The 57,671-nt window shown below is 61.3% G+C and carries 47 protein-coding genes, 1 tRNA gene and 4 pseudogenes (2 of these 52 only partly in view); 22 read left to right on the top strand and 30 right to left on the bottom strand.

Going from position 1 to position 57,671, the window contains the following annotated elements; translation table 11 throughout:
- A pseudogene (locus METLW4_RS26910) lies at positions 1-43 on the top strand (integrase core domain-containing protein) (its annotated part extends 161 nt beyond the left edge of the window); the annotation flags it as partial.
- Between the two features lie 6 nt (positions 44-49).
- Here METLW4_RS26910 and METLW4_RS0103180 read toward each other — a convergent pair.
- The 15 genes and pseudogenes from METLW4_RS0103180 to METLW4_RS23755 form a co-directional block, all read right to left on the bottom strand.
- Entirely contained in the window at positions 50-1,252 is a 1,203-nt protein-coding gene (locus tag METLW4_RS0103180; RefSeq protein ID WP_018264759.1) for an IS256 family transposase, read from the bottom strand.
- 54 nt (positions 1,253-1,306) lie between these two features.
- A pseudogene (locus tag METLW4_RS0103175) lies at positions 1,307-2,157 on the bottom strand (IS3 family transposase); the annotation flags it as partial.
- A 265-nt stretch (positions 2,158-2,422) separates the two neighbouring features.
- Positions 2,423-3,292 (bottom strand): glycosyltransferase family 2 protein, encoded by an 870-nt coding sequence (locus tag METLW4_RS26905; protein ID WP_083919196.1) that lies wholly within the window; start codon positions 3,290-3,292, stop codon positions 2,423-2,425.
- Positions 3,293-3,389: 97 nt separating this feature from the next.
- Complete coding sequence (locus METLW4_RS26900) at positions 3,390-4,271, bottom strand: glycosyltransferase family 2 protein (protein ID WP_157234834.1); 882 nt, start codon at positions 4,269-4,271, stop codon at positions 3,390-3,392.
- A 424-nt stretch (positions 4,272-4,695) separates the two neighbouring features.
- Positions 4,696-5,037 carry a hypothetical protein gene (locus METLW4_RS0103155; protein WP_018264754.1) on the bottom strand — a complete coding sequence of 114 codons (342 nt, stop codon included), beginning with the start codon at positions 5,035-5,037 and terminating at the stop codon, positions 4,696-4,698.
- A 22-nt stretch (positions 5,038-5,059) separates the two neighbouring features.
- A pseudogene (locus METLW4_RS26895) lies at positions 5,060-5,507 on the bottom strand (helix-turn-helix domain-containing protein); the annotation flags it as partial.
- Between the two features lie 60 nt (positions 5,508-5,567).
- Entirely contained in the window at positions 5,568-6,563 is a 996-nt protein-coding gene (locus METLW4_RS26890; RefSeq protein ID WP_198290165.1) for a glycosyltransferase family 2 protein, read from the bottom strand.
- 71 nt (positions 6,564-6,634) lie between these two features.
- Positions 6,635-7,429, bottom strand: a complete 795-nt coding sequence (locus METLW4_RS28865; protein ID WP_083919192.1) for a glycosyltransferase family 2 protein — start codon at positions 7,427-7,429, stop codon at positions 6,635-6,637.
- A gap of 233 nt (positions 7,430-7,662) precedes the next feature.
- Positions 7,663-7,851 (bottom strand): annotated as a pseudogene (locus METLW4_RS26880) (transposase); the annotation flags it as partial.
- Between the two features lie 46 nt (positions 7,852-7,897).
- Positions 7,898-8,146: a transposase gene (locus METLW4_RS0103135; RefSeq protein ID WP_018264751.1), complete on the bottom strand. Its 249-nt coding sequence runs from the start codon at positions 8,144-8,146 to the stop codon at positions 7,898-7,900.
- 179 nt (positions 8,147-8,325) lie between these two features.
- Positions 8,326-8,832, bottom strand: a complete 507-nt coding sequence (locus METLW4_RS23770; protein ID WP_018264750.1) for an IS5/IS1182 family transposase — start codon at positions 8,830-8,832, stop codon at positions 8,326-8,328.
- A 45-nt stretch (positions 8,833-8,877) separates the two neighbouring features.
- Entirely contained in the window at positions 8,878-9,714 is an 837-nt protein-coding gene (locus tag METLW4_RS23765) for an IS5 family transposase (protein WP_444849021.1), read from the bottom strand.
- A gap of 88 nt (positions 9,715-9,802) precedes the next feature.
- Positions 9,803-11,173, bottom strand: coding sequence for a WcaI family glycosyltransferase (locus tag METLW4_RS26875; RefSeq protein WP_083919189.1), 1,371 nt, complete (start codon positions 11,171-11,173; stop codon positions 9,803-9,805).
- Between the two features lie 258 nt (positions 11,174-11,431).
- On the bottom strand, positions 11,432-11,989 hold the full coding sequence (gene nusG, locus METLW4_RS26870; RefSeq protein WP_157234828.1) for a transcription termination/antitermination protein NusG: 558 nt from the start codon (positions 11,987-11,989) through the stop codon (positions 11,432-11,434).
- Positions 11,990-12,641: 652 nt separating this feature from the next.
- Positions 12,642-13,325 (bottom strand): transglutaminase-like cysteine peptidase, encoded by a 684-nt coding sequence (locus METLW4_RS23755; RefSeq protein WP_083919187.1) that lies wholly within the window; start codon positions 13,323-13,325, stop codon positions 12,642-12,644.
- 318 nt (positions 13,326-13,643) lie between these two features.
- On the opposite strand from METLW4_RS23755, the gene METLW4_RS28860 reads away from it, so the two are divergent.
- The 5 genes from METLW4_RS28860 (at position 13,644) to METLW4_RS23750 (ending at position 20,763) form a co-directional block, all read left to right on the top strand.
- On the top strand, positions 13,644-14,447 hold the full coding sequence (locus tag METLW4_RS28860) for an ISAs1 family transposase (protein WP_083919186.1): 804 nt from the start codon (positions 13,644-13,646) through the stop codon (positions 14,445-14,447).
- 66 nt (positions 14,448-14,513) lie between these two features.
- On the top strand, positions 14,514-15,374 hold the full coding sequence (locus tag METLW4_RS0103100) for a tyrosine-type recombinase/integrase (RefSeq protein WP_018264744.1): 861 nt from the start codon (positions 14,514-14,516) through the stop codon (positions 15,372-15,374).
- Positions 15,375-15,383: 9 nt separating this feature from the next.
- A complete protein-coding gene (locus METLW4_RS0103095; RefSeq protein ID WP_018264743.1) occupies positions 15,384-16,577 on the top strand; it encodes an IS91 family transposase in 1,194 nt (397 codons plus the stop codon).
- 1,514 nt (positions 16,578-18,091) lie between these two features.
- On the top strand, positions 18,092-18,742 hold the full coding sequence (locus METLW4_RS0103090; RefSeq protein WP_157234824.1) for a hypothetical protein: 651 nt from the start codon (positions 18,092-18,094) through the stop codon (positions 18,740-18,742).
- 95 nt (positions 18,743-18,837) lie between these two features.
- Positions 18,838-20,763, top strand: a complete 1,926-nt coding sequence (locus METLW4_RS23750; RefSeq protein ID WP_018264741.1) for an AAA family ATPase — start codon at positions 18,838-18,840, stop codon at positions 20,761-20,763.
- A gap of 527 nt (positions 20,764-21,290) precedes the next feature.
- Here METLW4_RS23750 and METLW4_RS23745 read toward each other — a convergent pair.
- The 4 genes from METLW4_RS23745 to METLW4_RS0103060 all read right to left on the bottom strand — a co-directional run bounded on the left by METLW4_RS23745 (position 21,291) and on the right by METLW4_RS0103060 (position 25,956).
- Complete coding sequence (locus METLW4_RS23745; RefSeq protein WP_083919185.1) at positions 21,291-23,822, bottom strand: TonB-dependent siderophore receptor; 2,532 nt, start codon at positions 23,820-23,822, stop codon at positions 21,291-21,293.
- A gap of 129 nt (positions 23,823-23,951) precedes the next feature.
- Positions 23,952-24,878 (bottom strand): FecR family protein, encoded by a 927-nt coding sequence (locus METLW4_RS0103070; RefSeq protein ID WP_157234822.1) that lies wholly within the window; start codon positions 24,876-24,878, stop codon positions 23,952-23,954.
- Positions 24,879-24,973: 95 nt separating this feature from the next.
- On the bottom strand, positions 24,974-25,474 hold the full coding sequence (locus METLW4_RS0103065) for an RNA polymerase sigma factor (RefSeq protein WP_018264736.1): 501 nt from the start codon (positions 25,472-25,474) through the stop codon (positions 24,974-24,976).
- An 80-nt stretch (positions 25,475-25,554) separates the two neighbouring features.
- Positions 25,555-25,956 (bottom strand): hypothetical protein, encoded by a 402-nt coding sequence (locus METLW4_RS0103060; RefSeq protein ID WP_043331664.1) that lies wholly within the window; start codon positions 25,954-25,956, stop codon positions 25,555-25,557.
- A 564-nt stretch (positions 25,957-26,520) separates the two neighbouring features.
- On the opposite strand from METLW4_RS0103060, the gene fcl reads away from it, so the two are divergent.
- Together fcl and METLW4_RS0103050 are read left to right on the top strand one after the other, a co-directional pair.
- Entirely contained in the window at positions 26,521-27,483 is a 963-nt protein-coding gene (fcl, locus tag METLW4_RS0103055) for a GDP-L-fucose synthase (RefSeq protein ID WP_018264734.1), read from the top strand.
- A 234-nt stretch (positions 27,484-27,717) separates the two neighbouring features.
- Positions 27,718-27,978, top strand: coding sequence for a DUF2164 domain-containing protein (locus METLW4_RS0103050; RefSeq protein WP_018264733.1), 261 nt, complete (start codon positions 27,718-27,720; stop codon positions 27,976-27,978).
- 36 nt (positions 27,979-28,014) lie between these two features.
- On the opposite strand, the gene METLW4_RS0103045 is transcribed toward METLW4_RS0103050, so the two are convergent.
- On the bottom strand, positions 28,015-28,590 hold the full coding sequence (locus tag METLW4_RS0103045; RefSeq protein WP_018264732.1) for a hypothetical protein: 576 nt from the start codon (positions 28,588-28,590) through the stop codon (positions 28,015-28,017).
- 451 nt (positions 28,591-29,041) lie between these two features.
- On the opposite strand from METLW4_RS0103045, the gene METLW4_RS0103040 reads away from it, so the two are divergent.
- Positions 29,042-30,649, top strand: a complete 1,608-nt coding sequence (locus tag METLW4_RS0103040; RefSeq protein ID WP_018264731.1) for an OprO/OprP family phosphate-selective porin — start codon at positions 29,042-29,044, stop codon at positions 30,647-30,649.
- 199 nt (positions 30,650-30,848) lie between these two features.
- On the opposite strand, the gene kdpC is transcribed toward METLW4_RS0103040, so the two are convergent.
- The 5 genes from kdpC to METLW4_RS0102995 form a co-directional block, all read right to left on the bottom strand.
- The gene (gene kdpC, locus METLW4_RS0103035) at positions 30,849-31,448 is read right to left on the bottom strand and encodes a potassium-transporting ATPase subunit KdpC (protein WP_026191208.1); all 600 of its coding nucleotides are present in this window, start codon (positions 31,446-31,448) and stop codon (positions 30,849-30,851) included.
- Positions 31,449-31,459: 11 nt separating this feature from the next.
- Complete coding sequence (kdpB, locus tag METLW4_RS0103030; protein ID WP_018264729.1) at positions 31,460-33,562, bottom strand: potassium-transporting ATPase subunit KdpB; 2,103 nt, start codon at positions 33,560-33,562, stop codon at positions 31,460-31,462.
- Between the two features lie 16 nt (positions 33,563-33,578).
- Positions 33,579-35,288, bottom strand: coding sequence for a potassium-transporting ATPase subunit KdpA (kdpA, locus tag METLW4_RS0103025; RefSeq protein ID WP_018264728.1), 1,710 nt, complete (start codon positions 35,286-35,288; stop codon positions 33,579-33,581).
- Between the two features lie 34 nt (positions 35,289-35,322).
- Entirely contained in the window at positions 35,323-35,409 is an 87-nt protein-coding gene (gene kdpF / locus METLW4_RS28855) for a K(+)-transporting ATPase subunit F (RefSeq protein WP_371212327.1), read from the bottom strand.
- A gap of 1,541 nt (positions 35,410-36,950) precedes the next feature.
- Positions 36,951-37,766: an oxidoreductase gene (locus METLW4_RS0102995; RefSeq protein ID WP_026191207.1), complete on the bottom strand. Its 816-nt coding sequence runs from the start codon at positions 37,764-37,766 to the stop codon at positions 36,951-36,953.
- 275 nt (positions 37,767-38,041) lie between these two features.
- On the opposite strand from METLW4_RS0102995, the gene METLW4_RS0102990 reads away from it, so the two are divergent.
- On the top strand, positions 38,042-38,485 hold the full coding sequence (locus tag METLW4_RS0102990; RefSeq protein WP_018264725.1) for a winged helix-turn-helix transcriptional regulator: 444 nt from the start codon (positions 38,042-38,044) through the stop codon (positions 38,483-38,485).
- A 200-nt stretch (positions 38,486-38,685) separates the two neighbouring features.
- Positions 38,686-39,657 carry an enoyl-CoA hydratase-related protein gene (locus tag METLW4_RS23740; RefSeq protein WP_026191206.1) on the top strand — a complete coding sequence of 324 codons (972 nt, stop codon included), beginning with the start codon at positions 38,686-38,688 and terminating at the stop codon, positions 39,655-39,657.
- 328 nt (positions 39,658-39,985) lie between these two features.
- Here the strand turns inward: METLW4_RS23740 and METLW4_RS0102975 are convergent, their stop codons facing one another.
- Positions 39,986-40,468, bottom strand: coding sequence for a tautomerase family protein (locus METLW4_RS0102975; RefSeq protein WP_043331662.1), 483 nt, complete (start codon positions 40,466-40,468; stop codon positions 39,986-39,988).
- Positions 40,469-40,521: 53 nt separating this feature from the next.
- Positions 40,522-41,928, bottom strand: coding sequence for an NAD-dependent succinate-semialdehyde dehydrogenase (locus tag METLW4_RS0102970; protein WP_026191205.1), 1,407 nt, complete (start codon positions 41,926-41,928; stop codon positions 40,522-40,524).
- 269 nt (positions 41,929-42,197) lie between these two features.
- On the opposite strand from METLW4_RS0102970, the gene METLW4_RS0102965 reads away from it, so the two are divergent.
- Positions 42,198-43,277 (top strand): AraC family transcriptional regulator, encoded by a 1,080-nt coding sequence (locus tag METLW4_RS0102965; RefSeq protein ID WP_026191204.1) that lies wholly within the window; start codon positions 42,198-42,200, stop codon positions 43,275-43,277.
- Positions 43,278-43,361: 84 nt separating this feature from the next.
- Here the strand turns inward: METLW4_RS0102965 and METLW4_RS0102960 are convergent, their stop codons facing one another.
- Positions 43,362-44,831, bottom strand: coding sequence for an efflux transporter outer membrane subunit (locus METLW4_RS0102960; protein WP_018264719.1), 1,470 nt, complete (start codon positions 44,829-44,831; stop codon positions 43,362-43,364).
- A 337-nt stretch (positions 44,832-45,168) separates the two neighbouring features.
- Between METLW4_RS0102960 and METLW4_RS0102955 the strand changes: the two genes are divergently transcribed.
- The 5 genes from METLW4_RS0102955 (at position 45,169) to METLW4_RS0102935 (ending at position 52,265) form a co-directional block, all read left to right on the top strand.
- Positions 45,169-45,804, top strand: a complete 636-nt coding sequence (locus METLW4_RS0102955) for a TetR/AcrR family transcriptional regulator (RefSeq protein ID WP_018264718.1) — start codon at positions 45,169-45,171, stop codon at positions 45,802-45,804.
- A gap of 84 nt (positions 45,805-45,888) precedes the next feature.
- The gene (locus tag METLW4_RS0102950; RefSeq protein ID WP_043331657.1) at positions 45,889-46,998 is read left to right on the top strand and encodes an efflux RND transporter periplasmic adaptor subunit; all 1,110 of its coding nucleotides are present in this window, start codon (positions 45,889-45,891) and stop codon (positions 46,996-46,998) included.
- The gene (locus tag METLW4_RS0102945; RefSeq protein ID WP_018264716.1) at positions 46,995-50,138 is read left to right on the top strand and encodes an efflux RND transporter permease subunit; all 3,144 of its coding nucleotides are present in this window, start codon (positions 46,995-46,997) and stop codon (positions 50,136-50,138) included. Before METLW4_RS0102950 ends, METLW4_RS0102945 begins: the two co-directional genes overlap by 4 nt.
- Positions 50,139-50,214: 76 nt before the next feature.
- Positions 50,215-50,961: an SDR family NAD(P)-dependent oxidoreductase gene (locus METLW4_RS23735; RefSeq protein ID WP_083919183.1), complete on the top strand. Its 747-nt coding sequence runs from the start codon at positions 50,215-50,217 to the stop codon at positions 50,959-50,961.
- A gap of 119 nt (positions 50,962-51,080) precedes the next feature.
- Positions 51,081-52,265: a thiolase family protein gene (locus METLW4_RS0102935; protein WP_018264714.1), complete on the top strand. Its 1,185-nt coding sequence runs from the start codon at positions 51,081-51,083 to the stop codon at positions 52,263-52,265.
- A gap of 365 nt (positions 52,266-52,630) precedes the next feature.
- On the opposite strand, the gene METLW4_RS0102930 is transcribed toward METLW4_RS0102935, so the two are convergent.
- Positions 52,631-52,706, bottom strand: a tRNA-Thr gene (locus METLW4_RS0102930).
- Between the two features lie 250 nt (positions 52,707-52,956).
- Here METLW4_RS0102930 and METLW4_RS0102925 point away from each other — a divergent pair.
- The 5 genes from METLW4_RS0102925 (at position 52,957) to lpdA (ending at position 57,400) form a co-directional block, all read left to right on the top strand.
- Positions 52,957-53,778, top strand: a complete 822-nt coding sequence (locus METLW4_RS0102925) for a hypothetical protein (protein ID WP_157234814.1) — start codon at positions 52,957-52,959, stop codon at positions 53,776-53,778.
- A gap of 180 nt (positions 53,779-53,958) precedes the next feature.
- Positions 53,959-54,159, top strand: coding sequence for a 50S ribosomal protein L35 (rpmI, locus tag METLW4_RS0102920; RefSeq protein ID WP_018264712.1), 201 nt, complete (start codon positions 53,959-53,961; stop codon positions 54,157-54,159).
- Between the two features lie 46 nt (positions 54,160-54,205).
- Positions 54,206-54,571 carry a 50S ribosomal protein L20 gene (gene rplT, locus METLW4_RS0102915; protein WP_018264711.1) on the top strand — a complete coding sequence of 122 codons (366 nt, stop codon included), beginning with the start codon at positions 54,206-54,208 and terminating at the stop codon, positions 54,569-54,571.
- 39 nt (positions 54,572-54,610) lie between these two features.
- The gene (locus METLW4_RS26230) at positions 54,611-55,861 is read left to right on the top strand and encodes a hypothetical protein (protein WP_018264710.1); all 1,251 of its coding nucleotides are present in this window, start codon (positions 54,611-54,613) and stop codon (positions 55,859-55,861) included.
- Between the two features lie 102 nt (positions 55,862-55,963).
- Positions 55,964-57,400, top strand: a complete 1,437-nt coding sequence (lpdA, locus tag METLW4_RS0102900) for a dihydrolipoyl dehydrogenase (protein ID WP_018264709.1) — start codon at positions 55,964-55,966, stop codon at positions 57,398-57,400.
- A gap of 59 nt (positions 57,401-57,459) precedes the next feature.
- Here the strand turns inward: lpdA and METLW4_RS0102895 are convergent, their stop codons facing one another.
- Positions 57,460-57,671, bottom strand: partial view of a GNAT family N-acetyltransferase gene (locus tag METLW4_RS0102895; protein ID WP_018264708.1) — the end only. Its footprint extends 292 nt past the window's final position; 212 of the gene's 504 nt are visible here — the last part of the coding sequence; the start codon falls outside the window, past its right edge; it ends in the stop codon at positions 57,460-57,462.

Raw genomic sequence — 57,671 nt, 5'->3', positions numbered from 1 at the left:
TCACCGGCGCCCGCACTCTTCCCTCGGCTATGCGACGCCGGCGTTCCCATCACGCCGTGACGAAGCGATCGTCGAACATGATGGCGAATTGATTTTTCGCCTCGCACCACTCGCGCGGCGCCATTTTCCACTCTCCGGCGACTTGGCGCAAGACGAGATAGAGGAGCTTCATCGCCGCGTCATCGGTCGGAAAATTCCCTCTCGTCCGCACGGCGCGCCGCAGCTTCGCGTTCAAGGATTCTATGGCGTTCGTCGTGTATATGATCCGCCGCACTGCGACCGGAAAGGCGAAAAATGGGATGACCTGCTCCCAATTGCGCCGCCAGCCCTGCGCGATCGACGGATATTTCTTGCCCCAATGGCCGCCGTCGAAGGCGTCCAGCGCCTCCTTGGCCGCCTCGGCGGTCGGGGCGCGATAGATCGTCTTCAGCGCGCCGGCGATCGCGTTGCGGTCCTTGTATGAAGCGAATTCCATCGAGTTTCGAATGAGATGCACGATGCAGGTCTGCACGGTCGTCTGCGGAAACACCGCATTGATCGCCTCCGGAAAGCCCTTCAGGCCGTCGACCACGGCGATCAGAATGTCGCCGACGCCGCGGTTCTTCAGCTCGTTCATCACCCGAAGCCAGAATTTGGCGCCCTCCGAGGTTTCGATCCAAAGCCCCAAAATGTCCTTCGTTCCATCGGGCGTGACGCCGAGCGCGACATAGACGGCCTTGTTGCGAACTAGGCCCTCATCGCGGATTTTGACGCGCAAAGCGTCGAAGAAAACCAAGGGATACATCGCCTCGAGCGGCCGGTTCTGCCATTCGGCGACGGTCTCCAGCACGGCGTCGGTGACCGTCGAGATCAGATCGGGCGAGACCTCCAGACCGTAGAGCTCGAGCAAATGGCCCCGGATCTCGCGCACCGTCATGCCGCGCGCATACATCGACACGATTTTCTCGTCGAAGCCGGGAAAGCGGCGCTGATAGCGCGCGATCAGCTTGGGATCGAAGCTCCCCTCCCGGTCCCGCGGGACCCTGATGTCGATCTTCGACGTCTCGGTCAGCACGGTCTTCTTCGAATAGCCGTTGCGGTGGTTCGCCTTGCCCGCCGCCGCTTCGCTCTCGAGATAGTCGTCCATCTCCGCGTTCAGAACCCGTTCGGCCAGCGCCTTCTTCAGCTCGTCGAACAGGCCGTCCTTGGAAAAAACCTCCTTAGGATCGCGTCCCGACAGCAATTGGTCCAGTGTGTCCTTCTTGATCGCCATAGCCCGCCTCCGGCGGTTCTACTATGGCCCCGCACACAAGATTCCTGACAGTCCCACCTTGTTCGCCTCCGACCAGGACAGGACGGCGTTCGAGGTGAACTCCGTCCCATTGTCGGAAACGATCATGCCGGGCCTGCCGCGCCTTTCGATCAACGCCGACAGCTCGCGCGCCACCCGCTTGCTGGAGATCGATGTGTCCGGGATCGCCGCCAGGCATTCCCGCGTTACGTCGTCGACGATGTTCAGGATGCGGAATCGTCGGCCACTGGCGAGCTGGTCGTGCACGAAGTCGAGAGACCATCGCGCATTCGGCTTCGCCTCGACGACAATCGGCGCCCGTGTTCCCACGGCGCGGCGGCGCGCGCGGCGCTTCCTCACCGTCAGCCCTTCCTCGCGGTAGAGCCGATAGATGCGGTTCTTGCCCGAGCGCTCGCCCCGTTGACGGAGCAAGACGAACAGCCGCCGGTAGCCGAAGCGCCGACGCGCATTGGCGAGAGCGCGAAGCTCGGCGTCGGCCGGACGCTTCGACGCGAAGCGCGCCGTCTTGCGATCGATCGCGACGATCCGGCAGGCCCGACGTTCCGACAGGCCCATGACGGCCCGAAGGTGCGCGACGGCTTCGCGCTTGACGGCGGGCCCTACCATTTTTTTCCCAGAAGCTCACGCATCGCCGCCGCGTCGAGCATCTGGTCGGCCAAGAGCTTCTTCAGACGCGCGTTTTCCTCCTCCAGCGCCTTCAGCCGCTTGGCCTCCGAAACGTCCATGCCGCCGAACTTGGCCTTCCAATTGTAGAGCGTCGTCTCCGAAACCGCATATTTGCGCGCGAGGTCCACCGCCTTCGCGCCGGCTTCCTGCTCCCGCAAAATCCCGATGATCTGCTCTTCCGTGAACCGTTTCTTCTTCATCGTGTCCGTCCTGCTATCGGCCGGACTCTATTCGATGCTGGTGGGATTTTTCAGGGGCACGTCAGCATCCCGACGATCCGTCTTGAGCGTCAACGCCGAAAGGACGTTACATCGAGGCATCCCGGGCTGGTCACCATCTACCCCTACGCTTTCTTACCTTCCTCGGAGAGACCTTATTGCAGGAGCGCTCGCGCCGTCCTCTCGCCTACAACCATGTCGCTTCCTGTGTTTCTATAACCGACAGATGCGTGCCCACAGTGCAGTGTCACCGGTACGCCGACTCGATTGCACGAAAAATCGATTTGCACAGCCGGCTCCATACCGCCCAACTCGTTGGCTTAGCGCGCAGTGCAGAGACAAACGTCCTGGTTCCAACCCAATATTGTCGCGACACAATTGCCGAATGGGCCGCCTCAGCGAGGTTGACGGCACGTTCACGGTCGTGCCCCTCGAATTTCTCGCGATGCTTCATGGCCAGTCTTTCTCGCGCAACGAAATCATTCCAAACATTACTCGATAGGTTACCTGGCGTCGAAAACACCACAACCAGCGGCTCAGGCTCGTAGAGCACTTCCGTTAGGGCTGAAACGCGTAATGCCAAGTCCCAGTCCATGTATCGCGGAAATGCAGGATCAAATGTTCCATGACGCTTCAAGAACTCAGCTCGAGCTACTATTGTTTGTGGAGTAATTACGTTCTCTTTTAGTAGCGTCTTTCGCAAATCAACAACATGCTCTGCGAAGAGGCCTTTCATTTTAGCTTGCCCATGATCAAATAAAATAAACGACCCAAAGCACAATTGGCAGTCACTCCGCTCTTTTAACCGCTTTATCTGGCGCTCCAGCTTATCTATCAGCCAAACATCGTCCGAATCTTGAAATGCGATATAGTTACCTTTTGCCGAGTTAATTCCAGTATTCCGCGCAACAGCCGCTCCTACACTCTGTTCATTAACAATAACTCGCATTCTCTTATCTGAGTATTCTGACAATATATTACATGTATCGTCCGTCGAACAATCATCAACGACTATTAATTCAAAATCTTGAAACGTCTGCGATAGAACGCTGTCAATAGCCCGTCGAATATAGAGCCCACGATTATATGTGGGCAGGATTATGCTGACTTCCGTCATACAAACTCCAATCTTTAACCAAAGCGGTCTCCACGACCCAGTGAAAGACTACCAAAGAGACGCCGACTGTTCGACTAACCGAAGATAGGGCCATGGCTTAGAAAGAAAGACTGAACCGTAGCGCCCTAAAAGATGCCTTAAGCAAGCGAACCCAAACCCCTGGCGTGATTGGCGAACATTGAAGGGCAGAATAGCCGCAATCAACTGCGTCCACGAACTTCCCGCTTCTCGCAAAAGAATGCGCGGCCTCGGCATAATTTAGCGCCAAATATGCCTTGTGCATATCGAACTTTTCTAAATGCTTGTTTGCAATCCTAAGGCGGGCAATTCCATCTTGCAAGATATCACTCGACAAGCTCCCAGGCGTTTCGAATACAATAGCGAGCGGTTCTGGATCATAGGCAATCGGAGTTAACCGACAGATTCGTAGCGCGAGATCCCAGTCCTCGTAGCGGACAAAATCGCAATCAAACATGCCATGTTGACGCATAAATGCGGTATCCGCAATTACAGTTTGTGGGCTGACCTGGTTAGTTCGAACAATACTGTTGATGATTGCTTTTTCGTCTGCATGACATAAATGCCCAAATACTTTTACTCTGTCTTGTGATACACGAATAAAAGGCCCAAATCCGAATTTACTTTCAGGGTTTGCCTGAAGAACCGCTAATTGCTTCTTCAATTTGTGAGGTAGCCATACGTCATCTGTGTCTTGAAACGCTATTAACTGTCCAATGGCCGATTTAATTCCGGTATTGCGCGCCGCAGAGGCACCTTTGTTTTGAGAATGGCGTACAATTTTGATTCGTTTGTCGCCAATAGATAGCGCTTCTTCTATTGTATTATCGTGTGAATTGTCGTCTACAACTATAACTTCGATATTGGAGTACGTTTGATTTAAAACGCTGATCAAAGAGCGCTTTATTTCTTTCTCGCGATTATAAGCGGGAATCACGATGCTAATTAGTGGGCTGTTCATAGGAAAATTCCGAGATTGGGCAGTCCGGTTTGGCCGAGGGTTTCTTTTGTGGTGCCCGAGGTGCATACGTCCGAACTCAGGAGCCTGCCTACGTATTCGTTTCCGAGCAAAAGCGATAGCGGAACAAGCACGGCAATCGCTTGAACGGGTGGGGAATTTCGGCTCGAGAATTGCCGTCATTCATAGTGGGCCTCGAACCTCTGAGGCCTCCGATGTCCAAGACCAGCCTTGTCGACCATTTTTCCGCCCTCAAGCACCCACGCCACGCTTGGTAGGTCGTCTTTCCCCTGCCGGAAATCCTGCTGATCGTCCTGTGCGTGACAATGGCCTGGGCCGAGGATTTCTACGCGATCGAGCGCTGATCCTAGCAGAAGCCCAACTTTCTGCGCCGTCTCCGGCCCTGCGAGAAGGGCGTTCCCTCCCATTACGCGCTCAACAATGTGATGAATGCGCTGCCGGCCTCGCTCTGTTCCGAATGCCCGCTAATTGGGTGGAAAGCCTGCGCGAGAAGGAGCCCGACTTTGTGGTGATCGACGGTCGGACCCTCGCGCCGCATGGCCAAGACGGCTTGCCGTTGCATCTGGTTTCCGCCCGGGCCTCGCGCCAACGCCTCGTGCTCGGCCAGGGAGCGGTCGACTAGAAGAGCACCGAGATCGTTGCCGTTCCGCTGCTGCTCGAAGAGCTGAAAGTCGCGCTCGTCACCATCGGCAATTTCGAGCGCGAGCGCGCGGCCTGCGACGCTCACGGGACGACCGCCCGCGACCATGGGCGCATCGAGGTTCGAATTACGGATCGCTCGAGCGCTTGAAGGTGCGGATGCGATGCGACTGGAGGCGATGCTTTTCCCAGAGGCGCAGCACCGCCCGCAGCGAAATCCCCTTGATCTTCGTCATGGCGCGGCCCGTCCAATGAGTGGCGGCGCCGAGCGACTCCGAGCAGGTCAGTTCGAGAAATCTGGCGACGAGCTTCGCGTCGAGCCGGGCGCGGGCCGGCTTGAGTCTTGTCGCGCAACAGGCCGTCGACTCCTTCCTCTCCATAGCGCTGCTGCCAGCGCCAGACTGCTGGACGGCTGACGCCAGTGCGCCGGGCGATCTCCAGAACCGGGAGCCGTTCGGCGAAAAAGAGCACGATCTTTGCGCGTTGGATATGTTCGGGCGCCCGAGAGCGATCAGAGGCGATCGCGTCCAGTCGCTCGCGGTCTTCATCCCGAAGGATATTTCTGACAGTCTGAGCCATGAGCCCAGACTCGCACGCCGAGACCCAATTGTGAATCCTATGTCGGCGTCAGTGCACTAGTCATATTTTTCCGCGCGTCGCACGCCTCTTCGCCGAGAAGCGCTCAAGACCGGTTCGTGTCGGGTGTCCTGTCCAAAGGAAGTCGTACATTACTGTCCAAAATGTACGTAAAGCATCAATGTCCCGCTTTTTCACTGCGACGATGGACTTAAAAAATACTATTATAACCCCCGCCGGTACTAAGGAAGGGTGAAAAGTGGCTAGAAATTTTAGAAAGTTTAAATTGAAGCAATATAAGGACACATCGCTCGGCCGTCCTCGTGAACTTGTTCCGAGCGACGCCCCTTCTTTGTGATAAACAAATGATTCTCGCGCCCAAGCATGTTTGAAACGTCGATGCGAGCGACGCTCCCAATCGAGCTCCTCGAAATATAAGAAATAGGATTCTTCCATCAAACCTACTACTTCGAGGAATTGACGTGTAACTAGCATGGACGCCCCGATCACGTACTCAAGCCTACTCTCTATTTGTTCCGTTGTAGGCATTAACTGCAATGGCTTGCCTATTCCTAAATTGGTTCCCCGTCCGCGCACGGGATCAAATACTCCTCCAAGACTTTGGATAGTTTTAGGCGTGTCATAGTATAGTAATGTCGAACCGCAAACTCCAATTGAGCGGTCTCGACCCACTCGATCAAGAAGAGCAGTTAGGGAACGATGATCTACAATTGTATCATTATTGAGGAGCCATACATGAGTGCAATCTGTATCCGTCAGCGCAAGACGAATACCGAGGTTGTTTGCTGCTGCAAAGCCGGTGTTATCACTTACACGAATTAATGTTATAAGCGCCTGAGGTTGGCTGCCCAATCCCTCCGCCGTCCACGTTGACAATGTTGGTTCGCGAAGACGTTCCCTAGGGGCTTCGCTCCACGCAGAACTCGACATATCTATAGAAAGCAAGCCGTCCGCCCACTGGCTAATCAGATCAATTCCGGGCTCCATACTTTCATTGTCTACGAGAACAATTTTAAATGGCGGAGCATCGATCCGCATCAATGATTCGAGACACTCGATCGTGTCACTGTATCTACGCCAATTAACAAGTATAATATATATCATAGCTGTTATCTATGCCGGATGTATTTTAATTTCAGGAAAATAGTGGCCATCTGGCCTAGTAGGGCGCCAACATACCCCCTTTGCACAAAATATGTATGCGTTAAAATGTGCGCAGAGCGTAGTCGATCTACATTTCCTGTCAGCCCATTTCCTTTTATGTGTGGCTCGTCTCTCACGGAAAGGCACTTTTTTAGTTTATAGAGTCTATAGCCAAGAAATACGAGCTCCCCCCACAATCTATAGTCTTCGGATAGGTAAATTGACTCATCAAATATCACGGGCATAGCCCCTTTGCGAAACACAACTGTCGACGGCGCAAATTGTGATGTTGATATATATATGTCTAGGCGATTTATTCTATAAACGGCTTGAAAACCATGTAGCATATCAATCAACGAAGGCCGCGATATGCTGCCTACCGTGGTATTGTGGCCTAAAAAATCTACTCCTAAATTATTCATTGTACTCAAGCAAATTCGTAATTTATCCTCCATCCAAAAATCGTCAGAGTCCAGAAGCGCTATGAAGCTTCCGACGGCCTCCCTAATTCCAGAGTTTCGTGCGGCAGAAGGTCCCATGTTGCGATTGTGATGAATAACTCTAACTCGAGCAAAGTCAGCAATTATTGATAACGCAAGCTCAGTTTCCTTATTTGAAGAACAGTCATTAACTACAATTACTTCAATTACCTGAATTGACTGGCAATACACTGAGGTTAAGGCTCGCCTTAGAGTGGAGCTTGAATTATAAAATGGAATTATAACAGATACAGACTCTGATATATTAGAAGTAACTGTCATTGGCTATTTGCACTCCTGTTGGCGGCCAACGCCGCTTTCGTCTTGAACCTCGGAGAATGAATCAGGACAGAGCGCTTCGCAGAATAGCCGAGGTCTCGGCGTTTATGGTTTTTCGGCCGCAATCGACGGGCTTTGATGCGCCCGCGCGCGATCTGGCGCAATGCTCTGTGCCGTCAGCCGGTCATTTTTTCGCATCCCTGTCTAGTTCGGGGCACACCTCTCCCCTCGCGGCATCATGCCGCCGCTTCGAGAACCCGCGCCCGCTTCATGTTCATCGCCATGACGACGAACTGAAGATGACAATTGTTGCGCGCGAGGCTGCGGTAGCGTGCTCGCGCCATACCATACCAGTTCTTCATCGTCGCGTTGGCGCGCTCGACGCCGTCTTGTTGAACCATCTCTGCCAGTAGGGCTGTCGCGCTCCGCGCTTCGCCTGATAGGCGATCTTGTCGTCGATCTTCTTGTCGTTCAACGCCTTGCGTGGCTCGGCGCTATCATATGCCTCGTGTCGCCGTAATAGGCCTCTTCATTGCCCTGGATCATCGCCTCGCCGCGCTGGCTGTCGTGCAGATCGGCGCTCGTCATCGCCACTCGGCGCGCGATGCCGCTTTCTTCGTCGACCGCCAGATGCGCCTTGTAGCCGAAGTAGTTCTCGCCGTTCTTCTTGGTGAAAGTCGCGTCCGGGTCGCGCGGATTGACCTGCCCCTCGTCGTGCACGGCTGTCCGGGGAAAACTTGGGTACAATGTAAGCGAGTCTTTTTGGTCTGCTTCTCAACCAAAGATTGGCCCCGACGTTGTCTATGCGGCGGCTGTTTCGTGAAAACACGGACGAAAGAGGCTGGAAGAACGGTCCGAAGGCAGATTTCGCAATCTGCGCGAGTCCTCAACCAACCTCTTTACAACCGAAAAACCTTCCCCGGACAGCCGTGCTCGTCGTGGGGCGGCTGCTTCACGGCGGCCGCGATGATAGTGGCGTCGACCAGCGCGCCGCGCTTCACGATCAGCCCGCGCGCGTCAAGTTGTCGATTGACGTCGGCAAGTAGTTTCTCGTCGAGGCCGAGCTTGGCGAACTGCTGTCGAAACCGCCAGATCGATGAATGGTCCGGCGTCTCCTCGTCCAGCGCCCCCCCGCAAAAGCGCCGAAACGACAGGCGATCGCGCACAGCCCCCTCGGCGGCGGGGTCGGACAGCCCATGCCACTGCTGCAACAGCACGATCTTGAACATGGTCAGTGGCGGATAGGCCGGCGCGCCGTCGCTCGAAGAATGCAGCGGACGCAAAATAACGTCGAACGCGCTCCACTCGAACGTCTTGGCGATATCTTCTAGAAACCCACCAGGACGAGAATAGGCTTTCACGAATGCGTCGGCGAGCGAAGGTTGGCTGAAGTTGCGGCGTGACATCGGTGACTCACATCCCTCGGACGCCTCAGAGTCGGTCCGTGAACTTCATGCCTGATTACAAAGCCTTCTGAGCATGAGGCGGATGGAAGCGAGGTGAAGAAACGCCAGCGCCTTGCGATTGAGGTTTTCGAAGTCCTTGGCCAGCCTTCGGCAGCGACCGAGCCAAGAAAAGGTTCTTTCGACGACCCATCGGCGAGGCAGCGCCTCGAAACCTTTGGCCGCATCCGAGCGCTTGACGATCTCGGTGTCGACAAACGGCAGGGCCTTCTTCTGTGCGTCACGGAACCGCGGGCCCTGATAGCCGCCGTCGGCAAACAGCTTTTGTAGAAATGGGAATTTTCCAAACATCGTGCGCAGGACGAGAACGCCGCCATCGCGATCCTGAATGTCGGCCGGATGAACGAGCGCGTGAAGCAGCAAGCCTATCGTATCGACGAGAATGTGCCGCTTCTTGCCCTTGATCTTTTTTCCTGCATCGTAGCCATGCGGATCGATGCAATGCCCCCTTTTTCTGCGCTCTTCACGCTTTGACTGTCGATGACCGCGGCGGTTGGGCTGGTCTCGCGCCCTGCCGCTTCGCGACACTTCACGTAAAGAGCATGATGGATGCGATCGAGCGTTCCGTCGTATGTCCAAAGATCGAAATAGCCATGGACCGTGCTCTTGGGCGACAAATCCTTGGGGATCGCGCGCCATTGGCAGCCGGTCGAGAACATACATCAAGCCGTTCACGATCGAGCGCATGTCGACCGTGCGCTTTCCGCCGCCCCGTTTCGCCGGTGGGATCAGCGGTCCGATGAGCGCCCATTCCGCGTCCGTCACGTCGCTCGGGTAGCGCAATTTGCTACGATCGTAGCGCGCGCGATTTTCATTCGTCCACATCGGCGGTCTCCGCGAGAATCAGGCCGCCTCCATTGAATCACAAGCGATTCATCCGATTCAACTTGTCTTCGGACCGACACTCAGAGAATCACGGGTTCGCCAGTTTTGCAAAGCGTTCCCCTTTGTTTTGGGAGGCGTTCGTTTGCCCGACCAGCAGCCTCTCAAAATTGGGAAGGAGCCGCGCTGAGCTCAGTGTCTCCGCCACGGCGAGCCCTCGAGCAATATTTGCGGAAAAGTCGCGTGAATGAGCCGACAAAATCGACTGCGCTAGGCCCTCATCGTCGCCAGGTGCAGACAATATGGCGACACCTTGTAGAATATTGAAGATTTCCGTGCCGGGCGCCGCGGTCGCCGCGATCAACCGGGCACTCGCGAGCATTCCACCGAGCTTTGAAGGTAACACAAGATCCGCCGCCCCTGGGAGTTGCGGGAGCACATGTAGATCTGCCATTGCCAATAGTTCGCTCAATTGATCATTTGGCTGGAGCGGCAAATAAGCAACATTTTCGATATCAGCAAATTCCTGCTTTAGCTCTCCAAGCATTGGTCCGTCGCCGACAATAATAAAGTGAATTGCTTGACGTACAGCAAGACGACGGGCGGCCTTCAGAACAACGTCTAACCCTTGCTTGACGCCAACATGTCCTGCATATAGGACAATAAAATCTTGGTCTGAAAAGCCGAAAAACCTCCTGAAGGCGTTTAAATCCCTTGGAAGGGGACAAATCATGTCTAGATTAACCCAATTTCTGATTACGATTACGTTTGCGGATCGAAGGCCCTTGATCAATAAAGCTTCACGCATCTTCTCAGAGATAGTGACAATTTGATCGAAGGAATCCAACAATCGCCGTTCAAGATGGTTGGCTATCTTTCGAATGCCTGCGCCGCTGAGATGTCCGACTTCGAATGCTGCATCGACTTCGAGGTCCTGTACATGCAAGACGCTGCGCGCTCTCACAAGCTTTGCAGCGATCAGAGCAATCGGTACAGAAAATAAAGTTGGTTCGACACACAAGATCACATCGGGCCGAAATCGAAAAACTCGCCATGTGACGATCGGGGCCGCTGCGACAGCAAAACTGAGTGGCGCAAGTAGTCGCCAAAATCCGTGCGCTCCCGCTTTCATCACCATTGGACATCGCGTTATTTGGATCGGGCCGAAAGCCTCACGTTTGTAGACCCAAGAACGATAGGGAGACCGCACCACCCACCCCGGATAATGCGGCGGGGCTGTGACAACCTCCACATTGTGCCCCTGCGCCGCCAGAAATTGGCACAACTCTGTCGTGTACTTCGCGCACCCGATGAGTTCGGGAGCAAAATTTATAGCGTGTACTAAAATTTTTTGCCTGCGCTGATCCGTGTTCGTCTTAGGTTTGTTCACAGGAGCGCGAGCCTTCTGCCGCCAGTCAAGGACGAGGATGTTTATCTTTGATAAAATGCTGATACTTAACATCCATCAACCTTAAAAACATTAGTTTCATTCCGTCACAAATTTGCGGCGCTTAAGCAAGAAAATCAGGATCCCACTTATATAAGCACATATTCATGCTACCGCCCTTCGGGTGGCTCAGTGATAAGCCCCCGTTCTATTGGCCTGCCTGCGCCGCTTACCCCGATCGGAGCAGGAATGTTTGCCGTCATGAACTGAAATGCTGCATTTCGGTTCATCAAAAGCCGCTCTATGGATGCACTGGAACACCCGAGAGCTTTTTTACGAAGCTGGCTCGACCCAATCTCGTGCAACGCTGACTCGTATAGCCCCGCTCATGATGTTCAGCAATACTGCTACGCGCTCCGTTGACGACAGCCGGTCGAGAATTCCGAGCGATTGTGCAAAAGGTCCGGCAACCAACCGCACCCGCTGCCCCACTTCGAAATTCTCAACGAATCGTAACTGTCCAGCCCCATCGCTCGACATGATCAACGTTTCGACGACACCAACAGGAGCAGGCAGCGGCCGCTCAAGGGCCATTACCAGACTTGAGATGCCGCGTGTGCCGTTGACGCTTCGCCACCGATCTCGATCCAGGTCAAGCTCCACGAAAATGTATCGCGGAAAGATCGGCGCATTCACGGTCCGGAGGCGCCTCGCATGGCGCACGGTCTTGAGTCGACGTGGTAAAAAATTGCGAAACCCCTGATGCTCCAGGGCAGCCTGAGCTCTCTCTTCCTGATGCGGTAGTGTATGTGCGAGATACCAGCGCTGCCCGCTTGCGAGTCGTACCTCTCGATCGCAGAACTCGGCCTGACCAGTGAACGAACCATGCACGCATATGACTCCGCTGTTGCAATTCCAACCATCTTCGAGATCAACTCAGGTCATTCAATAACTACACCCCGCCCTCTCATAAGCACAAAATCTCAGTCGCGGCATGTGGAAGGCCTGAGTAATTGCTAGTCCAGTCGGCCGCTTTCGCGCCGGCATCCTGATCCCCCAAATCCCAATATTCCGCCCTTTCGTGAGCCGCTTTCTCCAATGACCACCTGCAACCGACGGAGCGCCACACTCCGTTGCACTCAACCATTTGTTTAAACTAAAATAATCCAACGACCATGATTACGCAAATCGAATCCATCCAGACGCGACGAAATTGCTCGGCAGGCATTGCCCATTGATGTGGCGCCCTCGTTCGTGGCTTATCGCCAGATCAGAATGGCGTTCCCCGCGGACACTGGTTCATCCAGTTCCTGACCCGAGATGATCGGCGCTTTCTCAACAGCCTTCACCGGCTGGACGACATGGGCGAACTCCAAGTGCATCACCATAGACATGGCCTTGAATCGTAGCATAATAGCCCCTGCGACTTGGCCCAGCGGCATCTCAATGTTCGCCATAGAGGGCGCGGGCAACGATGCTACGCGTTTCCGCTTCAAAGCCAAGATCGGGCAGGCAGTCGCAGATAGAATTTCGAAATGATCGTTTAGCCAATTCGGAACTCGAAAGGCGACTGACCGGAAGCGAAGAACGGCAAGGGCTTTACCGCAGGCCTATGCCCAGTGCTGCGAATAGCCTGAACCCAACGCCGCGGATTGTCATTCGACTGACGTGACACCCATTCATATTCAGTGTCGAACCACGGACGAATGGTGGCACGCAGATTGTCGAGGACGAGATCGCCCTGACTGGTACGGACCAGCAGAACGAGATGTCCTTGTCCGCTTGCTGTCCTGACAACAGCGAGAAGCAAGGCCTGAGGTGAAAATCCCATTTCAACCAGCATATGCCGCTTCGTCACCGCGTAATCATTGCAATCGCCATTCGTAGGCGCGATGCGCCAACCGCCGGAGGCCGAATAGGCCACGGTCTTGCGCTGAGCTTCGATCGAAGCGTTAACCTCGGCATTCACTCCTGCAAGCGCCGACGCTGTGGCGGCGGTCAATTCGATCTCGCCGGTGCCGCCCGCATCGATCGTGCATTCGTCTGGATTCCTCATGCAGAAGCGGACGTGTTCGAACGGCGCCAGGACCGGACCTCCTTCACCCAGTCGAATATCGGAGTAGCTACCACCGAGATGACGCGAAAACCCCAGTGGTACTGCAATCGCGTGGGAAGCGAAGCCAGCGAGCACGGCCGACAACACGATAGAATGTAAAGTATTTGACATGACATGAACTCCGAATGTTTGCCTCGGAGCTTGTTCTAAACCACATATATTTTAGGACCGTGGATATCTACAAGAAGTTTTTAATCGCAATCTATGTCACTGCTTATGAGAAAATTAATCAAGGGAGCCGAGATTGCGGCTGAGTAGCTGGGCCATTTAGCTTCGTCCTCAGCAAAGGTTGCGTTCAAAGGACCAGAGCACATGCCTGAAGTCGCAGTCCTGCGCACCTGCCCCGCCCCCAGGGCTGTTCAACGCTCTGTGCTTCAGGCTGATCAGTGCACGATTTTTCACTTTTCAGTCAAGTAAGTGTCTAAATCTATGGGGAGTAACCCGAATCGGAGGTTGCCCCGTGACGACGATCGATCTTGCATCCTGCCTTGCCGCCATCCCCGATCGGCGACGCGCCGAAGGAAGATTTACAACCAAGTCGGCGTCATCCTGTTCTCGATCCTCGCCATGCTGAGCGGCGCTCGGTCGTATCGGCAAATTCACGCTCTGATCCGCGCCAGGCTTTCCTTGCTCAACTCGGCGTTTCCGGACACGGCGCTGCATCGGGTGCCGGCCTACACCTCTGTGCGCGGCATCCTGCGGCAGCTCGATCCGAACGAGCTCGAGAAATCGTTCCGTCGTCATGCGGAAAGCCTCGACAGCTCCTGCGCGGACGCCCCGTCCCGCTTCATCGCCATCGACGGAAAGACCCTCCGGCAGAGCTTCGACGCTTTCGCCGATCGCAAAGCGGCGCATGTGCTCAGCGCCTTCGGCGTCAACCATCAGATCATTCTCGCGCAATGTCGTCATCGACGAGAAATCGAACGAGATAACCGCCGCGCAGGCGCTGGTCGCCGCCACGGGCTTGAAAGAGCGCGTCTTCACGCTCGACGCCATGCACTTCCAAAAAAACCTTCGAGATCGCCAAAGCGACCGGCAATGATCTCATCGTGCAAGTCAAAGGTAATCAGCCGAGCCTGCTGCAACACTGCGAACACGTCGCCGCAACAGCGGCTCCAATCGCCACGGCCGACAGCCGGAATCTGGCGCGGAATCGTCAGGAGGACCGGCGCGTCGAGGTCTACGTGCGGATTGAACGAACCCGCTACGCGGGAGGAGCGGCGAGGCTGCTGAAGTGAAGCCTCCTGTCTGAGAGGATGTGATCGCCAGATCAAACCCCTCTCAGGACAGGAGCCCCAGATGGCCACAATCAGCCCTCTGCGCCAGCGCATGATCGAGGACATGACGGTCCGTAATCTCTCGCAGGCGACACAGCAATCATACATCTATGCGGTCGCGCGGTTCAGCCGCCATTTCAATTCTTCCCCAGATCGCCTTGGCGCTGAGGAGGTACGCGCCTACCAATTGCACCTCGTCGCAACGAAGCATTCCTGGGGGCACATCAACCAGGTCACATGCGCACTACGGTTCTTCTATGGCGTCACCCTTGGACAGAAAGAAGCGATCGAGCGGATCGTCTTCGGCCGTGAACCCGAGAAGCTGCCCGCTGTCTTGAATGCGGAAGAAGTCGTGCGCTTTCTGGAAGCGGTCGAGGGGTTTCGTAACCGGGTCGCGCTGACCACCGCATACGCCGCGGGTTTGCGGGTCAGGGAAGTGACGTGTCTGAAGGTCGACGCGATCGACAGCACGCGGATGTTGATCCATGTGGAGATGGGCAAAGGCGGCAAAGAACGATACGCCATGTTGTCGTTGCGTCTCCTCGACATTTTGCGGGCCTATTGGCGGCAGGCTCGGCCGAGCCTTTGGCTTTTTCCGGGTCAGGAGCCAGGCTCTCATGTCAGCACCGGCGCCTTGCAAGACGCCTGCCGCAGGGCGCGGAAACAAGCCGGGATCAGCAAGCCCGTCACCGCCCACACGCTGCGGCATAGTTTCGTCACCCATCTCCTCGAGGCCGGCGTCGACATCCGCGTCATTCAGGCGCTGCTCGGTCATTCCGACCTTTCTTCGACCAGCCGCTATGCGCAAGTCGCGACGAATCTGATCGCCGGAACGCCGAGCCCCTTCGATCGACTTTCATGCCGGGTCGTCCCGCTCGAATGAGCGGCGCGCATGCGCCCGAGGATCGAGGTGGCGGATATTTTCCGCCTTCATGGCGCCGCGTTCCGCGCCGCGCAGGGTGATCGGCTGTCTATCGACCAGCGCCGTGCGATGGCCGCTATCGAAACGTGCCGGACGGCGGCGCTCGGCGGACATGCCGAGCGATGCGAGGACTGCGGAGACATTCGCGTCTCTTATAATAGCTGCCGCAATAGACATTGTCCCAAGTGCCAAGGGCTGGCGCGCGCGCAGTGGCTCGCCGATCGTCGCGCCGAGCTCCTGCCGGTTCCATATTTCCACGTCGTTTTCACCGTGCCTGCGCCGATCGCTGTGATCGCTCTCCAGAACAAGGCGCTCGTCTACGATATCCTGTTCAAGGCGGCCGCGGAGACGATCCACGTCATCGGCGCCGACCCGAGACACCTCGGCGCGGAGACCGGCATGATCGCCGTCCTGCACACCTGGGGGCAGACGCTCACACATCATCCACATGTCCATTGCATCGTGCCGGGCGGCGGCCTCGGGCCGGATGGGCGCTGGATCGCTTGCCGACCCGGCTTCTTCCTGCCCGTGCATGTTCTATCGCGGCTTTATCGTCGCTTGTTTCTCGAGCGCCTGACAGCAGCATTCGACGCCGGCGATTTGAAGTTCTTCGGCGACCTCGCGGCACTGCACGAGCCGACTGCGTTCGCGCGATATCTCGCTCCGTTGCGCGACATCGAATGGGTCGTCTATGCCAAGCGCCCGTTCGGCGGCGCGCGACAGGTCCTCGACTATCTCGGCCGCTACACGCATCGTGTCGCCATCGCCAATGGCCGGCTGCTGGCCTGCGACGACGGCGTCGTGCGCTTTCGGTGGAAAGATTATCGCGCCAACGACAAATCCAAGGCGATGACTCTCGACGCCGACGAGTTCATGCGTCGCTTCCTCATGCACGTCTTGCCCAAGGGCTTTCGGCGCATTCGTCATTTCGGCTTTCTCGCCAACGCCCGTCGCGCCCAGAAACTCGCGCATATCCGCGTCGCTCTCGATATTGCCGATCCGCCGCCGAGCGTCGAACCTGCCGATTATCGCGAGCGCTACGCCATGCTCACCGGCGAGAGGATCGACATCTGCCCCTGTTGCGGCGGCCGCATGGTCGATCTCGGCCCATGGCCGCGTCCTTCGACGCCACGCCACTCGCCGCCTAAATGCGACACCTCATGAAGCCAATGGATCGCCGCCCGTTCTTGCTCGCCGACTTCGACGGACACACTCCCGCGCCGAACGGGAGCGATCGACCCGGCTCGCTTTTCGCCGCCGCCATCCATAGATCGCGAGCGCAGCGCCGATCGCAGATCCGGGCGAAGCTGCGGCGCCATCGAGCGTCGGCGCCCTTTCGGCCGTCCGCTGCTCGATCGTCGCGGCTGTTCCCATCTCCATTGGCTCCGTCGAGATCCCGCCTGCCGCATCGAGCGCCCATAGATCGTGGCTAACGCCACCGCGGCTTCGTTCAATCCGGCTTCAAATAGGTTCCGCGGTCGAGCAGCTGCATGACTCGTGACGCGGAACCTATTTGAACCCTCAAGTATTCAAGTATTCAAGTATTAGTATTCCGACGAAGCCGGCCATGCATTCCAATATGAAGCCGGCCACCTGTTCCGATCCGAAGCCGGCCAGCGTTCCGATTTGATGTCGGCCACCGGCGTCGTGCGTGCGCAGATCGACAGCTCGTCAGCTACCAGATCAATCGACAACTCTCTGGGTGGAACCTGCCTCCACTGGTGATGCACGCCTTCGGAGCGCACTGAGAAATCCGGGCTAGCAGGAACCGCGCTGAAATCAGACCTGCTTCGATCGAGCGAGAACGGACGAAGGGAGAGGATCTCGGGTCAACCATCGCAGGTCGACCCTAAGCAGCCGACCGGCAAGACCTTCGAACCCCGATCGTATTGGCAAATTCCGGGCGGGCTCGTGTTCGGTACATCGAAGCCGGATGGCACGCCGTGCGAGCTAATGGACCGTCGAGGTGAGCGGTCAGAGAAAATTCTCAACCATCTTGTCCGAAAGATTTTCCGCAAAATCGCGTAATCGAGAGAGTTTCGTCCGTGTGGCGACTGCGGAGAACGACGAACAGAATGTCTGAATCGGTCGTTTACTATGATCGATCGAACCGCCTTGACCAAAACACGCGGGCTCGAAATGCTTCACATCGTTCGCTCGTGTGATCGAGCGAGCGGCCGTCGCAGGGAGCGCCAACTCCCAAACGACGGCCTGACCACATTGATCATGAGAGGATCAAACATGGCTATCATCGTCACTATCATGCCGCCGTCCCCGGCGGAATCCCCACGCGCCGCGAGCTTGCGCGCGTCCCCTAGCCCGTTCCAGGCCCGAAAGCATCGCGCCGGCTGATCGCCTGCGCCTGCCCTTTGAACCTGAACATCGACGCCGATTGTCGCTGGCGCTTGGCGCCGCCTCGGCGAGCTAGGGGAGTTTTTGTTTTGAATATCAAAACTATGACGCGCCTCCGTCCGGTTGAGCCGGCTCCGGAAGTCTTCAAGTTCAAAATCGTCGGCCTCGGAAATGACGGCCCCACGGCCGTTATGTGCGATCGATCCGACCTGTCGACGCTCTGCCGCAGGCTGCCGCTGCGGACGGCGGCGTTCTATATGCTGATCGGCTCGCATGCGACGACGCCCATTTTGCGACCCGGCGAAACCTGTGACGTTGAAGGACGCATGCGCACGCATCGGCACGACCCCCATCTGAACTGGTTCGATCGAGCGCTGATCGTCTATGGCGCAGGAATCGACAAGTCGCGCGCGCTCGCTCTTCAATATTTTGCGCATGAGCGCCTGTTGAAGCTCGGACGCTGTCGCCTCGGCTCCGGCGCCGACGCCGAGTCGCCGACGCGCTCCGTGCTGACGAAATCCCGCCTCCTCTATGAGCAAATGCGCCTGCTGGTCGGCGCACTCGGCGAGGATTGGTTCGAGGATCACGACGTCACGCGTCACGAGGAAGACGACGATCCGATGGCGCCCTATGAGGCGCCCGAGGGCGCCGAACGCATCGCCGTCTTCGAGAAGGGCGCCTTGCGTGCGGCGGCCGCCCTCGTCGATGACGAGTGGATTCTGCTCGCGGGCTCGGAAATCCGCGACAGGACGCAGCCGTCGGCGCGACGCTCCGACGTTACGACTCGGGCGAAGCTGCTGCGCTCCGGCCTGCTGAAGCCGTCGCCTGATCGTCCCGGCGCGATGGTGCTGCTCTGCGACCTGCGCGTTACCTCTCTCGACGCGGCGGGGAAATTCATCGTCGGCAACCGATCGTCGCTCACGCGTTTCTGGCGCGACGTGGGTGAAGAATCCCCGAGCCGCCTCCCCCTGTTCTGACGCAGCGCGCGGGCGTCCGTCGCTATCGGCGCCCGCGCTCCCACTCCCTCGCGAAATCAGCGCGCCTGCAAAGGGCGCGATCGAAGGAATATGCCATGAGCAGGAACAAGCTCGCCGCCACGCTCCGATCGGCGCAGACCGACGACGGCGACTCCTATGATGCGGAAAACGATCGCTTCGAAAATCTGCTGGACGGTCGGCCGTCGACCGCGGATGTGCTGGCCACGGCCTGCCTCGACGCGGCATTGACACCGCGGCTGCGAAAGCGCATCCGACGCGGCGACACATTCACGCTCATTATAAAAGCGCCGGGCGCCGATTGGATCGCGCCCCTCGCAGGCGCGGCAAGGCGGCTCGTCACGGATGCGGAGATTTTCACCGATGGCGGCGGCTCCAAACATGCGAAGCGGCCGCACTCGGCCGGCGCCGACATCGCCGAGGCGCTGTCCGAAGGACACTGCGCGATCGGCGTCTCGCAGGAGCCGGAGCGATATCTGCCCGCCACGCTTCTGACCGTCGCCGATACGCGTCTCGCCGTCGCGCCGCCGGATGGCGCCGTGTTGCGGCGGGTCTTTCGCAGCCTGCGCGGCCGGCGTCTGCGCGGACGCATTCCGCTCGGCGTCGCCGACACGCTGAGCTTTTCGGAAATCGTCGCCGCCTTCCGGCCGGATGTCGGCGCCGCACAATTTCTGGAAAACCTCGCCTCCTTCGCTGCGGCGAAGGCGCGCGCCGGCGCGGTGGACGATACGCCTAGCCTGGCGGAGCTCCCCGGCTATGAGGGACCGGCGCGCGACTGGGCGCTCGGCCTCGTCGCGGATGTCGCGGCCTGGCGCGCGAAAAGCCTGCCGTGGCGCAGCATCGCCGCTTCCGTCGTGCTCAGCGGACCGCCCGGAACCGGCAAGACGCTGCTCGCGCGGGCCATTGCCAGAACCCTCGATATGCCGATCGTGTCGACTTCCTGTGGCGCATGGTTCACCATGCGCGACGGCAATCTCGGCGACGTCATTCAGGCTGCTCAGGCGGCCTTTGACGCCGCCCGCGCGCAGCGTCCGACCCTGCTGTTCATCGATGAGTTGGACGGAATTCCCGATCGCCGCAATCTGTCGTCGCGCGGGCGCGACTGGTGGCAGCCGATCGTCAATTTCTTGCTGACGCTCCTCGACGGCGCGGCGACGCCGCGCGAGGGGATTATCGTCATCGGGGCGACCAATCACCCCCAATCTCTCGATCCGGCGCTCATCCGGCCCGGACGCTTCGACCGCATCATCACTCTGGCGCCGCCGGACGCCGCCGCGCTCGGGCGCGTGCTGCGCTATCATCTCGGCGCGGCGCTGGCCGACGCCGATCTCGAGGCCGTCGCTCGCCTCGCGCCGGGCTCCACTCCCGCCGACGCCGCCGGCTGGGCCAAGGTGGCGACGAGCCGCGCTCGCGTCGCCGGACGTGTGCTCGAGATCGACGATCTCCTCGCCGTCGTCGCGCCCGAGGACGACCGGTCACCGGAGGATATGCGCATCGCCGCCGTCCACGAGGCAGGGCATGTCGTCGCCCATTTGGCCGTCGGCCATGAGATCGCGCAGGCGTCGCTGATCGGGCGCGGCGAATCCGGCGGCCGCACGATCGCGCATGCGCCGACAACCGCGCCGAGGCGGCGGGACATAGACAATGTCGCTCTCGCCGTGCTGGCCGGGCGCGCCGCCGAGCAGGAATTGCTCGGCGAGGCGTCTACCGGCGCCGTCGGCGATCTCGCCCAGGCGACGCGGCTGCTCACCGAGGCGCGGGCGCGGCAAGGGCTCGGCGACAGCCTCCTCCACCGCGGCGAGCCGATCGAGACGCTGCTGGCGAGCGACGGCGCTCTCCGCGCCGCCGTGGAGCAGGACCTCGCCCGCGTCTATGACCGCGCGCTCGATCTCATTCGCGAGCGGCGGGATGCCGTGCTCGTGATCGCCGACCGATTGCAGGAGAGGCGATGCCTCACCGGAGCGGAGGCGACGGCGGCCGTCTCGCGCCCGAATGGACCGTGATCATGTTGGCGCCTCGAGAGGTCGTGGGACGACCTCCGCCCCTCCTTTCTCGTCCGGCGAAAAGCGGGGCGCCCTGTGCTTGCGGGGCGCCACACATGGGTGTTACACAGCGAAAAGAGTGCAAAGAGACTTTGGGCATTTTCAGAAGGTTGCGAACCGGCTGCGGCTTAGCTCAGAATCCTCCCGCCCCGGCCTGAAACGCCGCAAATCGTCCGCTCGAAAATCGAGAGTTCGCGCCGATCGAGCGAAATCTCATAGAGGAGGAGTTGGAAAAGCCCAGCCTTTCCTTTCACCAGAAGGCGAAGGCGCGCCGAACGCCAATTCGAGCCACATCGCCGCCGAGGGAGCAAAGGCGGCCTGCGATTTCCTCTCGGCGATCGCCGCGCATCTGTTGCAGGCGACAGCGCCGCCCCCGCGCTGCGGTAGCGCAGCGTTCGTAGGACAAATCGGCGCCGCGGATCGCAGATCCGAATGCGAACGCCGCGCCTCATCGGCGCGGCGGCGCTTCTTACCGTGATCGCAAGCGATCACAATTCGCCGCGCAACGTCACCATGAAGTTCCGCGGATCGCCCGGCGTGTTGTAGGTGTTGGCGCCGCCGACGCGCGTGTAATATTTCTGGTCGGTGATATTGTTGATATTCACCTGCAAGCTCAGATTTTCGTTGATCTTATAGGACGCCATCGCATTGAGAACGGCATAGGCCGACGCATGGCGCGCTTCGTTCAGCGAGTTCACCGAGCCGGAGAGGCCGCTCTGCGCGACGACGCCGGCGCCGACGGTCAGGCCTTGCAGAAAACCGTCGAAGTCGTATTTGCCCCAGATCTTGAACAAATGGGTCGGATACCACGAATTGATCGAACGGCCCGGATTGTTCTTATCGACGAGAAAAGCTGTCTTCATGTAGGTGTAGCCGCCGACGATATCGAGCCCGGGCAGCGAGCGCGCGACGAGAGGAACCTCATAGTCGGCGAAGGGCTTGCCCGAGAACTCGACCTCGACGCCGGTCGACTCCGCCAGTCCCGCCTGGAGATAATAGCCTGGATTGCCCGAATCCGCGAAAGAGCGGTTTCTATCGCGAATCTCGAACCAGGCCGCGGACGCATTCAGCTTCTTGTCGAGGAACTCGCCTTTGACGCCGGCCTCCCATTGTCCGCCCACGCGCGGATCTAGCGTCGTGCCGTCGGCTCTCTGCTGAGTCTGGGGAAGGAATATATCGGTATAGCTGCCGTAGAGATTGATCTCGTCGGTCAGGCGGAAGATACCAGCGGCATAGGGTGTGAAGCGATGATTGGATTTCGCGCCATAGGACCAATTCGCAGGCATGCTCGGAAAGGCCACGCGATTTTTCGCGAAATAATTGGTGAGCCTGCCGCCGAGCACGAAAGTCAAAGGATCGATCGGCGTGAGGCGAAGCTGGCTGTAGGCGCCGTGTTGCAGCGTCTGGTTCTGGCCGCCGACCGTGTAGGGATTGGTATTCGGACCGACATAGTTCGGCCAGAACACCGGGACATTATTCACGGTCGTGATCGGCGCGCCTTTGTACTCATAGGTGAAGCGATCGTAATTATAGCCCAGCGTCAATGTGTTCTTGATCGGCAGCAGGGGCAGCGTGCCGGAGAGATAGGAGTCGAGACCGGTTCGATGATAATAATAGATGTAATGGCGGCGAGCATATTGCGATGACCAGTTGGACGGATTGACGCCGGCGTAGGGAAAAGCGTCGTTGAATTCGAATGCGATATCGCGACGATTGACGTTGACCTTGGCGACCCAGTCGTCGCCGAACCGATGCTCGAGGCGGACGTTCTTGTCTTCGGTGTCCCATTTGTATTGGGTCCAATCGGGATAGGGATTCCATGAGCGTGGCACGTTCAAGAAATAAGGGCTCGTGTTGCCGAAATAGGAAATCGCCGCAACAGACTGCCCGCTATAGGCGGGGTCGCTGGTCCGTTGGCGTGTATAGGCGACATTCACCAGCGTGTTCGGCGTGATGTCGTATTCGAGAGAGCCATAGCCGAGCCATTTGTTCTCGGGCTGCGACGGCGTGAAGAAGAAGTGCTTGTCCTGATGCAGCACGAGCGCGCGATAGCGCAATGTCCGCTCTTCGTTGATCGGCCCGGTGACGTCGATCATGCCGCGATAATTGTCCCACGAGCCGGCGTTGAATTCCGTTCGCAGCTTGAATTCATCCTGTGGCCGCTTGCGGACGACATTGACGATTCCGCCGGGGTTTCCCGAGCCGGAGAGCAAGCCCGCGGGACCTTTGAGGACTTCGAGGCGGTCGTAGACGGCGAGATCGAGCTGCTGATAGCCGACCAGGCCGCTATAGGTCGGAACGCCGTCATAGGCGACGTCGAGCGCATAGCCGCGCGACGCCGGCTGTCCTTGCGTCACATCATTGGAGATGGCGGAGACGCCCGGTATCCAGAACATTGCGTCCTGAACCGTGTTGAGCTGCATGTCGTTGATCTGCGCGCGCGTCATCACCGAGACAGACTGCGGCACCTCCTTGCGCGGCAGCGGAACCTTGCCGGCGACGGTCACGAGCGGCGTCGTATAGGAGCCCGTGCCTTCCGTTATGGCGCCGCGATCGGCGCTATAGGCTTTCTTATCGTCGCGCTTTTCAGCGCCGATATCGATCCGCGGCAGCGCCTCCACGCCGCCCGCGTCGCTGCGCACGCCCGTGTCGTTCTGCGCCAATATGATCGACACGGCTTTCGCGTCTGGACCGCCGAAGCGATAGGTCAGCCCGGTGCCATCGAGAAGACGATCCAATCCATCGCGCACAGAGAAGGCGCCGGAAAGTCCGGTCGTCCGCAAGCTGCGCGTCACATGCGCTTCATAGAGAAGATGGAGTCTATTCTTCACGGCGAAGGCGTTGAGCGCCGTCGCCACCGATCCGGCCGGTATGTCATAGACCATGACGACGCCGCTGCGCTCTTGCGGCGAGAGGGACGCCTCGGCCGGCGTTCCTCCCATCGCAAAGGCGCCGAACGCCATCGCCGCAACCGTCGAGCCCATAGCCGCACCCTCGTAACGCAGACCTCTTTTCGCCATCGCCGCTTTCCGTCGAATTGGATTCTCGGACGCGAGACGGCGTCCGTGACCAACTCGACGCCCTCGCGTCGAATTCGGAATGTCCAATGCGAAAAAAATTGCGTGGGAAGATGTGGCCGGCGCCGCCCGTCATTCCGTGAGCAGAATGAGATAATCGGTCAGATGGATCGAATGCAGCCCGAGGAAATATTCGATCTCGCGCAGAGAGGTGAGCGGCTCCGCGGTCGAGAAGACGCCGCTCACACGCCGCGCGCAGGTCGACGCGCGCAGGCAGAAGACATAGCCATGGCGATGACGGCCGAGCGTCGCCAGAGCCTCGCCGAGCGGCCTGTCTTCCACGATCAGCGCGCCGTGTCGCCAGGCGGCGATCGTTTCCGCGGCGGCGCTCGCCGGAGGCCGCGCGGCGGCGTTCGCCTCGTAGAATGTCTGCTGCCGCTCCTCGACGATAACGCGCGCGCCGCCGCTGGCGACAGCGACCGAATGCTCGCCGACCGCCACGCGCGCGCCGCCTTCCTCGGTGAGCGCGACGTCGAAGGCGGTGCCGAGCGCCGTCACCTCGCCGCCCGCCGCCTCGACGACAAAGGGACGCGCGGGATCGGGCGCGACCTCGAACCATGCCTCCCCGGACAGCAGGCGCACGCGCCGGCGCCCGGCTTCAAAACGGACCTCTATCGCCGAGCCGCCATCGAGCTCTACACGCGAGCCATCGGCGAGGGTCGCTGTTCGGCGCTCCCCGACGCCCGTCGCAAAGTCCGACCGCCAGACCTGGGCGAGATCGCCGAGGAAGAAGAGAAAGGCCAAGCAAGCGGCGGCCGATAATCCCGCCGTCGCCACTCGTCGCGACGCCGCGCCCCGAGAGCGAGACCGGCGCGCCGGGCGCAGCGCGCGCGCCTCCTCGAACATTCCGGCGACATCGGCATAGGCGCGGCGATGGGCCGGATCGGCTGCGAGCCAGGCGTCGAAGGCCGCGCGATCCTGGTCGAGGTCGCCCGCCTTCTCCCTGATCCACCAGTCGATCGCCGCCGCATGGGCGGCGTCGCCCTCCCCCATTCGCATCGCACCGTCGCTCCCTGCATGCGGATCGCCCTCCGCGTCCGCCGAATACGACGCGCCAATAGGGGAAAAGGGAAGGTCGCGCGGCGAAAAATCTTTCATCCCAGCGCAGCCCAGCAGCGCTGCATGGCGATGCTCATATGCTGGCGCACCATGCGCTCGGTGACGCCGAGGCGCAGGGCGATCTCGCGAAAGGAGAGGTCCTCGAAGGCGCAGAGCTCGAAGACCTCGCGACATCGGGGCGGCAGCGCCTCGATCGCCTCGCGGAGGCGGCGCGCCCGGCGCTCATAGTCGACGATCTCGTCCTGCCGCGCCTCGCTGCTCGGCCGCTCGCCGAGGAACTGATCGAAGGCGAGATATTTGTGCTCCGTCCGCCGACGCCGGGCCAGGTCGCGCGTGAGATTGGCGGCGATCTGCTGGAGGAAGGCCGGCGGATCGGCGACATCGTCGAGGCGCTCGTGCCGCAGCGCGCGCACGAACGTCTCCTGAAGCAGATCGGACGCGTCTTCCGCGCCGACGCGACGCGTCAGATAGGCCGTCAGCGCGCGTCTGTTGCGCTCGAACAGGTCGCGAATGAAACGAGTTTTCTTTTCCGACATTCGCCGGCGCCCGCGACGATCGCGACGTGCGCTGTGCGCACGTCGAGACCGGAGGTGAAAAACCAGGGTGAAAGGGTCGATCAGCCGATCGACGGGGGCGCGCGGGAGGACGAATAGCTCGGACGGCCAATGAGCGCGCGGGCTTGCTCACGATCGACCGACGAAACTCGCCCCGAGTCCAAGCGCGGCGCGAGCGCCGTAAAGAACATGGCGAGAAATGCGAGGGACGCCGAATCTCGAGGACAAGCGCAGAGCGCGCAATGCGAATGCTGGCTGCCGTGCTTCACGGGCGCGCCATCGTCGCCGCGAGCGTCGCATAGCGGAGCGCCGTCCCCGTTGATCGACAGGCCGTATGACGAGAAGGCCGCGGTCCATCCGTGGCTCGGCGCCATAAAGGGAAGCGAGACGAGCGCCAGCCATGCGCCGAGCAGCGCGGCGAGAGCGGTCCGCAGCCTGATGAATTGCGCCGGTGACGAAGCCATGACGCCATAGGAGACAGGCGAAAGCGCAAGCGTCAAGAAGGAATTGCGCCGGAGGGCGCGCGGAATGCAAAAGCCGCCTTCCCGCGCCCGACCTGTCTATGTCGACAATGGCGCGACACGCTCGCCAAAAACGTCACGTCAGCCAAAATGGCGGCGGTGGATTTGTCTCCACGGGGATCCCTGACGCGCTCGGTTACGATCGGCAATGCGGCGAATAATGTCTACAGCAACGGCGGTGGAGTCTTCTTCAGTTTCGGCGACGATGTCGTCGGCGTCGGCTCCGTGACGCTGGCGACGCCCGCTCTGCGGCGATCGTCAGGTAGAGCCGACATCGTGAGAAGGTTCTGAGAAATGCAGCGCCGATGTCTTCGGCATCGGTCTAAATATCAGCCAGCCCAACCAGTTCTTCGAACCGCGATAGCCCCTCAGCAACCCGCGTTTACCATCGAAGGCCCGCGCAGGGCATAAATCTAAATATTTTGTTGCGCATTGCAAAAAATAAGTCCTAATTACCGCTCAGGCCTCGCAATGCGGGGCCAAAGCATTGTCTCGAGAAGTGGTATTATGTCCATGAGCACTCGTCGTATTTGGGTCGCCGGTCATAGAGGCATGGTCGGTTCGGCCGTCACACGTTATCTCGAGGCGCGAGGCGACAAAGTATTGAAAGCCGATCGCTCGGTCGTCGACCTCCGCAATCAGATCGCCGTCGAAGTCTGGCTGAAACAAAATCGGCCCGACGCCATCATCTTCGCCGCGGCGAAAGTCGGCGGCATCTATGCGAACGACACTTATCCCGCCGATTTCATCTACGACAATCTGGCGATCGAGACGAATATCATTCATTCGGCCCACGCCGCGGATGTCGACCGTCTCGTCTTTCTCGGGTCTTCCTGCATTTATCCGAAATTCGCGCCTCAGCCCATCCGCGAGGACTCGCTGCTCACCGGCCCTCTCGAGCCGACCAATGAGTGGTACGCGATCGCAAAAATCGCCGGCATCAAGCTCTGTCAAGCCTACCGCAAGCAATATGGCCGACGTTACATCTCTGTGATGCCCTGCAATCTCTATGGGCCGAACGATAATTTCGATCTCCAGACGAGCCATGTGCTGCCCGCGCTCATTCGCAAATTCCATGAAGCGAAGGAGTCGAGGAAGCCGGAGGTCGTCGTATGGGGAACCGGGACGCCGCTTCGCGAATTCCTGCATGTCGACGACCTCGCGCGCGGCGTCGTCTTCTGCCTCGACAATTACGACGGCTATGAGCACATCAATTGCGGCGCAGGTTCGGAGATCACGATCCGCGAGCTCGCGGAAACCGTGCAGAGAGCAGTCGGATTTTCCGGCGAGCTCGTGTTCGACACGTCGAAGCCGGATGGCACGCCCCGCAAGCTGATGGACTCGGGCCGCATTCGAGCGCTCGGATGGGAGCCTGAAATCTCGCTGGACGATGGAATTGCCGGCTCCTATCGCTGGTTCCTCGAGAATAAAAGCGTCTCTCCCGCGCGGGAACTCGCAACAGTCGCATAAGCTCGCTTGCGCGCGCGATTTCGATTGTCATCGCTGGAAATAGCGTCGAGCACGACGTCAAATTTTCATAGCGGCAGACACTGAGATCGATCGCCGCTATTTGTTCGAAGAGCGCAAAATTTCTGAGCTGACGGCGCGCCGCGCCCTTTCCTGGGCAAGTTGTTCTCCTCGGCCAGTTCGCAGGGCTTGCAGCGCGCTGATCGATGGCTAATCGCCTGCGACGAAAGGACCGCGATGCCGATCGATATACCGAAGGATTCTGCGAAGGAAGCGGTCTTGTCGCTTCAACGCTACTTCAAAGAGAATATGGACAATGAGATCGGCAATCTCGAAGCGGAAGGCCTGCTCCAATTCTTCGTGGAAGAGATCGGGCCGATTGTCTACAACAAGGCGGTCGAGGATGTGCAGCAAAGGCTACACGCCCGCATAGCCGAACTGGATGTCGAGATCCACGAGGAGGCGTTCGGCTATTGGCGGAAGCGCCGGCGTCGCTGATCGCGCGGACGCTTCCGAACGACAATCGCTCATTGCCTATGCGCAGGCGCGTATGCCGAGGCCGATCGCCTCGCGGCCGGACATGTCGGTGAAGGCCAGACTGTCCAGTGCCTGATGACGCCGTACCCAGGCTTGGATCGCCGGCGGATAGACGCTCATCATGATCGTGTTGCCGCCCCAGGACGTCTCCCCCTCGTTCGTCCGCGCCGAATGGAAGCGCAACGTCGCCTCCGGCGAGACACAGGCATGGCGCGCGCCGAGCTTCATCGTGCAGGCGGAGGCGCAGTAGCCGTCGATGGCGACGGTCCGCCGCGTCACATTCGCCGAGCGGACCTGCTCGTAATAGTCGAGGACATTGCCGCCGCGGTCATAGCTCGAATGATCGGCGCGCGGCGTGTAGCCGCCAGCGAGATCGGCGCGGCGGGAATAGCCGTGGCGGTTCGAGCTGACTCCCCGGCTCGAATAGCCATTGTCGAAGGAGCCGAACAGATCGGAGAAGAGATCGGCCTTGGCGGGCGCCGAGGCGAAGGCGGCGAAGCCGGCGAGGCCAATGATGGCGGCGCGCTTGGCGATGCGGGGAGCGACGAAGGCGCCGAGCGAAGCGGAGAACATGGGTCTGATCCTCTCTCTGGTCTGACGAGACGGCCCTGGTTGATCGGGCTCGGCCTCGTCGTTGAGGATCAGATTGACGGCGACGCTCTAACGGCCATTAAGCCGCGGTAATGCAACTCGAGCGGCATCCGCAAGGAAACGGAAACCATACGCCGGAGAGTCAAGCCAACATATTGAATATAATTCGATTATAAGATCATTTACCAAGCGCTCGCGAAGAATTCTCAACCATTTCGTCCGAAAGATTTTCCGCAAAATCGCGTAATCGAGAGGATTTCGCCGCCGCGACGAAGGCCGGCGAAAAACGATACGCGGCGATCGCTCCTTCCGCCGACCGACGCAAGGCTTGCACGAGCAAGTCATGATTAACTAGCGGTTCGGGCTGCTGGAGGAAATACGAATGTTCGGCAAAGGCGGGAGTCGTGCAGATCGAAAAGGCGTCGCAGGCGCAATGCTCATTGCGGCATTGGGCGGCCCCTCCCCGAGCCTCGCCGATACGGCGCGTGAGATCAAAGCTTTGAAAGCGGAGCTGAAACGTCTGGAGGCCCGGCTCGACGCCCAGTCCAGAGCAGGTCGCGCGACAAAGGAGCGCGGCGATTCGGCAAAGACTCCCCAGGCGGCTGCGGTCCCGCCGGCCGTTTTCGTCAGCTTCAAGAACGGCCTCTATGTCGAGAGCGAGGACAAGAGCTTCGATTTCAAGCTCGGCGGACGCATCCACACGGACGGCGGCTTCGCCAGCTCGGCGGATACGATAAGGCGCAGCAATGTTGGGTTCCGCCGCGCCGAGCTCGAGGTCACGGGACGCGCCTATGGCAATTGGATCTATCGCTTCCAATATGATTTCGCCACCACCGCCGGCGGCGTCGCCGGCATTCGCGACGCCTATATCGCCTATCGCGCGAGAGTCTTGCCCGAGTGGATCGTCGCGCAGCCGGCTTCCTTCCAGATCGGCAATTTCCATGAGCCATTCGGCCGCGAAACGCTGGATTCGGACAAGCACATCACCTTTCTAGAGCGCAGCCTGACGGCCAATCTCGGTCCTGCCCGCCACATTGGCGCCGCCGTCGGCGTCGGCGATGCGAGCTGGGCGCTCAAGGGCGGCATTTTCTCGACCAGCCCGCAGGATACGGCGACCGCCCCGCCCGTTGGAAATGCGCAATATTGGGACGCTTCGGCGCGCGCCGTCTATGCGCCGATCCACGAAGAGGATGCGCTGCTCCACCTCGGCGGCTCCTTCGTCTATCATCGTCCCAATGGAACGACCGCGGCCACCGACGCCACAAATCTGACGCCCGGCGCATCAGGCTTCGAGCGCGAGCTCACTGGAATTCTCGGCGCGGGCGGGGCGACGGTCCGCGTGCCGGCCGCGCAGGACCTCTCCTGCGCCGCATCGGCCGCGACGCTCAATGTCGCGACGACCGCCGCCGGCCAGCTGGTAGCCCCTTTCGTGCAGCGGCCGAGCTGCCTGAAATATTCCTATAATTATGGCTTCGAGGCCGCCGCCGCCTATGGTCCGGTCTCCGTCGAGGCGGAATATGTCGGCGCCCAATATCAGCGCGACGCAACGCTCGCCCTCCTCTACGCCAATGGCGGCGGCGCGCAGCTGCATTACAGCGCCTATCATGTCGCCGCATCTCTGTTCCTGACCGGGGAATCGCGCGCCGCATCTTATGAAGGCTATGACAAGAATTGGAGCGCGCCCGGCACGTTCGCCGATGTGAAGATCAAGAGCCCTCTGAGCAAGGGCGGCTATGGCGCCGTCGAGGTGGCGGCGCGCTATGAGGGGATCGACCTGAACAATGGGGGGCTCGTCCCTGCGAGCTTCGTCTATCTCGCGGCAGCCGCGGGCTCCGCTGCGCAAAAAGCCGTCGCCAATACGGCGACGCTCGGCGGCCGGCAGGAGAATCTCACGGTGGCGCTGAACTGGTATCCGGTTCGCGGCGTGCGCCTGCAGGCCAATTGGACGCACGCCATGACGCTGATCGCGCCCGCCGATCGCGCCTTTCTCAACGGCGATCATCCGAGCCTGTTTCTGGCGCGCGCGCAGGTCTTTTGGTGACGCTCGGAGACGCCGCAATCCGATCGCCCGGATTCGCGCCGGCGCGGATGCGCTCTGAGCAAACCGCTACCGCAGCGACGCGCGATCCGACGCACATGATGAAGCGGCGATTGTGGCGGAGCCAATGTGAAAAATGCGGGAGGCGCGACGAGCCGCCGCGCCTCCAATAGAGATTATCGACGCCTCTCGGAAATGGGCGTCAGCGCAGCTCGTCCAAGGCCAGATTGAGCTCCAGCACATTGACGCGCGGCTCTCCGATGAATCCGGCCATGCGCTGCTCGATCTGGCTCTCCACCAGCGCGCGCACACGGCTCACGGGCAGCTTGCGCGCTGCGGCGACGGCGGGCGCCTGCGCCAGCGCATATTGCGGCGAGACGTGCGGATCGAGACCGGAAGCGGATGTCGTCACCGCATCCGCCGCGACCATGTCGATGCGGCCGGCGGCGAACTCCGCCTCGATCGCGGCGTTCACGCGATCGACGAGCTTTTGCGAGGTCGGGCCAAGATTGGAGCCGCCGGAATTCGCCGCATTGTAAGGCGCGTCGATCGTCTTGCTCGCATCATTGGGGTCGGGCGCGCTCGTCGCCGAAGGGCGGCCGTGGAAGTAATGATCCGCCACGAAGTTCTGGCCGATCAGACGCGAGCCGACGATGACGCCCTCGCGCTCTATGAGGCTGCCATTGGCAGCGTCATGGAAGGCGAGCTGCGCCAGTCCGGTGATCGCCAGAGGATAGGCGAGGCCGGTGAGAAGGGTGAAGAGAACGATCATCACGATCGCAGGACGAATTTGGGAGAGCATGAAAAGCTCCTTCACGCGAGATGCAGGATCGACACGATCATGTCGATCAGCTTGATGCCGACGAAGGGAATGATGACGCCGCCGAGGCCGTAGATCAGCAGATTCCGCCGCAGCAAGGCGTCAGCGCCGACAGGCCGATAGGCGACGCCTTTGAGCGCCAGCGGGATCAGCGCGATGATGATCAGCGCGTTGAAGATCACCGCGGAAAGAATGGCCGATTGCGGCGAGACGAGCTTCATCACATTGAGCGCGCCGAGCTCGGGATAGGTCGCCACGAACAGCGCAGGAATGATGGCGAAATATTTGGCGACGTCATTGGCGATGGAGAAGGTCGTCAGCGAGCCGCGCGTCATCAGCAGCTGCTTGCCGATGGCGACGATCTCGATGAGCTTGGTCGGATCGCTGTCGAGATCGACCATATTGCCCGCCTCGCGCGCCGCTTGCGTGCCGGTTTGCATGGCCACGCCGACATCCGCCTGCGCCAGCGCTGGCGCGTCATTGGTGCCGTCGCCGCACATTGCGATGAGGCGGCCGCCTTGCTGCTCCTTGCGGATGTAGGTGAGCTTGTCCTCCGGCGTCGCTTGCGCGATGAAGTCGTCGACGCCCGCTTCCGAGGCGATGGCCGCCGCCGTGACCGGATTGTCGCCCGTCACCATCACCGTCTTTATGCCCATGGCGCGCAGCTCGGCGAAGCGCGCCTTTATGTCGGGCTTGATGATGTCCTTCAAATGCACGACGCCGAGCAGACGGCCGTTCTCGCTGACGGCGAGCGGCGTGCCGCCGGCGCGCGAGATGCGCTCCACCGCGCGGGTGAAATCCTCTGGCGCGCGCAATGTCGCGATGGCCGCGCGCTCGAGAATTTCGGCGCCCGCGCCGCCGAAGTCGGCATGGCCCGTTATGGATTGCGTCTGCGCGAGAATGGCGTCGACGGCGCCCTTGCGCAATGCGCGGCCCGGCAGATCGACGCCAGAGATGCGCGTATGCGCCGAAAAGGGAACGACGCGCGCATCGGCGCCGATATCGGGAGCGGCGAGGCCATAGCGGCTTTTGGCCAGAGCCACGATGGAGCGCCCCTCCGGCGTCTCGTCCGCGAGAGAGGCGAGCAGCACGGCCTCCGCGAGCTCGTGCTCGCCGACGCCGCCGACGGGGAGAAGCTCATCCGCCATGCGATTGCCGAAAGTGATCGTGCCGGTCTTGTCGAGCAGCAGCGTGTCCACGTCGCCCGCCGCCTCCACGGCGCGGCCGGACGTCGCGATGACGTTGAAGCGGATGAGTCGATCCATTCCGGCGATGCCGATCGCCGACAAGAGCCCGCCGATCGTCGTCGGTATGAGGCAGACGAGCAGAGCGATGAGCACGGTGAGCGGCAGCACGGTTCCCGAATAATTGGCGAGCGGCCACAGCGTCGTGCAGACGATCAGAAAGATGATCGTCAAGCCCGACAGCAGGATGGAGAGAGCGAGCTCGTTCGGCGTCTTCTGCCGCTCGGCGCCTTCGACCAGCGCGATCATGCGATCGATGAAGGTGGAGCCGGGCGCGGCGGTGATCTTCACCCGCACCCAATCGGACAGCACAGTCGTGCCGCCGGTGACGGCGGAACGATCGCCGCCCGCCTCGCGAATGACCGGCGCCGACTCGCCGGTGATCGCCGACTCGTTGACGGAAGCGACGCCCTCGACGACCTCGCCGTCGCCGGGAATGAGCTCTCCGGCCTCGACGAGCACGACATCGCCGATCTTCAGCTCCAGCGCGGAGACGATGTCGAAGTCACGCGATCCGCCTTTGGTTCGCTTGGCTTTCGTGTCCGTGCGCGTGCGACGCAGCGTATCGGCCTGCGCCTTGCCGCGCCCCTCCGCCACCGCTTCCGCGAAATTGGCGAAGAGGACCGTGAACCACAGCCAGGCCGCGATCTGCCCAGAGAAGAGCGCGGTTCCGTCATGCGCGAAAAGATCGCGCACGAATAAGAGCGTGACGACGGCCGAGACGGCCTCGGTGACGAAAATCACCGGATTGCGCGCCAGCTGGCGCGGATCGAGCTTGATGAGAGCGTCGATCGCCGCGCGGCCGATAATGGCCCGATCGAGCAGGCCAGGAGCAGCGACTTTGGACGACATTTGCGTTGATCTCCGGTCAGAAGGTCTTGCCGGCGGCGAGCAGAAGATGCTCGACGACGGGACCGAGCGCGAGCGCCGGGAAATATTGCAGCAGATAGAGCACGACGATGACGCCGAGCAGCAGGCCGATGAACAGCGGCCCATGTGTCGGGAAGGTCCCGCGCGACGCCGGCGCCTTTTTCTTCGCCGCGAAGGAGCCCGCCATCGCCAGCACGGGAATGACATAGGCGAAGCGGCCGAGCGCCATCGCAACGCCGAGCGTCGTATTGTACCAAGGCGTGTTGCCGGACAATCCGGCGAAGGCCGAGCCATTATTGTCGGTCGTCGAGGCGAAGGCGTAGACGATCTCCGACAGCCCGTGCGGCCCGGCGTTGTTGAGGCTCGCGAGCGCGCCCGGAAGCAGCACGGAGGCCGCGGAGAAGCCGAGCACGCAGAGCGGATAGATCAGCACGGCGAGCATGGCGAGCTTCATCTCACGGGCCTCGATCTTCTTGCCGAGATATTCCGGCGTGCGTCCGACCATGAGGCCGGCGACGAAGACGGCGACGACGGCGAGCACGAGAAAGCCATAGAGGCCAGCGCCGACGCCGCCCGGCGCGATCGAGCCCATCAGCATGTTGAACAAGGGCACGAGGCCGCCGATCGGCATGAAGGAATCATGCATCGCATTGACGGCGCCGGTGCTGGTGCCCGTCGTCGCTGCGGCGAAGAGCGCGCTGGTGGCGACGCCGAAGCGCACCTCCTTGCCTTCCATATTGCCGGGCGAGGGATCGACGCCGATCGACGTCAGCAGCGGATTGCCGACGGCCTCGGCCCAATAGGCGATGAGAACGCCCGCGGCGAGCACGATGAGCATGGTGATGGCGATCGCGCGGCCTTGACGAAAATCGAGCACGGCGCGGCCGAAGGCGAAAGCGAGCGCGAAGGGAACGACCAGCAGCGCCCAAATTTCGAGAAGGTTGGAGATGGCGTTGGGGCTTTCGTACGGATGCGCCGAATTGGCGTTGAAAAAGCCGCCGCCATTGGTGCCGAGCTCCTTGATCGCCTCCTGGCTCGCGATCGGACCGATCGAGATCGCCTGCTTGGCGCCCTCGAGAGTCGTCGCTTCCACAGAGCCGGAAAGCGTCTGCGGAACGCCGAGCGCCACGAGCGCGAGCGCGAAGACGATCGACAGCGGCAGCAGCACATAGAGCGTGCCGCGTGTGAGATCGACCCAGAAATTGCCGACCGTCGGCGATTCTGCGCGCGCGAAACCGCGCACCAGCGCGAAGGCCATTGCGAGGCCGGTCGCCGCCGACAGGAAGTTGTGAACGGTGAGCCCGAGCATCTGCACGAGATGGCTCATCGTGGTCTCGCCGGAGTAATTCTGCCAATTGGTGTTGGTGATGAAGCTGATCGACGTGTTGAAGGCGAGATCCGGCGGCACGGGATCGAAGCCCTGCGGATCGAGCGGCAGCACATTCTGCAGCCGCTGCAGCGTGTAGAGCGACAAGAAGCCGACGACGCTGAAGGCGAGCATGGCGATCGTATAGACGAGCCAGCTCTGCTCACGCGCCGGATCGACGCCGGAGAGCTTGTAGAAGACGCGCTCCACGGGAAGCAGAACGGGCGTCAAAAAATTGCGCTCGCCGGCGAGGACGCGGGCGATGAAGGCGCTGAGCGGCACAGCGGCGAAGACGACGGCCGCCAGCACGAGCGCGATTTGCGCCAAACCAATGGCGTTCATGATCGTTTCCTTTACGGAGCCCGAGACGTTCGGATCAGAATTTCTCGGGATGAAGGAGCGTGTAGACGAGATAGGCGCCGAGCAGCACAGCGACGCCCAAGCCGACGATCGGTTCGAACATTATTCGCGTCCTTTTCAGAGCCGCCCGCAGGCGCGCGCATAAAGGCCCATCAGCGCGAAGAGAAAGGCGCCGAGGCCGAGATAGACGAGGTCGAGCATGGTCAGTCTCCCTATCGACAATGCGTGGGGATATGCCTGCAGAGCGTGTAAGGAGGCTATTCGGATTTGCCCCGTCGGGCATAAGGGCCGCATAAGGATCGAGTCGGCGTCAGCCTCGAAAATCACTGTGGACAGAGCGCGAGATCGCGGCGCAATCTCGAGCCGAGCCATGGCCGGAGGCGACTGGCCATCGACCTCGTCCAGCGCATGGACAAACGCTTCGTGAAAACGAAGCAAATTTTTGGATCGAGATGCGTCGCCGCAAGTCGCGCTCGCCGCTCAGCTCGAACCCAAAACGATCGCGCGATCATCGGATTGTGCGTCGGCGCGACATTGTGCGGCGCGGGCTTTTGCGACGGCGCAACCCTGTGCTCCGGCACCTATTTCGGCCGCGCCTCTTTGAGGCCGACCGTCGGGTAGACGCCGATCGCCAGCACCTTCCGTGCGCCCGCGAAGCGATAGGCCATGCGTCAGCGCCTCGCGCCGTCGGGGTAGACCCACAATTGCAGACCGCCGCCATCGGACAGCTTGAACAATAAGTCGCGGGGCTTGGCGGCGCGGAGTTCGAGGTCGGTGAGAGGAATGTTGGTATCCGCCGGGACGGAGTTTCGTAGAGACCAACAAAAATACCAACCTTTGCGGTGGATACCAACACACCCGGCGAGACATCACCGGACGCCGACTCATCTCCATCGGGAGGCCCATCGATGGATTGACGGCGCGAACGCCTCTATCTTCCAAACGGGCGACAATGCGGGCGCAAACCTCATTGACCTCGTGGCCAGCGCGATGGAACTCGAGATTGGCGACAGATCTCGGCGTTCCCCGGACCGGCTCGCGCGCCATCTTGACGATGATGCTGAGAAGCGAGCGGGTCCACGGATAATGGCGGAGAATCTCGTCGCGCTGCGGCTCGAGCTCGGCCCGACCGATTTCGACAATTCCAACGTCGTCGGCGCCACAGGCGCGCGCGAGCTCCAGAAGCTCCTCTGCGCCGAGCGGCTCCCTCTTGTTCATCGCTTCATCCGAACGTCCGGCCTCGCGGAGCTGTCTGACCGTGGGATGATCTTCGAGATTCATGATGGAGCGCACCTCTATTGCAGACCAACGTCAGCGAGCAGCACGCCCGCCAACACGACGGCTTCTAGATCGTTCGTTCGCACTCGATATCTACGATAGCGTTTCGAAGGTAATCTGACCTGTGAATCGGGACAATTCGAGCGCCCACTGAAATTCAATACGTTACCTTGACGATTGTCGTCGGAATCCCACACGTTCAGCGCTTTCGCGGACGCACGCTCACGAAAGACTCGCGGATCGGCGCAGAACTCGAGCTTCATTTTCAACGCGGAGGGACGCGCTCGGCTTCGGCATGGGCCTACGCTCTGCGCGCACCTGCGAATGCGACGGCTACGCCCTGGAAGGCGCCGCCGTCACAAACATTCACGCGGGCAATCCATTTTGCTTTCTGAGGCTCTTGTCGAACGCCGATTCCGGAACGAACCGGCGCAGAAAGCTGACCTGACGGGCGATTTTGCCGGCGGCATAGCGGTGCTTCGGCTTGCTTGCCAACGCGGCCTGCAACACCGTTTTGGCGACGACCTCGGGATCGTCGCCGCTTTCCATCGCCTTTCGCATCGAAACGGCGATCGCAGCGCGCCCGTCATCATATACATCATTGAGACGGTCGGGCTGCGTCAGATTGTCTTCGAAAGACGTCTTTGTATAAGCCGGCTCCACCAAGACAGCGCGGATGCCCTGCGAACGCACTTCGTGATCCAGCGATTCCGAATAGCCTTCCAAAGCGTGCTTTGTAGCCCCATAAAGTGCCAAAAAAGGCGCCGGGATCAAACCCAGCGCTGAGCTGATGTTGACGATCCGTCCGGCCTTTTGTTTGCGCATAATCGGAAGGACCTGATTTGTTACGCGCAGAACCCCGAATACGTTTACATCGAACAGCCGCTGCGCTTGAGCGATAGAGGATTCTTCGGTCCCGCCCATGAGGCCGATGCCGGCATTGTTAACGAGCAAGTCGATACGCCCGGCCACAGCCATGACATCCTCGACCAACTTCGTCACGGAGACGTCATCGGTAACATCGCAGCTCAGCATCGTGATGCTATCGGAACCGACGGAGGTCGCCTTTCGGCCGGTGCCGAAGACCCGGTATCCGGCTTTCTGCAATTCGACGGCCGTCGCGCGTCCGATGCCTGACGTAGCGCCAGTGACGAGCGCGACGCCTCGATTGGGCTTGTCCATCATATTTTCCTTCCATGTGATGGGGGAACGAACTCTGGCGAGAGTTACTATCTTTTTGGTATCATGTCACTACCGAATCGATATCGACATAAAAATTTATCTCGACCCTTCGGCGGCTGGTTCCGAAGACGGTCGCGCCAACCTTGGCCGTCGCTGTCGCGAATCGTGGTGAGGGCCGTGAGCGGGATCATTGAACCCACGCTGTAGAGCGGGGTGGAACATCCGCCGACGGAGTGATACTATCGATTTGAAAGCGACTCTCTATCGAAAAGCATATGAGCGATAAAGACCCTCTCCTCGACCCCTGCCCGATCGCGCGAAGCCTGGCTCTCGTCGGCGATGCGTGGAGCATGCTGATCCTGCGGGACGCGCAGATGGGGCTCACGCGCTTCGACCAATTCCGCAAGAGCCTCGGCATCGCGCCGACGATCCTGACCCGGCGGCTGACGACGCTGACGGAAGAGGGATTGCTGCAGAAGCGGCGCTACTCGGAACGTCCTCCGCGCGAGGAGTATCTGCTGACGACCGCCGGGCGCGATTTTTTGCCGGTTCTCTTCATGATCGGAGCGTGGGGAAGCCAATATCGTGGCGGAGGTAAGTTGACGCGTTTTTTGGACGCTGAAACAGGGGTGGAGATCAAGCCTGTGGCCGTGGATGAGGTCACAGGCGCGAAGATCGGGACACGCCCAATTCGCATCGTCTCGCCGAACAGCGGCTGAACGCCGCGATCTTTCGTCCCTCGTCGAATGCCCGGAGAACAATGGAGCGTCATCCTTGTCATGGTCCCAGACCGCCTCGGGTGGCGCAGCGTCGATCCCATCCCCGCCTCGATGATCGTCGCACCAACGATGACGCCGCCCGCCGAGTGGTCGACCAAACATGTCAGGCCATAGAACCTCCAAATTCGGAGTAGCGACGAATGGAAAAAGAATCCGTTATTGCCCGCCGCGACCTGATCAAGGCGACCGCATCTGCAACCGTGATTCCGGCAATCACAGCGGCGACCTCCGCACTCGGCGCGGAGCAGGAGCATCAAACTCCGCTCGCGCAAAACGCTTCTAATGCGCCGACGGCGCATGCCAGGACGCTTGTAGAAGCGCAGCTCGGGCCACATACGAAATTGACGATCGAACGCCGCGGACAGGTGGCGCTGTTTGGCTTAAATCGACCAGGAGCTCATAATCGCGTCGACCCCGAAACATTTCAGGCGTTGGCGAGAGCCCTCTACGACTATGATCACGATCCCTCCCTACGAGTCGCGATCTTATTCGGCCACGGCGACAGTTTTTCTCGCGGCGTCGATGTCGAAGCTTACAGGACTGTCGCGAACAGCGGCGGTCCCCTCGCAGGCCTGACCCAAGTCGTCAATCCGCTGAACTTCGGCGCCCAGCGTACGAAGCCGCTCATAGCCGCCGTCCACGGCGACACTTGGAACATGGCGCACGAATTCTTCCTCTCGGCGGACATCCGCGTAGCGGCGAGCAACACCGACTTCGGACAGGATGAGAACTCGCACGGCCGCTTCCCCGGCGGCGGCTCGACGGTTAGATTCATTCGCGAGGCAGGCTGGGGCAACGCGATGCGATATATGCTAACCGGCGATCATTGGACCGCCCAGGACGCATATCGAATGGGCGTCCTGCAAGACATAGCGGAGACGCCCCGAGGCGCTCTCGATCGCGCATTTGAAATCGCCACGAAGATCGCGGCATGTGCGCCACTTGGCGTGCAGACGACTCTGGCGTCAGCGCATTTGGCGATCGATTCGAGCGAGGCCGAAGCCTTTTCCAAGCTCGGCGCCCAATACGCCGCGCTCTATCGCACCAAAGACTTCATCGAAGGCCTGACCGCGCAGGCGGAAAGTCGCCGGCCTGTTTTCCATGGCGACTGAACCGACATCGAGCGTCGCAGGTCGCCGATGACCGCGGGACCATGCGCTTAGCCGCCGTGAACGATCCGTTCATCAAATGCATGGAGATAACGACTTTCTCCGCCAACTTGAAAATCTTCGTCACGGATGGGCGCTCGGCCGCGCATAGGGCCGTCTGCGCGATGGAAAAATCCTGCCTCGAAGATGCGGCTTGCACCTTCATGCCGTATTCCGTGCGGATGTCGGATATCTCGAGCGCAAGGTGTGCGGCTTCCGAGCCGAAAACAAAGGCCGGCTGCAGGGGAAGCGGCCGGCCCCTTGTATCTCACATCGGCTCGTAGCCGGTCATTCAGGAGCCGACGACGCCGGCGTTCCAAATCTTCCCACTGGCCGGAATCGTCTCGTGACTGGAGTATGGGCTGACCTTGTTTTCCGCGATCCAGCGCTTCTCCGCTACGGACTCGAAAGGAGGCGGAATTTGGCCTTGAATCGACCAGAGGTCGGCTGGAAGCTCATCCACCGTGACCTCCCAGTCGAATCCGCGATCCTTGACCCAAGGGGCGATAAAGCTATCGATGGTGTGAACCCACCAGCTTCTCACAACAGCGCCATTCGCCGTTCGGGCCATCTGGTCGATTTTGAATCGCACGAACTTCGGATGCGGCTTACCGCCGACGAAAATGTTGTTCGCCGCCACCTCCTCGAAGATGACCACGACATAAAACGCTGGAATGGGAACCGTGCCATACGCTTCGGTGATCTTCGTCACGAACTCCGCCTTGTCGGCGTCCGAGTAGGCCCCGACCGGAGTATAAACCTTCCATAGCGGCATCGTGCTTCCTCCCTCGATGTTATCGGCTGCGCTCTGCATCTTCCGAGCAGGCGTCAGCCGGATTGGACCGGTCCCCATGGAGGGGAGCCAGCCTGAACGACAGTGACCAGCTTGCGATTGACAAACTCGCCGAAACCCAGCTCCGACAGCTCGCGGCCGTAGCCAGAGCGCTTGACGCCGCCGAACGGCAGCTCCGGGGCCGTCCATGCCGGCTGGTTCACAAAGACCATTCCACTCTCGATCCGATCGGCGACCGCGCGGCCGCGCGCTGTATCGCCGGCGAAGACCGAGCCGCCGAGACCGAACGGGGTGGCGTTGGCGAGGGCGATCGCCTCCTCCTCGGTGTCGACGACAAAAAGTGACGCAACGGGACCGAATAGCTCCTGCGAATAAACCGGATTTTCCGAGGTTATGTCTGTCAGGACCGTCGCCTGCAGATAAAAGCCCGGCCGGTCGATACGTGCGCCGCCGGCCGCCACTGTCGCGCCGCCCCTCTTGGCGGCGCTGATCTGGTCCAGCAGAAGGTTCAATGCCCGCTCAGAAGACATCGGCCCGAGCCCAGTGTCTTCCGCGGTCGGCTCGCCGACTTTCAGTCCCGCCATGCCTTTGACAAAGGCGTTCTGGAACGCCTGTCCTCGCTCCCGGCCGACCACGATGATGCGCTTGGACGACACGCAGCTCTGGCCCATGTTGAACATCCGGCCGAAGATGGCGCTGTCGACCGTGGACTCGAGCGGCGCATCCTCGAGGACGATGAGCGGGTCGCTGCCGCCCAGCTCGGCGACAACTTTTTTCAGATTGCGTCCAGCCCGCTCGGCCACGGCGGAGCCGGCGCGCTCGCTACCGGTGACGGTCACCCCGACGATGCGGGGATCGTCAATCAGGCGACCGATTTGCTCGATGCTGGCGAAGAGGTTGGTGAAGACGCCTGCAGGCGCTCCGGCGTCGCGCATCAGCCGCTCGAAGGCCAGCGCGCATTGCGGCACACTTTCGGCGTGCTTGAGCAGCACGACATTGCCCGCGGCGAGTTGCGGGCCGACCACGCGAGCCACCTGGTAGTAGGGGAAATTCCATGGCTCGATCGCCAGGATCGCTCCGATCGGCCGGGTCTCGAGCACGCTGTCGGGGAAGCCGGACAAGGTCCTGGGCTTCGAGAATTCCTCGGCGTGGCTGGCGTAGTAATCGAGGATCGCCGCGGAAAGCTGAACCTCGGCCCAGGCCTCTCCCGAGAGCTTGCCCATCTCGAGGGTCACGTAGCCGGCATACTCATTTTCACGCTCCCGCATCAGCGCCGCCGCTTTGGAAAGAACTCGAGCGCGTTGCCCGACAGGGCGATCGCGCCAGTCCGTCGAATAGGCCCATTGAGCAGTGGCGACGGCCGATTCGAGCGCCGCCTCGGAGATATCGTCGAAGGACTTCAAACGTGCTCCCGACGCTGGGTTCACCGTTTCGTAAGCCATGCGTCTCTCCGCGGTTGTGATCGAGCCACGGCCGCTTGCTGCGCTTGTTCGTCCGTGTCGTCGAGGAGCTTAGGCGTTCGCGCCGTCGTCAGTAACGTCGAACTATGCCAATCTAGGCGTTCGAACGTGCCAGTGGGCGGTGCTGGGAGACTTTACAGCGGCTCCGAATTATCCTGTCCAGCCTGGTCTCTGATCGCCGCGCGATCACCCATTGCGTCGCGGCAGAAGAGGTGGTCAAATCGTGCCAATGCTCCTGGGAGAGGGGATCGTTGAAGACCATCAAGATCGTGAATCCACTGCCAGACGACCACGACGCTCCAACGCAAAGCCTCCTGGGGTTGAGCGCGCTCGCCGCAGAATTGGGCGCACAGGGCGTCTCCGTCGAAAACCTTTTCGCGCGGACCGGTATCCAGCCTTGCCAGTTGGAGGATCCCAGAGCGCGCATGTCGCACCGCCAGCGGCTGGCCATTTACTCCAACGCCCGCCGACTGGCGACGCGACCGGAGGTCGCCCTGCTCGCTGGCGCGCGGCAGCGGCTGAGCGACTATGGCATCTACGGTTACGCCATGGTCAGCAGCGCGACCTTCGGCCAAGCGCTGCTGCTCTCGATCAAACATGTCACCATGGCTGGGCCAACCGTGAGGCAGATCAGCTTCAGCATCGAGAACAAGACCGCCATTCTGCGTAGTCACGGCGTGGAGGCGCTCGGCGACCTGCTGCCCTTCGCCGCGGAGTTCTGGCGCAGCTCGATGACATCGCTGTTCAGCCACGTGCTGGGGACGCACTTTCCGACCAAGCGCATGATTTTCACCTTCCCGCGCCCGCAATATTGGCGGCTCTACGAGCGAATGTTCGATTGCCCGGTCGAATTCGGCGGCGAGACCATGGAGTGGCATTTCGACCCCGCCGTCCTCGATCGAGCCTGCCCGAACGCCAATCCGATCACCGCCCAAGTCTGCCAGCAATTCTGCGATCGGGTGTTGGCCGAGACGACCGGCGGCGCCGATTTGGCGCGGCAGATCCGCGTCGTCTGCCTCAACAGCTCGCAGCAATTTCCACCCGCGCGGGAAATCGCGGACAAGTTGGGCCTTTCTTTGCGCACCCTGCATCGGCGGCTCTCGGAGAGCGGCGTGTCATATCAGGAAATCATCGACGATCTGCGTCGATCGATCGCCGCCGAGTATTTGGAGAACACGAGGCTGCAGATCGACGAAGTCGCCGAACGCGTGGGCTTCGCAGATGCGACGAGCTTCCGCAAAGCCTTCAAGAAGTGGACGGGACATGCGCCCAGCGTCTATCGCGGCCTCGCGAAGGAGGGCCCGATGATAGCCTCTCCAACGTCGGCGTGATTTGATCCATTATGCCCCCTCGTCGACCGTGGAGCGCGCCGGACGCCACGGAGCACGTCTATCGTCAACTCCACCGTCGATCGTTCACGGCGCGGAGTCGGGCGTTCCGCCCAATGCTCTGAACACGCGGACAGCGGCCCTCGCCGTGTCTGCGCGACTGCGAGCGAGCTCGCTTCTCGCGACCAACAATTGCCGATCGGCGTCGAGCGCGTCGGTGAGCGGTATTCCTCCGGCGCGGTAGGCGCTCTGCGCGAGAGTGAGGGCTCGCTTCACAGCCGATATCTCCGCCTCCAGCTCTTTCGTTTGCGCCTTGGATTGCCTGAAGGCGGTGAACGCGTTCTCGACGTCTTCGGCCGCGCGCAAGATCGATTGCCGATATCTGGCGAGCGCCTCGGCGTGCGCGCCTTCGGCCTGCGCCACCTCGGAGTCGATCTTGCCGAAATCGAACAGCCGCCAGCGCAAGCCCGCGACCGCCTGGGGTTGGAATGTCGCGGATCTGAAGAGATGCGAAACATTCATGCTTTCGAAGCCGAGCAGCCCGGAGACAGAAATTTTCGGATAGTAGCCGGAGATCGCTTCGCCGATCCGCGCATTGGACGATGCGAGTCGCCGTTCGGCGGCGATGACGTCCGGCCGGCGGCGTAAGACGTCTATCGGCTTGTCGCTTCCGAAAATGTGAGAAACCGCTGGTATATTCGCAGGCGCTCTCAGTTCCGCCGCATAGGTCCCGGGTTGCGCGCCCATGAGGACGTCCAGGCGATTGAGCTGCGCCTCCAGATCGACGCGCAGCGGTGGAAGCGCGCTGCGCGCCTGATAGAGAAGCGCTTCGGCTTGCGCCGTTTCCCGCGCCGATGCGAGGCCGAGGGAGGAACGTTGGCGAACGAGGTCGAGCAGATGCGCGTCGGTTGCGATCTGCCCTTCCGTCGCAGCGATTTGGGCCTGATCTCCGCGTATCTGAAAATAAGCGTCAGCGGCGTCGGCCGCCACCGAGATGCGCGTCCCGAGACGAGCCGCCTCGGCGGCTTCGGCCTCGGCGCTGGCCGCCTCGGCGCCGCGACGCAAGCCGCCGAAAACATCGATTTCCCAGCTCGAGCTGATTCCGAGGTCGAACAAAGCCTGGTTCGGATCATAGCCTGGCAGGTTTCTTCCGATCGCGCCGACCGGACTTTCGAGCGACTGGCGGATTTTCACCGCCTGCGCGGTCGCATCCGTGGTCGGCAAAAGCTTGGCGCCGGCTTCCCGCGCGGCGGCGCGGGCCTGCTCGACGCGCGCGAGCGACGCCGCCAGATCGAGATTTTGGTCCAGGGCGCGTCGAATGATGCGTGTCAGCGTGGGATCGTCAAATCCCGTCCACCATCGATCCAGCGGCGGCGAGTCGTCCCGACGCGCCGGAAGGGCGCCGACGCTGTGAAAATCCGCGAGCGATATCGTCGGGGCCGCATAGTCGGGACCGACTGCGCATCCCGAAACGCTCGCGCCGAAGAGTGTCGCCGCCAGAGCGAGCGCCTTGTGATCTCGCGCGAGCGGAGATTTCGGAGTGGAGGCGAATGTCATCGGCCGGGCCTCTTCATGTCGGGCAAAAGCGACGCTGCGCCGCCTCGGGAGCCGCGACCGCTGTCGCTTCAGCTCCCCGGCTCAGAAATAGGTTATGAGTGACGATATTGTCAATTCATAACTCGACGCGTAAGATGTGACGCGTGCGAGCTATCAATCGGTCGAACGGCTGGAGCGTCCGAGTTCGACGCCATCGCGCCGCCTGGCCGAGGATCGACGAGCCCCATCCGAATAGGAGGCCAGAATGGACGCTGATCGCCAGACCTCTCATCCTCGAATCGCTCCTCCCGCGAGCCGAGTTGGATTTGAGCGCAGGATTTTGGCATATGGTGGCTCCATGACAAAAAAGAGCGACCCAAAAGCTGCTTCCGATTCGCCGCCGGGGCGCCGCGGGCCGGCTGAACACGAGCGGCGCGAGCAGATCGTCAACGCGGCGAACGAGCATTTCCGGCGTTATGGCTATAACAAGACGACGGTGGCGGACCTCGCCAGAGCGATCGGCCTGTCGACCGCCTATATCTACAAATTTTTCGAATCCAAGCAGGCGATCGGCGAAGCGGTCAGCGCAGCCGCTCTGGGAGGAATTATCGCCGAGCTGCAGAAGGTCGTGGACCAAAAGAAGTCGGCCGCCGAGAGGCTTCGCGCTATGTACCAGCGCCTCACGCGCGAAAGCGCGGCGCTTTTCTTCAATGAGCGAAAGCTCCACGAAATCGTGATCACGGCCTGCTCGGAAGCGTGGCGGCCGATCTCCGACTACGAGGAAGCGATGCTGGGGCTCATCCGCGAGCTCGTCGCGGAAGGGCGCGAGAAGGGCGAGTTCGAGCGCAAGACGCCCATAGAGGAAACATGTCGCGCCATTCTCCAGACGATGGAGCTATGCTGGAGTCCGCGCCTTCTCGAGCGGCACCTCGATGATCTCGAGGAGCGCGCGGCCGTCATGGCCAATTTGGTGCTGCGGAGCCTTGCCCCCTAGCTTGCGCTCCGTAACGAGTGACTGATTGACAATATCGTCACTAGTTTCTAATTTGGGTTCCGAGCTTGGCTTGGGACCCCGAACATGCCCCGATTGGAAAAATCGACTGTCGCCGCGACAGCTCTTATCGCCGCCTTGAGCCTCGCGGCCTGCGGCAAATCCGAACAAGACCCGAGAACCAAGCAGCAGCTTGTCCGAGTCGCGACCGTAGAGCGGGCCGGCGCGCCAGAGCGAGCCTTCACAGGCGTCGTCGCCGCGCGCGTGCAGAGCAATCTCGGCTTCCGAGTGGGAGGCAAGGTCATCGAGCGTCTGGTCGACACCGGCCAGAAAGTGCGAGCTCGCCAGCCCGTCATGCGTATCGATTCCATCGATTATCAGCACGCGATCACCGTTCGAGCCGGCGATGTCACCGCTGCGAAGGCCCGTTACGCTCAGGCGGCGGCCGATGAAGCGCGCTATCGCAAGCTGGTCGGCTCCGGCGCAGTGTCCAAATCGGCCTACGATCAGGCAAAAGCAGCAGCGGACGCCAACCGCGCCCAATTGGACGCGGCCGAAGCGCAGCTGAAAGTCGCGAAGGACGAGCTCGAATATTCCACTCTGCTCGCGGACGCCGACGGCGTCGTGGTCGAGACGCTCGCCGAGCCCGGCCAAGTCGTTTCCGCGGGCCAGATCGTCGTGAAGCTCGCACACTCGGGACCGCGCGAAGCGGCTGTCAATCTGCCTGAGACGATACGCCCGTCGATCGGATCGACGGCGCGGGCGACTGTATACGGGAGCCAGGCCGGCGCGGTCGCGCATCTGAGGCAGCTCTCGGACGCCGCCGATCCGCAGACCCGCACCTTCGAAGCCCGCTACGTGCTGGAAGGCGCGGCGCAGCAAGCGCCGCTCGGCGCGACGGTCACCGTCTACCTCGCCAAGGACGATGCGGCTTCGGCGACGTCGACGCCGCTCGGAGCGATTTTCGACAAGGGCGACGGACCCGGCGTTTGGATTGTGAATGGCGACACGGTTTCGTTCCGTCCGGTCCAGATCGCGCGCCTCGGCGCGGAAAGAGCAATTCTCCTGAAGGGAGTCGTCGCCGGCGAGCAGGTCGTGGCGCTCGGCGCCCATCTTCTGCACGAAGGCGAACACGTTCGCACCAATGGCGAGCACGCCGATGCCGGACAGGCTCGGAACGAGAAGGCGGCGAAATGAGCGGCTTCAATCTCTCCGCCCTGGCGGTTCGCGAACGAGCGATCACGCTCTTTCTTCTGATCGCCGTCACCGCGGCTGGCGTCTTCGCCTTCAGCCGGCTCGGCCGCGCGGAAGATCCGGCCTTCACGATCAAGTCGCTGATCGTAACCGCGGCCTGGCCCGGGGCGACCGCCGAGGAGATGCAGAATCTCGTCGCCGAGCCGCTCGAGAAGCGGCTGCAAGAATTGCGCTGGTATGATCGCGTCGAGACCTTCACGCGCCCGGGCCTCGCTTTCATGACCCTGACGCTGCAGGACAAGACTCCGCCGTCACTCGTTCAGGAGGAGTTTTATCAAGCGCGAAAGAAGCTCGGCGACGAGGCGCACAAGCTGCCTGCCGGCGCGCTCGGCCCATTCGTGAACGACGAATATTCCGATGTGAGCTTCGCGGTATATGCCGTGAAAGCCCACGGCATGCAGCCGCGCGAGCTGACGCGTGAGGCGGAAGCATTGCGTCAAAGGCTATTGCATGTGCCCGGCGTCAAAAAGGTCGATATCCTCGGCGAGCGCCCGGAACGAATTTTCGTCAACTTCTCCTATGAGCGGCTTGCGACGCTCGGGATCGCGCCGCGCGAAATCATCGATGCGCTCCGGCGTCAGAACGCGGTCACTCCCGCGGGATCGATCGACGCCGACGGGCCGCAGGTCTTCATTCGCATCGACGGCGCCTTCGACAGCCTGCAAAAGATCGCCGACACGCCTCTGGTCAGCGGCGGCCGCGTGCTGAAGCTGTCCGACATTGCGGAGGTCACACGCGGCTATGAGGATCCAGCGACCTATCTGATCCGTCACAATGGCGAGCCGGCCATGGCGCTCAGCCTCGTCATGAAGGAAGGGGTGAACGGCCTCGAGCTGGGAAAGGCGCTGGATGCGGAGGAAGCCAAGATCGCGCAAGAGCTGCCGGCCGGGCTATCCTTCACCAAGGTCAGCGATCAGGCCGTCAACATCGCGGAGTCTGTCGACGAGTTCATGCTCAAATTCTTCGTCGCTCTCGGCGTGGTCCTCGTCGTGAGCCTAGTCAGTCTCGGTTGGCGCGTCGGTATCGTGGTCGCGGCCGCAGTTCCGCTCACTCTCGCGGCGGTTCTCGTCATCATGCTGGTCACGGACCGCGTGTTCGATCGCGTCACGCTCGGCGCCTTGATCATCTCGCTCGGTCTGCTCGTCGACGATGCGATCATCGCCATCGAGATCATGGTGGTGAAGCTGGAAGAAGGCTACGACCGCATCAAAGCTGCGGCTTATGCCTGGAGCAATACCGCCGCGCCGATGCTGTCGGGCACACTGGTGACCATCATCGGCTTCACGCCTGTCGGATTCGCGCGCTCGACGGCAGGCGAATATGCCGGCAATATTTTCTGGATCGTCGGTTTCGCGCTGATCACGTCTTGGATCGTCGCCGTGGTCTTCACTCCCTATTTGGGGGTGAAGCTGCTTCCCGACATCAGACCGATCGAAGGCGGACACCATGCGATCTATGCGACGCCGAATTATCAGAAGCTTCGACGCCTCATAACATCGGCGGTGGATCAGAAATTCAAGGTCGCGGGGATCGTGATCGGACTATTCGTCCTCGCGGGCGCAGGAATGGCCGTCGTCAAGAAACAATTTTTCCCGACCTCGGACCGACCGGAAGTTCTGGCCGAGGTCCAGATGCCCGAAGGCTCGAGCATAGAGACGACCAGCGCCGCGGCCGCAAAGCTGGAGAATTGGCTGAAGCAGCAGCCCGAAACGAAAATCGTCACGACCTATATCGGTCAAGGCGCGCCGCGTTTCTTTTTCTCCTATAGTCCCGAGCTCCCCGATGCGTCCTTCGCAAAGCTCGTCGTCTTGACGCCGGATGCGGAGGCTCGCGACCGCCTCAAGATTCGATTTAGAGAACGCGTCGCCGAAGGGCTGGCGCCCGAGGCGCGCATTCGCGTGTCGCAGCTGGTGTTCGGCCCCTACACGCATTTTCCAGTCTCGTTTCGCGTGATGGGGCCGGAGACGACCAAGGTGCGCGCCATCGCCGATGAGGTGATGGCGGTGATGCGGGCCAATCCGAACACGCGCCAAGTCAATCAGGACTGGGGCGAGCGGGCGCCGACGGTTCACTTCGTTCTGGATCAGGATCGTCTCCAGCTGATCGGCCTCACCTCCATCGACGTGGCCGAGCAGCTGCAGTTTCTGCTCACCGGCGTCACCGCCACGCAGGTGCGCGAGGATATTCGAATCGTCGATGTGGCGGGGCGCAGCGCGGGACCGGAGCGTCTCGATCCGGTCAAGCTCGGCGACCTCACACTGGCCGGCAAGAGCGGGAATTCGATTCCGCTGAGCCAGATCGGCCACATCGAGATCCGCCCGGAAGAGCCCATTTTGAGGCGGCGCGACCGGACGCCGACGATCACGGTTCAATGCGACATCGACGAGGCGCTTCAGCCGCCGCAAGTCTCGACCGAAATCCAGACAGCGCTGGCGCCGATCATCGCGCGCCTTCCCGATCAATATCGGATCGAGATGGGCGGCAACGCCGAGGAATCGAACAAGGCCAATTCGGCCCTGGTTCCGATCTTCCCGATCATGATTCTCTTCACGCTGTTCGTCATCGTCCTTCAAGTCCGGTCCCTGCCTGCGATGGGAATGGTGTTTCTGACGGCGCCTCTCGGATTGCTCGGCACGGTTCCGATCCTGCTGCTGTTCGGACAGCCCTTCGGCTTCAATGCAATCCTGGGACTGATCGGCCTCTCCGGCATTCTGATGCGCAACACCTTAATTCTGATCGGTCAGATTCAGACCAATGAGGCAGAGGGCCTGGATACCTATCACGCAGTCATCGAGGCGACTGTCCAACGCGCACGCCCTGTGATCTTGACGGCGCTCGCAGCCGTCCTCGCTTTCATTCCGCTGACCCACTCGGTGTTCTGGGGCTCCATGGCCTATACACTGATCGGAGGGACTGCTGTCGGCACTGTCCTGATCCTGCTCTTCCTTCCGGCGCTCTACGCCATCTGGTTCAAAGTGACGCCTGCGGGCGCGAGTCCAATGGCTGAACATGACGGCCTCGGTCTTTCGACCGGCCGCCCTACGGCTCATGACGTGGGTTTGGAGGTCGGTTCGAAACCGTAGCTCCAATGCTGCGCCAGAGTAATGACCCGCTCAATGCGATGAGGCCCCCTCATCTCGAGCCGATCGGCAAGGAGTCATGGCAATGGAAATCGCAGGAAAACTTGCGCTCGTGACTGGCGCCTCGAGCGGCATCGGCGCCGCGACGGCGCGCGCGCTCGCCGGCAAAGGAGCGCGCGTCATCCTGGTCGCGCGTTCGGGCGACAGACTGGCGCAATTGGCGCGAGAGATCGAAGCGGCGGGAGGCAGCGCGCTCGCCATAGAGTGCGATCTCTCGAGCTCCGATCAAATATCTCGCATGGGCGAACAAGTGCTCGAAAAGGCCGGAGCGCCCGATATCATCATCAATAATGCCGGCTCCGGTCGCTGGCTCCCGACTGTCGAAACGACTCCGCAAGAAGCTCGACAGATGATCGAGCTCCCTTATCTCGCCGCGTTCGACGTAACGAGAGTCTTCCTTCCGCGATTGTTGGCGGCGGGGAACGGCCATATCGTCAACGTGACCTCTCCGGCGTCTTATATGGTGTGGCCGAATGCAGCCGCTTACATTGCCGCACGCCAAGCGTTGAAGGGCTTTTCGGATGCCCTGCGCACGGAAGTCGAAGCGAAAGGCGTGTTCGTCAGCCTCGTCGTGCTCGGCGTCGTGGAGAGCAGCTATTGGGAGCATAATCCCGGAAGCCGAGAACATGCTTCGAAGGCCATTCCGCCGCTGACGACGGATCGGGCCGCTGAGGCGATCATCAAGGCGATCGAGCAACGGAAGCGACGTTTGGTTTCACCGGCGATCTTCCGGGCGCTCTTTCTATTTCAGGCGTTGTTCTCCTGAAGCGCCACCGGGAACTGACTGCGCGAGAAAAAGCGCGACCGCGCTCATTCAAACGTCGTGATCACGGGCCTGATCTGTGAAGTGTCATGGCGTCACGTACGTCAACACGGAGACATACTATGAAAACGCGTGAGATCGTCATCTGCAGCCCTGTCCGGACGGCAATCGGAGCCTTCGGTGGTGCGCTCAAGGAGGTCTCGGCGACGACACTTGGCTCGACGGTCGTCGCCGAGACACTGCGCCGTTCAGGTCTCGACCCGACCCGCGTCGGCGGCGTGGTGATGGGCAATGTCATCCAGGCCGGCAACCGCATGAACCCGGCTCGGCAGGCCGCGATCGGCGGCGGGCTGCCGGTGAGCGTTCCCGCAATGACCGTAAACCGCGTCTGCGGATCTGGGGCCCAAGCCATCGCCACGGCCGCCACGGAAATCGTCGCAGGTGAGATCGACATTGCGATCGCGGGCGGACTGGAGAGCATGGACCGCGCGCCTTACATTCTCGGCAACGGCCGTTGGGGCTACCGATTGGGGGCGGCCGAGATCTTCGACAGCGCGGTGACAGACGGCCTCGAGGATGCATTCTCCGGCAAACATTCCGGCTGGCACACCGAAGACCTCGTCACCCGCGCAGGGCTGACGCGGGAGCAGCAGGACGCATTCGCCGTCCGCTCGCAGCAGGCGTTCTCCCGCGCGCGGGAGGCCGGTCTCTTTACGGACGAGATCGCGCCCATCGAGGCGCCCGGTCGGAAGGGAAGCGTGCGGTTCGCTGTCGACGAAGCTCCACGTCCAGACACCACGATCGAGATACTCGCGAAGCTTCGGCCAGCGTTCAGAGACGGTGGGACCATTACGGCCGGCAATGCGCCGGGTCTGAACAGCGGCGCCGCGGCCATGGTCGTCGCCAAACGCGGATTCGCCGAGGCGAACGGGATCGCGCCCATGGGCCGGCTCGTGGCCTCGGCTGTGGCTGCGGTCGAGCCAGGCCTATTCGGCATCGGTCCTGTGCCTGCCGTCCGAAAGGCGCTGGACCGTGCAGGTTGGAAGCTGGGGGATGTGGAACGCTTCGAGATCAACGAAGCATTCGCCGCCGTGCCTCTCGCTGTGGCCGCCGAACTTGCGATACCGCTGGACCTCGTGAACGTGGAGGGAGGCGCGATCGCTCACGGCCATCCGATCGGGGCGACCGGCGCGATCCTTGTCACGCGCCTTCTCTATTCGATGCGGCGGGACGGCCTCAGGCGTGGCGTCGTCACACTCTGCATTGGTGGCGGGCAAGGCATCGCCCTCGCCCTAGAAGCGCAATGACGGAGGCTACCTTGGCCCTCGGCGGCGCCGACGGTGTGATAGAGGGGTGGTTGGCGCCTTCGCATTCCCCCTCCCAGGGAGAACGCTGGCGGCCTGCGTGATGCGTCGTTGATGCTCGACGCTCGGCGTCGCCAGCATTTCGGCCGCGCACGCGCACTGGCTTGGACTGCGACTTCAGAGGCGCATCCGTCGCGCTCCTGCGCCGCTCGCTGCGCCATCCAGTCAGTGTCGAGGGGCGCCCCCAACCTCGGCGAGCTTGGATGGCTCCGGGGCTGAAATTGGTGACAATGTGGTGACGTGAATTCACGCGCCGAATTTTGCCGGGTCGCAGACACAAAATAACGCTTATTTTTCATATGCTTAATTGGTGCCGGTTGCAGGATTCGAACCCGCGACCTACTGATTACAAATCAGTTGCTCTACCAGCTGAGCTAAACCGGCGCCTCGACCGAACGATTTGCGTTGCGGCGTCGGGCCACTCTATACGCTCCCCTGTCGTTTCAGAAAAGAGCGCAGCGGCCGGCTCCGGCGGGCTTCGCGTTCGGCAGGGCGGCGCTCGAGCGGCGTGGAGCCGCGACGCCCGCCGACGCTCGACACCACATCGAGGTTGCGGTAGCCAAACGGCGTAAGACGCATCGCTGCGGCCGCGCATGTTGTCTCTTTAGGCCTTATGGTCCGAGCGAGCGCGCGCATGGGCGTTTATTACGTGCACTATCTGATTCCGCTGGACAATTCCTTTCGTCCCGAGCCCCAGCGCATTGCAGCGCTCATCGACGCATTGGCTGCCGCGCGCTTCATTCCGCGGCCCGAAGCGGGCGACGGCCCGAGCTATTTACTCGACGATTGGCGTCGCGAGGCCGCCGAACGAACGACCTCGGCCGCGCAGGAGCCTCCGAAGCCTTGGTGGAAGCGAATATTCGGCTCCAAAGCGCCGGAGCAGCCCCCTGTTCTCGATCTCGTGGATGTCGAGCGGCCCTTCGCCGTTCCTCTCACCGAGGAATCCTTCGCCGCGCTGGCCGATCGCGCGGTGACTGTCGGCTGGACGATCGAAGACCCGCTCGCCAATGGCCTTGCCTATCCATTCGAGCAGCGCCCGAGCCGCGACGATCCGCCGAATTATCGGCTGCTCATCGAAGCCAGTGAGGATTTCCGCACCGAGACGATCAATTGCTACGACGATACCGGGACGGTCGACCCGCATTGCCGATGCGGCGAGGACCTCTCCTATTCGCGCGCGCCGTTCGAGGACGTCGCGATTCGGCGCCTCTGCCCCTCCTGCGGCGCGCGTTTCGAGCCTCGGGAAAGGCTCGTCACATTCACCAATGGCGCCACCGGCGAGAGCCAGACGATCCATGGCGGCATATGCTATCGCTTCGCCGTGGCGATAGATTGCGAGAAATCCATTCCTCCCGCCATCGAAGACGGAAAGGAAGGAAAACTGTCGCGCCGCTTTCTGGACGCATGCAGCGAGGCGCTCGGCGTCGAGCTCTACGAATTGGGGTCCTATAGCTAGACCCGCGCCATATGCGAGCCGAGCGACGCGGCTCTTGCCATCCCCCTGTCTTTCCGCTTATAAGCCGCGCTTCCGAACCGCCCGGCCAGTGATGGGCTGCCGTGGCGGTTCTTTTCGCTCGCGCGAATAAAGCGCCGGGAGACCGGCGCGCAGAACAGGGCCTCGGCCCAGGAGAGCAAAATGCCCAAGCTGAAGACCAAATCGGGCGCCAAAAAGCGCTTCAAGATCACCGGCACCGGCAAGGTGGTCTACGCCCAGAAGGGCAAGCGCCACGGCATGATCAAGCGCACCAACAAGCAGATCCGAAATCTGCGCGGGACCTCCGTCCTGTTCAAGACGGACGGCGACAACGTCAAGAAGTATTTCCTGCCCAACGGCTGAGCTTCTCCCCTTCCCCCGATTTCGGATTTCCTGAAAGGATCATGTCATGGCTCGCGTCAAGCGCGGCGTCACCTCGCACGCCAAGCACAAAAAGACCCTGGATGCCGCCAAAGGCTTCTATGGCCGTCGCAAGAACACCATCCGCGCCGCCAAGGCCGCGGTCGACCGCTCGATGCAATATGCGACGCGCGACCGCAAGGCCAAGAAGCGCGTCTTCCGCGCTTTGTGGATTCAGCGCCTCAACGCCGCCGTGCGTGAGCTGGGCCTGACCTACAGCCGCTTCATCGACGGCCTCGCCAAGGCCGGCGTCACCGTGGACCGCAAGGTTCTGTCGGAGCTCGCGATCACCCAGCCGGAGGCCTTCAAGGCCATCGTCGAGAAGGCCAAGGCCGCGCTGCCGCAGACGGCCTGATCCATCGGCGCCGACGCTTCGACGCGGGAATCCTTTCGGATGAAATGGTATTCCTGCCTGAATGCGTCGGCTCTCGACCGCTACGCCGGGCATTTGCGCGTCGCCGTCCGCACGGCGATCGACATAGCGGGGCTCGAGCCGCATCTCGTCTTCGACGGCGAGGCGGACCGGCTCCGCGCCATTCTCGGCCATGACGCCCCCGTCCATATCCACAGCCGCCGCTCCGGCCTCATCGAGGCCATAGAAGCGACGCCGGAGACGCCGGACTGGAGCCGCTCCATCGCCGCCGGCGCCTTTCTGCGGCTCGAAATTCCCCTCATCGAGACGACGGACGAATTCGTCCTCTACACCGATTGCGACGTGCTGTTCGCCCGGCGGGTCGAGCTGTCGCCGATGCGACCGCGCTATTTCGCCGCCGCGCCGCAGCACGAGCCGCATGAGTGGTCGCAATTCTGCTCGGGCGTGCTGCTTCTCAACGTCCCGGCCATGCGCGCCGAATATGAGCCGCTGATGCAGCGCGCGCGGGATTTTCTCGGTCTCCCGCATCATTACGATCAGGAAGTCCTCAACGCGCATTTCGCCGGGCGCTGGGACCATCTGCCGCTCGCCATGCATTGGAAGCCCTATTGGGGCGTCGAATGGGACGCGTCTATCGTGCATTTCCACGGCCCCAAGGCGGAGGATTCGCGCCGCCTCGCGGCGGCCGCGCCGGCGGGGACCGATCTGCTCTCGCAGCTCTACGCCCGCGATCCACGGGGCTATGCGCATTTTCTGCGCTTCTACGACATCGCCGCCGAGGCCGATCGGCGCGGCGCGCGCATCAGCGCAGCGAGCCTGGCGCCGCTGCGGCTGGAGGCAGCGGCGGCGTCCGGCGGCCGCGCCTTGCGCCGCGCCCTCGCCTTTTTGCGTGAGCTGCGCCCGCTGACCCCGCGCGAGGCCGCGCCTTCGCCCATTCTGCCGCCGGAGGCGAGCTTCGCGCAAATCGCGACGCTCGAGAATTTCGACGAGCGCGCCTATCTCTACGCCAATCCCGATGTCGCCGAGAAAGTTCGCAGCGGGAGCATTCTCTCCGGCCGCGCGCATTTCGCGCGCTATGGCCGCTACGAGGGGCGCGTGCAAATGATCCCGCACGACCAGCCGGCCACACCAGAGAATTTCGACGCCGAGGCCTATGTCGCGCGCAATCCCGACGTCGCCTTTCTGATCGCGCGCGGCCGCTATCCTTCCGCCCGCGCGCATTTCGAGCGGCGCGGGCGCGCGGAACTGCGCCGGCAGCTGACGCGGCCCTGACGCCCCGCGCCTATGGCGCCCGGCGCTCGCATCGGCCACATATGAGAGCGCAGCGGCTCGACGGGAATCATTCGAGCGGCGCCGACGGTCGCGAGGGCTTCCATGGCCAATTCTTATGATCTCATCGTCATCGGCGGCGGACCGGGCGGCTATGTCGCCGCCATCCGCGCCGCGCAGCTCGGGCTGAGGACGGCCATTGTCGAGCGCGAGCATTTGGGCGGCATTTGCCTCAATTGGGGCTGCATTCCCACCAAGGCGCTGCTGCGCTCGGCCGATGTCTTTCGGCTCGCGAAACATGCGAAGGATTTCGGGCTGCGCATAGAGGGCGAGGTCTCCTTCGACGCGCAGGCGCTGGTGAAGCGCTCGCGCGCCGTCGCCGGGCGGCTCAACGCGGGCGTCGAGTTCCTGTGCAAGAAGAACAAGATCGATGTGATCTGGGGCGAGGCCGCGTTCGCCGCGCCGGGCGAGCTTCGCGTCGCCGCGCCCAAGGGAACCGCGCGCCCGCAATTCCCCCGGCCGAAGAACATCCTCGGCGAAGGCGTCTATTCGGCCAAGCACATCATCGTCGCGACCGGCGCGCGGCCGCGCGCCCTGCCGGGCCTGGAGCCCGACGGCGAGCGTATCTGGACCTATTTCGAGGCGCTGCTGCCGCCTTCCATGCCGAAATCTCTGCTCGTCGTCGGCGGCGGCGCGATCGGCGTCGAATTCGCGTCCTTCTACTCGACCTTCGGAGCGCAGGTGACTCTGGTGGAGGCGCTGCCGCAAATCCTGCCGGCGGAAGACGCCGAGATCGCCGCGCTGGCGCGCAAATCCTTCGAGAAGCAAGGGATAAAAATCATCACCAGCGCCAAGCTCGCGAAGCTCGACAAAAGAGACGATGGCGTCACCGCGACGATCACGACCGAGAGCGGCGAGCAGCGCATAGAGGCGGAGCGCGTCATCTCCGCCGTCGGCGTCGTCCCCAATAGCGAGGGACTGGGGCTGGAGGCGCTGGGCGTGAAGACCGATCGCGGAATCATCGTCACCGACGGTCTCTGCCGCACCAATGTCGCCGGAATCTATGCGATCGGCGATGTCGCCGGGCCGCCCATGCTCGCCCATAAGGCGGAGCATGAGGGCGTCGTCTGCGTGGAGGCGATCGCCGGCCTGTCGCCGCACCCGATCGAGCGCACGCGCATTCCCGCCTGCACCTATTGCCATCCGCAGATCGCCTCGGTCGGCCTCACGGAAGCGGCGGCGAAAGCGGCCGGACATGAGCTGAAGATCGGGCGCTTTCCCTATATCGCCAATGGCAAGGCCATCGCCATGGGCGAGACGGAGGGGCTGGTGAAGACCATATTCGACGCGAAGAGCGGACGCCTGCTCGGCGCGCATCTCATCGGCGCGGAAGTGACGGAGCTGATTCAGGGCTTCGTGATCGCGATGAATCTGGAGACGACAGAGGCGGAGCTGATGGAGACCATCTTCCCGCATCCGACGCTCTCCGAGACGATGCATGAAAGCGCGCTCGACGCCTTCGGGCGGGCGATTCATATTTGATGGGAGCGCGCCGGCGAGCAAAACGATGCTGGTCTCGTGGCCGATTCGCCGGAGACGGCTCATTCACCGGATATCATGCGAATATCTTTTATCAACATGAACAAATGACGCTCGTCGGTCGGTGACGGAGAGAAGCCGAAGTGCCGATAGAACCCTGCGGCGGTCTCATCCTTCGCGTGAACGGCGAGCGCCCGAATGCCGCCTATGTCCGCGGCCTGCAACGTCCGCGAAAGAGCGTCGAGCAGCAGGCCGGCCCCGACGCCACGACCCC

It is taken from the genome of Methylosinus sp. LW4, from assembly GCF_000379125.1.
Lineage (GTDB): Bacteria > Pseudomonadota > Alphaproteobacteria > Rhizobiales > Beijerinckiaceae > Methylosinus.
Note: the sequence above shows the minus strand (reverse complement) of the source record. Positions and strands in the feature narration are given on the sequence as shown.

Excerpts from the sequence above, each read along its gene's own strand:
- METLW4_RS0103180 (WP_018264759.1), bottom strand. The coding sequence starts at position 1,252 with ATGGCGATCAAGAAGGACACACTGGACCAATTGCTGTCGGGACGCGAT.
- METLW4_RS0103065 (WP_018264736.1), bottom strand. The coding sequence starts at position 25,474 with ATGTCGGAAAAGAAAACTCGTTTCATTCGCGACCTGTTCGAGCGCAAC.
- METLW4_RS28860 (WP_083919186.1), top strand. The coding sequence starts at position 13,644 with ATGGGGAGTAACCCGAATCGGAGGTTGCCCCGTGACGACGATCGATCT.
- METLW4_RS0102955 (WP_018264718.1), top strand. The coding sequence starts at position 45,169 with ATGACAAAAAAGAGCGACCCAAAAGCTGCTTCCGATTCGCCGCCGGGG.
- METLW4_RS0103095 (WP_018264743.1), top strand. The coding sequence starts at position 15,384 with ATGCGCCCGAGGATCGAGGTGGCGGATATTTTCCGCCTTCATGGCGCC.
- METLW4_RS0103060 (WP_043331664.1), bottom strand. The coding sequence starts at position 25,956 with ATGGCTTCGTCACCGGCGCAATTCATCAGGCTGCGGACCGCTCTCGCC.
- METLW4_RS26890 (WP_198290165.1), bottom strand. The coding sequence starts at position 6,563 with ATGCGGATCGATGCTCCGCCATTTAAAATTGTTCTCGTAGACAATGAA.
- METLW4_RS0102945 (WP_018264716.1), top strand. The coding sequence starts at position 46,995 with ATGAGCGGCTTCAATCTCTCCGCCCTGGCGGTTCGCGAACGAGCGATC.
- fcl (WP_018264734.1), top strand. The coding sequence starts at position 26,521 with ATGTCCATGAGCACTCGTCGTATTTGGGTCGCCGGTCATAGAGGCATG.
- METLW4_RS23755 (WP_083919187.1), bottom strand. The coding sequence starts at position 13,325 with ATGTCAAATACTTTACATTCTATCGTGTTGTCGGCCGTGCTCGCTGGC.
- METLW4_RS26900 (WP_157234834.1), bottom strand. The coding sequence starts at position 4,271 with ATGAACAGCCCACTAATTAGCATCGTGATTCCCGCTTATAATCGCGAG.
- METLW4_RS0103045 (WP_018264732.1), bottom strand. The coding sequence starts at position 28,590 with ATGTTCTCCGCTTCGCTCGGCGCCTTCGTCGCTCCCCGCATCGCCAAG.
- METLW4_RS23770 (WP_018264750.1), bottom strand. The coding sequence starts at position 8,832 with ATGTCACGCCGCAACTTCAGCCAACCTTCGCTCGCCGACGCATTCGTG.
- METLW4_RS0102995 (WP_026191207.1), bottom strand. The coding sequence starts at position 37,766 with ATGGACAAGCCCAATCGAGGCGTCGCGCTCGTCACTGGCGCTACGTCA.
- kdpA (WP_018264728.1), bottom strand. The coding sequence starts at position 35,288 with ATGAACGCCATTGGTTTGGCGCAAATCGCGCTCGTGCTGGCGGCCGTC.
- METLW4_RS23740 (WP_026191206.1), top strand. The coding sequence starts at position 38,686 with ATGGAAAAAGAATCCGTTATTGCCCGCCGCGACCTGATCAAGGCGACC.
- METLW4_RS0102925 (WP_157234814.1), top strand. The coding sequence starts at position 52,957 with ATGGGCGTTTATTACGTGCACTATCTGATTCCGCTGGACAATTCCTTT.
- kdpB (WP_018264729.1), bottom strand. The coding sequence starts at position 33,562 with ATGTCGTCCAAAGTCGCTGCTCCTGGCCTGCTCGATCGGGCCATTATC.
- METLW4_RS26230 (WP_018264710.1), top strand. The coding sequence starts at position 54,611 with ATGAAATGGTATTCCTGCCTGAATGCGTCGGCTCTCGACCGCTACGCC.
- kdpC (WP_026191208.1), bottom strand. The coding sequence starts at position 31,448 with ATGCTCTCCCAAATTCGTCCTGCGATCGTGATGATCGTTCTCTTCACC.
- METLW4_RS23745 (WP_083919185.1), bottom strand. The coding sequence starts at position 23,822 with ATGGCGAAAAGAGGTCTGCGTTACGAGGGTGCGGCTATGGGCTCGACG.
- METLW4_RS0103040 (WP_018264731.1), top strand. The coding sequence starts at position 29,042 with ATGCTCATTGCGGCATTGGGCGGCCCCTCCCCGAGCCTCGCCGATACG.
- METLW4_RS23750 (WP_018264741.1), top strand. The coding sequence starts at position 18,838 with ATGAGCAGGAACAAGCTCGCCGCCACGCTCCGATCGGCGCAGACCGAC.
- rplT (WP_018264711.1), top strand. The coding sequence starts at position 54,206 with ATGGCTCGCGTCAAGCGCGGCGTCACCTCGCACGCCAAGCACAAAAAG.
- METLW4_RS0103100 (WP_018264744.1), top strand. The coding sequence starts at position 14,514 with ATGGCCACAATCAGCCCTCTGCGCCAGCGCATGATCGAGGACATGACG.
- METLW4_RS23765 (WP_444849021.1), bottom strand. The coding sequence starts at position 9,714 with ATGTGGACGAATGAAAATCGCGCGCGCTACGATCGTAGCAAATTGCGC.
- METLW4_RS26875 (WP_083919189.1), bottom strand. The coding sequence starts at position 11,173 with ATGTTAAGTATCAGCATTTTATCAAAGATAAACATCCTCGTCCTTGAC.
- METLW4_RS26905 (WP_083919196.1), bottom strand. The coding sequence starts at position 3,292 with ATGACGGAAGTCAGCATAATCCTGCCCACATATAATCGTGGGCTCTAT.
- METLW4_RS0103090 (WP_157234824.1), top strand. The coding sequence starts at position 18,092 with ATGCGCACGCATCGGCACGACCCCCATCTGAACTGGTTCGATCGAGCG.
- METLW4_RS0102990 (WP_018264725.1), top strand. The coding sequence starts at position 38,042 with ATGAGCGATAAAGACCCTCTCCTCGACCCCTGCCCGATCGCGCGAAGC.
- METLW4_RS0103050 (WP_018264733.1), top strand. The coding sequence starts at position 27,718 with ATGCCGATCGATATACCGAAGGATTCTGCGAAGGAAGCGGTCTTGTCG.
- METLW4_RS0103155 (WP_018264754.1), bottom strand. The coding sequence starts at position 5,037 with ATGGTCGCGGGCGGTCGTCCCGTGAGCGTCGCAGGCCGCGCGCTCGCG.
- lpdA (WP_018264709.1), top strand. The coding sequence starts at position 55,964 with ATGGCCAATTCTTATGATCTCATCGTCATCGGCGGCGGACCGGGCGGC.
- METLW4_RS0102960 (WP_018264719.1), bottom strand. The coding sequence starts at position 44,831 with ATGACATTCGCCTCCACTCCGAAATCTCCGCTCGCGCGAGATCACAAG.
- METLW4_RS28865 (WP_083919192.1), bottom strand. The coding sequence starts at position 7,429 with ATGACAGTTACTTCTAATATATCAGAGTCTGTATCTGTTATAATTCCA.
- METLW4_RS0102950 (WP_043331657.1), top strand. The coding sequence starts at position 45,889 with ATGCCCCGATTGGAAAAATCGACTGTCGCCGCGACAGCTCTTATCGCC.
- METLW4_RS0102935 (WP_018264714.1), top strand. The coding sequence starts at position 51,081 with ATGAAAACGCGTGAGATCGTCATCTGCAGCCCTGTCCGGACGGCAATC.
- METLW4_RS0102970 (WP_026191205.1), bottom strand. The coding sequence starts at position 41,928 with ATGGCTTACGAAACGGTGAACCCAGCGTCGGGAGCACGTTTGAAGTCC.
- METLW4_RS0103070 (WP_157234822.1), bottom strand. The coding sequence starts at position 24,878 with ATGCGAATGGGGGAGGGCGACGCCGCCCATGCGGCGGCGATCGACTGG.
- kdpF (WP_371212327.1), bottom strand. The coding sequence starts at position 35,409 with ATGTTCGAACCGATCGTCGGCTTGGGCGTCGCTGTGCTGCTCGGCGCC.
- rpmI (WP_018264712.1), top strand. The coding sequence starts at position 53,959 with ATGCCCAAGCTGAAGACCAAATCGGGCGCCAAAAAGCGCTTCAAGATC.
- METLW4_RS0102975 (WP_043331662.1), bottom strand. The coding sequence starts at position 40,468 with ATGCCGCTATGGAAGGTTTATACTCCGGTCGGGGCCTACTCGGACGCC.
- METLW4_RS23735 (WP_083919183.1), top strand. The coding sequence starts at position 50,215 with ATGGCAATGGAAATCGCAGGAAAACTTGCGCTCGTGACTGGCGCCTCG.